Raw genomic sequence first — 57,671 nt, 5'->3', positions numbered from 1 at the left:
ACGGAGTTGAAACCAGCAGCGACGAAGTAGTTGCGCAGGTTCGGTGCTTCGCCGAGGTGGTACTGGCCATCAGGAGTGAAGCTCTCCGGCCCGCAGAAGTGGAGACGGATGCCCGCGTCGGCGAGGACAGGGAACCGCTCGACCATCTGCTCGTAGAACGGTCCCAAGTGGTCCCAGTCCTCAGAGAGGTGGACATATCCCTTGTTGTCGGGAATCCCGTTCGACGCCCAGGCGTAGCTGCCGGGCTCGAAGAACCCGACCATCAGCGCGCCGGCTTCGTCCTTGACGTAGGCGTACTCGTCACCGCTCTTGACGGTCGGCAGATTGCGCGGCAGGCCTTCGATCGCCTCGGTGATTACGTAGTAGTGCGCGAGGGCCTGGAGAGGCACGTTCACACCGGCTCTGGCGCCGAACTCCCGGCCCCACATACCGGTGGCGTTGACGACGTACTCCGCCTCGATGTCGCCGGACGTGGTGGATACTCCCGTGACGCGACCGTGCGAGGTCAGCACGCCCGTGACGCCGACCCCCTCGAACACGCGCGCTCCTCGAGATGTCGCTCCGCGAGCCAGCGCGATCGTGGTGTCGGTGGCACTGCCGCGTCCGTCCCGCGGGAAGTACAAGCTGCCGCGCAGACCGTCGGCGTTCAGCAGCGGGTGCAGCTCGAGAGTCTCGTCGACGCTCAGCAGCTGTGCCTCGATGCCATTGCCTCGGACGATGCTGGCTTGGTGCTTGATCTCCTCGAACCGCTCCGGGGACGTCGCGATGTTCATGGTCCCGGTCTCGACGTATCCGGTGGAGAAGCCGGTTTCGGCCTCCAGCCCCCGGAAGGCTTCAAGGCTTCGCTGAACGACCTCACGGGTCCCCCACGTGTAGCGCGCCTGGGTGACAAGGCCGGCCGCGTGCCAGGTGGTCCCTGAGGTGAGCGTGTTGCGCTCGAGCAGCACCACGTCGGTGAAGCCGCGGCGAGCGAGGTGGTAAGCCGTACTGGTGCCGATGATCCCGCCGCCCACGACCACGACCTGAGCTCGCGCGGGAAGTTGATGCTCTCCCATAGATCTGCCTTTCGTCGGCCGACAGCCTCGGCGACGCCTCCGGACGCATCCATGCGTCGAAGGACCGACGCGACGTGGCTGTCTTGTTCGATCTGCCAAAGCGACGTCAAGGGCGCTTTAGACGATGAGCACAAGATGTGCGACGCAGTCGTCCGATGGCTCACTTCCGAGCAGGTCGGCTCACGACCACGCTTGACCCCGTCCGCGACGAGTCGTGCGGACGGACGTCGAGTTGAGAGGTCACCGATCAGGTGGAGCGCAGAGCGACAGTCATCGACGGGACCCGGGCTGCAGCGGCCGTCAAGGGCGAGCTGACGAACCGGATTGCGGCACTGGCCGCCATGGGTCGACGCCCAGGGCTGGGGACCATCCTGGTGGGCGACGATGCCGGCTCGCGCTCGTACGTGGCGGGGAAGCACCGCGACTGCGCGGAGGTCGGCATCGAATCTTTTCGCCTCGAGCTCCCCGCAGAGGCCTCCGAGGCCGATGTCCTTGCCGCAGTCGAGACGCTCAATGCCGATCCTGCGTGCTCGGGCTTCATCGTGCAGCTTCCGCTCCCCCGCCACGTGGATATGCATGCGGTGCTGGCGGCGATCGACCCCGACAAGGATGCCGACGGCCTGCATCCCACCAACCTCGGCCGGCTAGTGCTCGGGCAGCCGGGCACTCTGCCCTGCACGCCCCGGGGGATTTTGGAGCTGCTGCGAGGCAACGACGTCCCGATCACGGGTTCGCAGTTTTGCGTCATCGGTTGCGGCACCACCGTGGGGCGGCCGCTGGGGTTGCTGCTGACGCGGCCCACCGAGCACGCGACCGTCACCATGTGCAACGAAGCCACGATCGACGTGGCCGCGCACACCCGCGTGGCTGATGTGGTGATCGCAGCAGCCGGGGTTGCACATCTCGTCCAGCCGTACTGGGTCAAGCCGGGCGCGACTGTGCTGTCCGTAGGGATCACCCGCACCGTCGAGGGGATCCTGGGGGATGTGCATCCCGGCGTGGAGCAGGTCGCCGGGAAGTGGACGCGCGCGACCGGCGGGGTGGGCCCTATGACCCGCGCGATGCTGCTCAAGAACGTCGTCGAGCTCGCAGAGCGCGCCGCCGGCATCGCTCCCCCAACGAGCACGGCAGTCTCGACGGTCGGCACCGATGCACGAGCCAGCTGAGCCCTTTCCCAACCCCAGAGCACCGGGGACAGCAGGATGGTGAATGTCTTCGGAGTGCTCAACGTGACGCCTGACTCGTTCTCGGACGGCGGCCGCTACGTCGACGTCGACGCGGCGGTTCGGCGGGGCCACGAGCTCAGCTCAGCCGGCGCCTGGGCGGTGGACGTCGGCGGGGAGTCGACCCGCCCCGGCGCGGAGGCCGTTCCGACGGATGTCGAGCTACACCGAGTCCTCCCAGTGGTCGAGCGTCTCGCACGAGCCGGCTTGCGAGTCAGCATCGACACGATGCATGCGTCGGTGGCGGCTGCGGCACTAAACGCCGGCGCAACAATCGTCAACGACGTCTCCGGCGGTCGCTTCGACCCAGCCATCCTCGATGTGGCTGCTGACTACGACGCAACGCTGATCCTTTCGCACTGGCGCGCGCCAAGCCGCGAGATGGACCGCCACGCGGTGTACAGCGACGTTGTCGCCGAGGTCGTCGCGGAACTGTCGCAGTCCGTCGATGCCGCGCTCGATGCCGGCGTGGGGAACGCCCAGCTGATCGTGGACCCGGGCATCGGCTTCGCGAAGACCGGCCCGCACAACTGGTGCCTGCTGCAGTCCTTGCCCGTCCTTCGCTCTGCACTCGGACTCCCGATCATGGTCGGCACGTCCCGCAAGCGGTTCCTGGGGGACGTCGTTGCGGACGCCCGCAGTCCCCGTGCGCGTGACGACCTGACCGCCGTGACCTCAGCTCTGGCGACTACGGCTGGCGCCGACTACGTGCGAGTCCATGATGTCGCATCAACCTCTCGAGCGATCGCCGTTGCGGTCGCTTGGATCGGCGGCTTGCATGGCCCGCCGTCCGGTGTGCTCGGGTGATCATCAGCAGGGCCGAACTCTAGGTCGGCGCTTCGCGACACCCCTGCACCATCCGGACTGACGCACGCAGCTGGATCCCGAGCACTGACGGCCTCACTGGAGGGTTGCCGATGACAGAAGCGGTTCGTGCAAGCGGGCATGTGACCGGCCTGCACGTTGCAGCGACCAAGGGTTTCGCGGTGCGTGACGTGCCGTCCGTCATGCTGGAAAGTACCGGCGTCGTCGGGAACCGGGAGTTCTTCGTGGTCGACATCGACGGGCGCCTCTACTCAGTACCCAAGGACCCGGTCTTCCTGGGTTACTGGACTTCGTACGACCCCGAGAGCGACCAGTACGTCATCGGGCGCGGCGCGACGCCTGAGGTATCGGCCGAGCTGGGACACCCGGGTGAGAGCCGTCTATTCGACTTCGATGATCGCGTGGTGGCTGGGACTTGGGCGCCTGGCCCGTGGGACGAGTGGCTGTCCGACCTGGCCGGTCGACGGCTGCGGCTCGCGCGTTGTCTGGAGCCGGGCGGCGGCTACGACGTCCACCCCGTCACGTTGCAGTCAACGGCCTCTCTCGCTGCGCTGGGGACGGAATCGGACGGACGCCCGATCGACTCACGCCGGTTCCGATTGAATCTGACCGTCGACCTGGGCAGTCAGCCGTTCGTCGAGGACCGGTGGGACGGACGCGTCATCGTGGTGGGCGGAAGCTCGTTGCGTCTTCGCGGAGGCATACCTCGGTGCCTGGCAGTGGAACACCGGCCCTGGGACGCCGATCGCTCGTTGCGGGTCCAGCGGCGGATACGCGTAGTGCGCGGAGCGACCCCCAGCTCATGGGGACCGTCCGTGCTGTTCGGGTCGTACGCGGACGTCGTCGAACCCGGCCGAGTTGCGGTCGGGGACACGGTCGAGCTGGCGACGTAACAGAGTCGGTCCGATGGGCGCGGTCCACGATCGAGCCGGGTGGGAACAAATCGTCCGTACCGGGCTTCTCGCCGGGCGCGAGATCAGGACAACATGCTCTCCAATGATGCCCTCAGCCGGTCGGCGTCCTCGCGGTACTTGACCAAAGCCCCAAGGCTGGCAGCTGCATTTTCTAGGTTCAGCTCCGTCGCGCCTAGGTGGTGGAGCGCCCTGGCCCAGTCCAGGGACTCGGCCACCCCTGGCGGCTTGACCAACTGCGCCTCTTCACGCAACTGCTGGACGAAGCCCGCTACTTGCTGCACCAGTGACGCGCTCACCTCGGGTGCCCTTGAGCGAACGATTGCGACCTCTCCATCGAGGCTCGGGTGGTCCACCCAGTGGTAGAGACATCGGCGCTTCAGCGCGTCGTGGAGTTCCCGCGTCCTGTTGGAGGTCAGGACCACCACGGGAGGCACGGCGGCGCTTACAGTCCCGAACTCCGGGATGGTCACCTGAAAGGTAGACAAGACTTCAAGAAGGAAGGCCTCGAACTCGTCGTCGGCGCGGTCCACCTCGTCGATCAGCAGCACCGAGGGACTCTGTTGAAGTGCCGCCAGGACCGGACGAGCTAGGAGGAATCGCTCGTCATAGAGTCCTTTGTCGGCGTGCTCCAATCCAGTCGAGCTGGCCTTGCCGTTCGCTTCCATCGCGCGCAAGTGCAGCACCTGGCGGGGGAAGTCCCAGTCGTACAACGCTTGGGTGACATCGATTCCCTCGTAGCACTGCAGACGCACCAGCGGCACCTGCCAGGCATCGGCCAGTGCTTCAGCCAGGGCGGTCTTTCCCGTCCCCGGTTCGCCCTCCAGAAGAAGGGGACGACCCATCCGTATGGCCAGGTAGGTGGTCGTTGCAAGGTCCGGTCCGCATAGGTAACCCGTTGACCGCAGTCGGTCAGCGATCTCACCTACGTCGTCCACCTTGATCGGCGCGCTCATCGGGTTCGATCTCCCCGTTCGTGGTGGATCGAGCCGGACAGGTCACGTAGCGGCTCGCCGGTTCCGCCCCACCGAGCCGAGATGATGTCCGCGGCGATGCTGACGGCAGTCTCCTCCGGTGTGCGGCCACCCAGATCCAGACCGATCGGGCTGGAAATGCGCGCCAGTTGCTCGTGCGTGGCCCCTGCATCGAGGAGACGTGCAAGCCGGTCGGCGTGAGTTCGCCGCGAACCCATTGCGCCGATGTACGCCACGTCGAGCTCGATGGCCGCGCGAAGCAGGGGCACATCGAACTTGGGGTCGTGCGTAAGCACGGTGATGACCGTGCGCTGGTCGACGCGCCCCGCGATGTTCTCGTCGTGCAGGTACCTGTGGGGCCAATCGAGGACGACGTCATTGGCGTCAGGGAACCGGGCGCGCGTCACAAATACCGGCCGGGCGTCGCAGACCGTCACGTCGTAACCCAGGAAGGACCCCATCTTCGCGACCGCGGCGGCGAAGTCGATCGCACCAAAAACCATCATTCGGGGCGGTGGCGCAAACGACTGCACGAAGACGGTCATCCCCTCGCCAAGCCGCTGGCCGTCGGGCCCGTAGTGCAGAAGCCCGTTGTGGCCTGATTCGAGTAGGCCCAAGGCGTCGGCGGCGATCGCCTCGTCCGCTCGGTCACTGCCGACTGTGCCGGAAGCCGTCTCATTGCCTCGGAGCACCCGTCGTCGGCCCCGCCAGTTGAGGTCGGGGTGATCGATGACGGTGGCGATGGCCACGGGTGCGCCGCGTCGGATGTCGGCTGCGACGTCGCCCAGCTCGGGGAACGTCTCTCGGTCGACGCGCTCGACAAACACGTCCAACTCGCCTCCGCAGGTCAGACCCACAGCGAAGGCGTCGGAGTCGGAGTATCCGTAGTGCTCCAGTACCGGGACCCCTTCGGCGACCACCCCGCCGGCGAGGTCATACACGGCGCCCTCCACACAGCCGCCGGAGACCGACCCCACAACCCGACCGTCGGGGCCTACGGCCATCGCTGCCCCGGGCTCGCGTGGTGCAGAGCTCGAGGTTGCGACGACGGTCGCCAGCCCTATCGGTGCGCCGCTCCTCCACCACTCGAGCAGCTCGTCCAACACGTCACGCATAGGAGCCTTCCTTTCTGTTCCGGCCGTTGCCTGCTTCGGGTCGACGCGACAGACAGGCAGATCGTGATCAGAGACCTCGCCTGCCAGCTGAGCAGCCCGACATGGTCCGCAATCCCGGACCAGGGAGTCGTCCGTAGCGGAAGCGACCCCGTCGGCGGAGGGGGCGTCGCACCGGTTCGCCAGAAGGTCTCCCGTGCGCTCGCGCGACGGTCGGCTGACGCCGGACCGGGTCGGCGGCGGCATGACGCCCCGGCCTCCTCGAGCCGGGTCGTCCATGGGCTGGCGTCACTTCGGCAATGTATGGATGGCTCCGGTCGTGCACCTCGTCTGACTGCGGCAAAGACGCGCGCTCGCTTGCTGGTATCGGACAAGGAGCCGGCGAACCAGTTGGTCGACCCTGGACCGATGGTCTGGAGTCAAGCGCACGGAAGTTCTCGCCGCGCCGCTGATGGTGCCCTGCGCGGGATGGATCGGTCCCGGACTGGCCCGGACTGTGCTGGCGGATTCCTTTCAGCGGGACCGGGCGACAAGCGATGACCTTCGTCATCGGTCAGGGGTGCTGCAACGACGCCTCCTGTGTCGCGGTTTGCCCGGTGCAGTGCATCCGGCCACGTCCGGGCGATCAGGACTTCGTCTCCACCGAGCAGCTGTACATCGACCCAGCAAGTTGTATCGACTGCGGCGCCTGCGCCAGGGCTTGCCCGGTTGGGGCCATCCACCATGAAGACGCCCTTCCGCCGGAACTCAGCGATTTCCGTGACATCAACGCCGACTACTTCGCGACCCGTCCGCTTCGCGACGTTGTGCCCCCGGCAGTGACGAGGCACGAAGTCCCCAAACACAGCCGCTTGAGTGTTGCGATCGTGGGTTCGGGGCCCTCAGCGATGTACGCCGCTGCCGAGCTCAGCGAACTGCCAAGATGCACGGTCACCGTGCTCGAGAGGCAGCCCGCGCCCTTCGGGCTGGTGAGATCCGGAGTCGCACCAGACCACCAACGCACGAAGCTCATCGGCGATCGCTTTGAGCGAGTACTGCACCGGCCGAACGTGCACTGTTTTTTCAACGTCGACGTGGGTCACGACGTCACAATTCCCGAGCTTCTTGAGCACCACCACTCCGTGCTGTGGGCCGGCGGGTCAACGGACGACCGCAAGCTCGGCGTTCCGGGCGAGGATCTGCCGGGCGTTGTGTCGGCCAGGGAGTTTGTGGGTTGGTACAACGGCCACCCCGACTTCGCCGATCAGCGGTTCGACTTCAGAGGTCATCGAGCGGTCGTCATCGGCAACGGCAACGTAGCTCTCGACGTGGCAAGGGTCCTGGCTCAGCCGGTCGAAGCCTACGAGCACACGTCCATGTCCGACCTCGCCATCAAGGCGCTCAGCGCGAGCGCAATCACCGAGGTCGTGGTTGTGGGACGGCGCGGTCAAGCCCACGCTGCCTACGGAACGGCCGAGCTGCTCGCCCTGTCGCGGCTGGACACAGTCGACCTCATTGCCCGTTCCGACGAGGTATCAGTCACGCGTGAGGAGATCCTCGCGGTGCAGTCCAGGATGGCTCCTGCCCTCTTCGAGCGCCGCCGAGCGACGGTCCGCGCTGCCGCTGATCGCACTCCGCGGCGCGATAGGAGGCGGATTGTCCTGCGCTATCGGAGGACGCCGGTCGAGGTTGTCGGGACGGACGCGGTCGCCGGCATCGTTCTCGAGGATCCGCTAGGGGGGTTGGAGACGGTGCCGACGTCGCTGGTCATCCGGTCGGTCGGCTTTCGGGGTCGACCGGCGCCGGGGATCCCCTTCGACGAGGTGACGGGCACCACCCCCCATGTCGCAGGTCGTATACAGGCCCAATCCGGCGAACCATTACCCGGGCTGTACTGCGCGGGCTGGATCAAGCGGGGTTCGAACGGAGTGATCGGCACGAACCGAGCCGATTCCGCCGAGACCGTCGTCTCGATGCTGGAAGACCTTCGACGGGGAAAACTGCCGCAGCCGGCCAGGACAAGTGACCAGTTCGCCGACCTGGTCCGCCAGCGCTGTTCTGATGTCATCGACGCCGCGGGCTGGCGAAGAATCAACGACGCCGAGCTAGCCCTCGGCCGAGCGGCCGGTCGCGATCGCGTCAAGTTCCTGAGCTACGACCATCTCACGCATGAAGCACTTCGCGGGACTGCTGCAGGCGCACAGTCCGATGAGCATCGCCCGAGTCCACCGCCAGAGACCGACGAGTAGGCCTTGGACTGAGCGCGGCCGCCGCGGTCTCGCCGCGGTCACGTGTGTCCGCTGGCCCCAAGCTCAAGCGCGAGCACTCCCCCGACGATCAAGGCGATCCCCGCGACTTGTACCGACGACAGGTGTTGCTCGAGGAATGCTGCTCCGATGATGGTGATGAGCACGATTCCGGCCGCGGACCAGAGGGCATAGACGACCGCGATGGCCAGGCCGCGCTGGAGCACCACGGAGAGCAGGTAGAACGAGGCGCCGTATCCAGCTAGGACGACGAGGGTTGGCACCAAGCGGCTGAAGCCGTTTGAGGCACGCAGCGCGAGGGTGGCCATCACCTCGACCGCGATCGCGAGAGCAAGCAAGCCGTAGGTGATCAAAAGAGCGCCTCTTCAGAGTCGGACCCGCTGATTGGCGCTCCCCGGAGCGTCGCACCTGCACGGGTGAGATAGGGGGGTTCGTGGCGCGGCGACTGTCTTCTCTGCCGCGAGGTGGGAGCAGGGGCGTGGATGGCAGGCAGGCCCGGGGCGACGGTGCCGCACCGCGACCTTTCGCGTTGAGAAAGCGCGCCGGAGCGTTGAGTCACCGACTCCGCCCCCCGAGGAACAGGTCTCCGTCCGGGAGCTCCAAGTGCAGCGGCTCGCGCTTGTAGGGCAGCGCGACCGCAGGATTGGGTGACTCGAACTCCCGGGCCAAGCGGTGCCCATCGAACGTAACCTCAGCGATTGGCCGCGGGGAGAGGGCGTCGCCGATGCAGAAGACCGCTTCGATGCCGGCGGCAGTCAGCGCCGCGCGATCATCGACGAGCTCGCCGTACAGCTGGTCCAGCGGGGAACGCATGGTGACCAGTACGAGGGCGTCGGTCTCGCACGAGAACGGCTCTTCGAACTCACCCGCTCCGAAGACGCGTCCCTGCTCGACCGCGGTCAGGACGATCGCGCGGTGCATGCCCACACCGCTCCGATGCAGAGACCTGCGAACAGCAGGGCCGTCCAACGTCAGGTCTCCCTCGGCGCCCACCTGGTCGTGCGGGGTGACGATGCAGACGTCGAAGCCTTCGTCGGCAAGAAGCTGGGCTATACCCGTGCCCATGTAGATGCCCTCCGCGTCGTAAACCGTGACACGGCTGCCCAGCGCCGGGCGCCGGCCATGGACGAGGATCTGCTCGGGCGTGAAGATCCAGTCCGCCCCCTCTGCTACTCCTTCGAGTGGGCCGTGCGTCTGAGGGGTCACTCCCGTGCTGAGCCAGCGGGCGCCGGTAGCAAGGATTACGTGCGATGCGCCGTAGTCCCGGACGTCGGCGGCGGTCAGCCTGGTCGACCCGATGAACTGCACGTTCGGCAGCCCGTCTATCTGGATCGACCGGTGATCGATGAATCGTCGCCACTCCTGTAGGCCCGGCAGCTCCACCGCGGGTCGAAGGTGCCCACCGAGGTGTTCAGCAGCGTCGACGAGGTGCACCATCTCGGCCCCTCGTCTGGCCAAGCCGATCGCAGCCTCCATACCCGCTGGACCAGCGCCCACGACCAAGACTCCTACCTCAGGTCGCGCGAGCGGCTCGAACCGCTCGGGATGCCACCCGCGCCGGTACTCCTCGCCGGCGGTCGCGTTCTGAGCACAGGTGAGGTTTCCTCGGTCGAGGCTGCTGATGCACAGGTTGATACCCATGCACTCGCGGACGTCCTCGATGCGGCCATCGTGGATCTTCTGGGGGAAGAAGGGATCTGCGATGGACTGCCGGGCGGATCCGATGATGTCGATGACCCCCGAACGCACCGCCTGCGCCATGAGGTCGGGACTGGTCCATCGCGAGACTCCGACGATGGGCTTCGTCGTCGCGTGGCGTATCCGTTCGAAGACCGGCAGGTTGCTGCCTTCCGGGATGAGCCTTGAAGGACTGATGTCGCTTGCCCAGTCCAGCACGGACCCGACGTTGAGGTCCCACAGGTCAACGAACCGGTCAGCCATGCCAACCAAAGCCACGCTCTCGTCGATGGTGTGCCCCCAGGGCCCTTGGGTCTCGACGGACATCCGCGTGGCGATGGCGCAATCAGTACCTACGGCGTCGCGGATCCGCGCGAGCGTCTCCACCCAGAACCGGGCGCGGTTCTCCAACGAGCCGCCGTAAGCGTCAACCCGGTGGTTGTGGAAGGGCGACAGGAACTGAGCGAAGAGGTAGCCATACCCGGCGAGTACGTTCACGACGTCGTAGCCGGCATCGCGGGCCCTCAGCGCTGCCGCGACGAAGTCCAGCTGGACCCTCTCGATGTCGTCCCTGGTCATGGCTTTCGGCGTTCCTGGTGGGCCGAAGGGCGGAGGGAGCTCGGGCGCGAGGCCGGAAGGCGAGAGGGCCGGTTCCCGCGAGAGCCGACGCATCGCGTGGGCGCCTCCATGGTGGAGCTCGATGGCCGCTAACGCCCCGTGCTTATGCACCGAATCGACCATGAGCTTGTGCCTACGAACGTCCTCGTCGTCCCAGATGTCACTGGAGTGCAGCGGAACCTCGTCGCTGCTCGGGCCGACACTCGAGAACTCCGTGGAGACCGCCGCCCATCCGCCCTCCGCGCGGACGGCCCGGTACGCCGCCCAGGTAGCCGGCCGCTGGGTTCCGTAGGCGGTGCCGTGCGGGACGTTGTAGAAGCGGTTGCGGAGGGTCTTCGGGCCGATCTCGATCGGCTCGAAGAGCACCTTGTGGTGGTCGGCAGGGGGCATCTGTTGAACCTTGCGTCGGTGACGTGCTTTGCGTTGTCCGGCGCCCTGCGCTCATCGCATGACGCTTCTGCCGCCGACTCCCTCGTTGATGGCGGGCAGGGCCGAGGCGGCGTGCCTGGTGAACGCCGATGCTGGCGTGGCTGGCACGCTTCGCATCACGTCCAGTCGAACAAATGCGACCCGCATACCTGCGGAAGTGCACAGAACGTGATGATGCTGGGTTCACCCCGCCGTGCCTTCAGACCGACGCAAACCCAGTACGAGGCGCTCACGCGGGGCGCGTGGGATACGGAATCAGGCGGGCCCATCCGATCCCGATGCGGTTGGGAGCGCCCGAGAGGTGCCGGGCGAACCACGACGGGCCACGTTCGGGTCAGCCAAGGCAGCGTCCCCTGCCATTCCGGCGCCGCCCGGGTGTACGCCGAGCCCAGGTTCTCAGCTGGCGGCCGTCAGTCAGCCGCTGTGTCCTCGCCGCCCTCGACGAGTGCGGCGGCATGGTCAAGGGCCTTATGCGCGGACTCGACGATCTGCTGATAGCCGGTGCAGCGGCAGAGGTTCCCGCTGATCGCCTCGCGGATCTCCTCGTCGCTCAGCCGCTCGCCCTTGTTGTACACCGGCAACAGCGTCATCAGCATGCCCGGCGTGCAGAAGCCGCACTGGAGCCCATGGCACGCGGAGAACGCCTCCTGCAACGGGTGCAGATCAGACTCGGTGGCCAGACCCTCGACGGTGGTCACCCGCCGGCCGGCACCTTGAACGGCCAGCATGGTGCAGGAACGGACCGGCTCCCCATCTAGCAGCACGGTGCAGCTGCCACACACTCCGTGCTCGCAGCCCACGTTCGTGCCGGTCAATCCAAGTTCATGGCGCAGGTAGTCCGAGAGCAGCATCCGGGGCTCGACATCGCGCTCGTGACCCTCCCCGTTGACGGTGATGTGAGTCTTCATGCGGATGTCCTCCTGAAGTCGACGGTCGGCAGTCCGAAGGCCTGGTGCAGGGCGCGGCGGAGCGACTCTCCAATGACAGCTCGCCGAAACTCGGAGCTTCCGTGGACGTTGGATTCGGGCGTCAGCCCTTGAGTCGCCCGATCGACAGCGCGTCGCGCGTCGTCCTCGGTGACCCGGCGGCCGACGAGCTCCAGGTCCAGGTCGTCCGCCGGCGTCGGTCCGGGTCCAGCAGCGATCAAACCAGCGCTTGCAGCGACACAGGTCCCTGAAGCATCGACGCGGGCATGGACGGCCGCACCCCCGATGGCGTAGTCACCCTTGCGGCGCGCGAACTCGGAGAAGCCCCATCGAGTCCCAGCATCACCGCCCGGGACCTCGACGGCGGTCACGAGCTCTCCGTGCTGAAGGCTGGTCTGGAAGTGGGACCCGAAGAAGTCGCGGGCGGCCGTTCGGCGCTCACCAGCCGACGAGCGGGTGACGATCGTCGCTCCCATCGCGAGCAGCACAGCTGGAAACTCAGCTGCGCTGTCGCTGTGTGCAATTGCCCCGCCGAAGGTGCCGCGGTTGCGGATCTGCGGATGCGCTACCCAGGTCGCTGCTGCAGCCAGAAGAGGGGCGTACGTGGCGACCGCGGCATCGGTCTCGATGTCCGAGTGCCGGGCCAGCGCCCCGATGCTCAGGGTCTCGCCGACACATCGGATGGCACGCAGCTCCCGGATGCGGGAGATGTCCACCAAGAGCGTCGGACTGGCGAACCGCAGGCTCAGCAGCGGGATGAGGCTCTGCCCGCCAGCGATGACCTTGGCGTCCTCGTCGGCCTCGAGGAGGGCGAATGCCTCGTTCAGGTCGGACGCCACGGCGTAGTCGAACGGCGGCGGCTTCACGGCCGCACCAGTCGCGAGCAGCAGAGCTCCCGCGGCGATCGCAATCGATTCGCTTCGAACATGCGAACCTCCCTCTCAACGGACAGTCCGAGGAGTCTCGCGAGAGGTAGTGGCCCGGACCACTACGCAGTCCGACAAAGACAGAGCCGGATCACCGCCTACACCACAATGACCCCAGCCCTTACAGGGGCGGCGATTCAAGTTCAGGGCCGGCACCGACGTCGCCGTCCTGATCCCCCAGGCCCTCGACGTCCTTGAGCAGGTTCGCGAGCCGCAGCGCGACTGCCAGCTCGTCGCGTCGCGCGCTGATGGTCACACCGAGACGAGACTCGATCGACCGTAGGCGGTAGGCCACCGTCCGTTCGTGCACATGGATGGCCTGAGCCGTTGACGCGGCGTTCTGGCCGCAACGGAAGTAGGCCTCCAGCGTGGACCGGAGGACGTCGCCGCGGCTGTCGCCCTCGTCCAGGGCGGCTAGTTCGCGAGCCACGAAGTCCCGAACCGCCTGGCGGTCCCGCAGGAGCAGGGACTCGAGTGCGACATCGACGTACCAAACCGCGGGCTGAGGGCGGAGCTTGCTCACTCGATACGCCTGCCAGGCTTGCCGATGGCTGAGCCGGAAACCCTCGATGCCCTGTTCAACGTCGCCCAAGGCGAGGAACGTCTCGGGCATGACCTTGACCGCCTGCGGTCGTTCGTCGAGCACGCGGCGGAGTGCCGTTCCTCCGATCCACCCCAGATAGGTGCCGGAGGTGCCGCTCACCGTGAGATGACGTGCTTCAAGAGCCACCGCGAGCGAGCGGATGTTTGCCTCCGGCGATCGGCCCCAAGCCACGACAGCTAGGTGCTCCGTGCGCAGGTTGTAACCGAGCTGCTGGGTATCCGTCGGGATCCCGCGGAGGATGTCGTTGACGGTGGCACGTCGCTTGCGGTCCTGGCTACGGAAGAAGTAGGCGTTGTGCTCGGTCTGGTAAGCCGCGATGACCGATTCCGTCACCTTGTTGTTCCACGCGTAGTGGTAGTCCGAGGCCTGCTTGAGCACTGCGATGCGGCGCTCGTCGGAGTCCACGACCCTGAGGGTCTCCTCCAAGATGACGTCCCACATGGTCGACTGCCCGACTCGGTAGGTACGGAGCAGCGAATGGAGGTCGACGCCGGCCTGAGCGGCGACCCGGGCTTCACGCAGCGCTGCGTCAGAGGCTCGCTCGGGCGCCTGCCTGCCCCCTGCCAGCCCCTCTACGATGCTCGTGAGAGCCGACAGGATGCTCGGGACCTCGGCCTCCGCCAGCACCGGGTCATCCTTGCTCCGAAGCTCGGGCACCTGCGTGAGGGTTTCCTGCTCAATCGTGGAAGCCAGCTCCGGGATGCGCGCCCGCACTGCCGCGGCCACGGCCTGCAGGTCAATCTCGATCGACATGAGTGAACCCTAGGCCGCGCGAGGGCAGCTCACCCCTGACGCTGGGGCACAGGCGGCAACTCAAGTGGCGACGAGATCAAGGACGACATCTGCCCATGTGGCGTCGTACCGATCGAAGCGCGGGAATCCGAGCCCGGGCCGACCTGTCCAGTGGTAATCGACGCCCGGATTGTGCTCCGCGTACCGATCAGTCACGAACAGGTGCGGGCTCCCCTGCACGGGAAGCGCGCGCGCAGTGGCCCATTGGCTGAAGACCTCGTCGTACCCCTGACCACTTTCGAGTGCCTGGCCCAAAGCGTCGAGGTTCACCGCGCCGCAAGCGGAGGCAGCGTCCAGGATCTCGCTGTGAACGGTGATGCAGCGGCTCGAGGTGTAGAAAGCGTCTCGGAGTGCCGCATCAAGCGCAGCGCTCGCCCTCAGGCCGCCCACGCTCGCCAACTTTGCCGCCTGGACAGCCGCCATTGCTGGCAGGGTCGACACGACGTACTCGGACTCCGGTCCCGACCAGGGCCGCCAACCCATGGCCGGCACGAGACCTGCGATCGCCGTGACCTCGACGTCGATGATGCCCTTGGGGGTGGGGCGCTTGTTGAACAGCTCGAGCGGGAAGGCGCGGTGATCGATCACCAGGTCGAAGTCTTGCTCGTCCGCGCGGGAACGCAGTGTGTGCAGCGCAAGCGAGGCCCAGGGGCAGCCGATGTCCGACCAGACCGTGACGACTGCCGCGTCGGGATTCACGAGCGCCGGGTCCCGGAATGGGTCGGACGGCGGCGCAGCCTCTGGGCGTTCGGGGTGCAGATCGCTGGACTGCGGCATCACGTTGTCCGGCGCCGGTAGAGGACCGTCGCGAGCGCGACTCCGACGATGAGTGCGCCGCCGTTGACCCAGTCGTTGACGTACGGATCCACGCCAGCCAGGTTCAGGCCGTTGTTGAGCACCGCAAGGAAGTAGACGGCGACGATGGTCCCCCAGACATTGAACCTGCCGGGGCGGACGGCAGCTGCGCTGAGGAACGCGGCCGCGAAGGCCGGAAGCGTGAACGTCATGCCGACGTTCGGCGACGCACCACCAGCCCGAGACAGGTACAGCAGGCCGCCGAGAGCGCACAGCACGCCGCCGGCCACGAACGTGGCCGCCTTCAGGCCGTCGGTGCGCAGGCCGACCAGCTTCGCCGCCTCAAGGTTCGAACCGACGGCGTAAATCTGCCGCCCAAGCGAGGTGTGGCAGAGCACGAAATAGGTGATGGCAGCGATGACGATCAACGTGATGAAGATGACCGGTACGCCGCCGATCATGCCGATGCCGAAGTTCGTCAGAGCAGGCGGAATGTCACTGGACGGTGCGAGCCCGCCTGTCTGCTGCAGGATGACGCCAGTCAAGATGGTCGACATGCCCAAGGTGGTGATGACGCCGTTGACATGGAGCCTCGTCACGATCAGGGCGTTGACACCGCCGATCGCCATCCCGATCACGAGCGCGAGAACAATCGCTGCCACGACGTTCCCGCCGCCGCTGACGAAGTCAGCGACGAGGATCGCCGTCAGTGCGGCGATGTTGCCTACCGACAGGTCGAACTCTTGGCAGAGCAGCGGGAGCAGCAAGCCCAACGAAATGACGCCGATTACCGCTTGGCTCGCGAGGAGGATGCGGAGGTTCGCCAAGGTCGGGAACGTCGACGAAGTCTCGGACCAGAAGCAGAAGAAGAGAGCGATTACTACGAGCAGCACCAAGAGCGCGTAGGCCTCGAGGAACGCTACGAACCGTGCCTTGAACGTCCGCGACTCCGCCGCTTTCTGCTCTTGTACCTCCGTGGCGGGCGGCGGGACCGGCGAACCGCTTCCCCTCGACCCGGGGGACCCGGCGGTGTCGATGTCGGTCTCAGCGATGTGGTTCATAGCGACTTCTCCTGTGCATACACGGCGTCGTTGAGGCCGTCTTCGGTCAGAGGCCCATCGACGGTGTCGACGATGTCGCCGTCGCTCACGACGACGGCGCGGTGTGCGAGCGCGGCGAGCTCGCCGAGGTCGGATGAGACGACGAGAACTGCTGTGCCAGCAGCAGCGGCTGCTCGGACTAGCTCGTGAATCTCGTTGCGGGCGCCGATGTCGACGCCTTGAGTGGGTTCATCGAGCAGGAGGATCTCTGGGCGCCGTTGTAGCCAACGCGCCAAGATCACCTTCTGCTGGTTACCGCCGGACAGGGCGGTGAGCGGTGCGGAAGGGCTAGGAGCGCGCACCGCGAACTCCGCGATCAGCTGCTTCGCTGCGCCACGCTCGCGCGACGGCTTGATCCATCCTGCGCGGGAGTGCTGACGAAGGTTGGTGATTGACAGGTTCTCCGCGATGCTGAGCTCGGGCAGTGCTGCCTCGCGCAGGCGGTCCTCGGGGACGAACGCGACGCCGCGCTTCATCGCCTCCCGCACGTCGGATCCGGTTAGGGGACCGCCCGAGAGCTCGACGTGCAAGCCGTCTCGAGGCACGACCCCGAACACCTGCTTGAGCAGTCGCGATCGGCCCGAACCGAGAAGTCCCGCGATGCCGACGATCTCGCCGGCTCCCAGGACGAGCGCGTCGTGGTTCGTGCGCCGATCGCGGCTCGTCCTGCGGAGGGTAAGCACCGGCGCACCGACAGGAACGTCGGGTGAGCGTCGACCCGAGCCGTCGGACGCGGAGACGCCGGCGGCGGCAATCGTCTGTCCGCCGGTTATTCCAGCGACCAGTGAGTCGTGACTGATCTGCTCGCCGACCAGACGAGAGGCCACGCGCCCGTTCCGGAGGACGGTGACCTCCTGGGTGATCGAGATGACTTCCTCGAGTCGGTGGGAGACGTAGATGATCGTCTGTCCGTCCTCTGCGTAGCGGCGCAGCGCGGTCAGCAAAACGTCGACTTCGTGCTTCGGGAGGCTAGCCGTGGGCTCGTCCAGGACAAGCACTCCGCGCTCGTCGGCTGCGTCCTGGTCCTGGAGGGCACGCGCGATCGCAACCATCATCTGCGCAGCGGGCGAGAGGCGGACCATCGGCGTGTCCGGATCGACGTCGATCTCGAAACGCTGGAGCACTGATCGAGCTCGAGTCTTCTGCGCGCCCCAGGCGATGGATTTCAGAGGCGTCGACTCGAATCCTCGGCCCAGCGCCAGGTTCTCGGCGACGGTCAGGTCAGGGAACGTGGAGTTCTGCTGGTGCACGAAGTGCAGGCCAGAAGCCTTGGCCCGAGCGGGAGTGTGCGCTCGTGCGTCGACCCATTCCCCGCGCAGCGCGAGGCGCCCGTGATCAGGCGTGACCACCCCGGCGAGCGCCTTGATGAACGTCGACTTTCCCGAGCCGTTTCCGCCCATGAGTCCGTGGATGGCGCCCGCGGACACCTCCAGCGAGACATCGTCGAGTGCTCGAGTCGCGCCGTATGTCTTGCTGACGTTCTCCGCGGCTAGCGCCACTCGAGAAGCGACCCGCGGTTCAAGATCGCTAGCCATCAGCCCGCTCATCGCTGGCGCCCCTGCACGCGCATCAACTGCCTTTTCGTGATGGTCACGTCGATCCCTTCGGCCATCTCGGGTTCGTTGGCTCATCTCGAGCCGCCCGGAGTAAGAGCAGCGTGGAGCGTCGGCCGTGGCCGCCGTTACTCGGATCTGGACAGAACCGCGGCACGCATTTGCTGCGTTCCGGTGGTCTGGCTCATACCGCACCGTTGCGCGGCGCCTTGCTGGCGCGACTCCAGAGGGTCTCCGGCGTGACGGGTACCTTCGTGATCCGGGCGCCGTCGCGCAGAGCGTCGTCAATGGCACCGGCGACGGCAGCGCCCACGGCGATGAGTCCGACCTCTCCGAGACCCTTCGCTCCGAACGGGTTGTTGGGTGTGGGGGCGTCCTCGGTCATGAAGAACTCAACGTCCGGGACGTCCTGCGAGGTGGGCAGAAGGTAGTCCAGGAAGGACGTCGCGAGCGGTTGCCCGGCATCGTCGTAGACGAACTCCTCGTACAGAGCCCCTCCGATGCCCTGAGCCGCCGCGCCGACGACCTGCCCGCGGGTGGTCATCGGGTTGATCGCGCGGCCCGCCTCCGTGCTCGTCATGAAGCGCCGGAGGATGTGGTCACCGGTAGTTGGGTCTATCTCGATCTGGACCAGGGTTACCCCGTAGGGATAGTTCATGTGGTTGTCGAGGTAGACCGACTCCGCCCCCAGCCCTGGCTCGTCGCCAGCCAGGCGGGCCGACCAACCGTCCCATCGCCCTGCGATTTCGGCCAGGCTCAGACCGCGATCGCTCGTACCAGCGACGAGGATCCGTCCGTCCTCGAGGACGAGGTCCTCGACGTTGGCTTCCAACATGTCGGCCGCGAGACGTTTCGCCTTCACGAGGGTGTCGAGCGCGGCCTGCCGCGCGGCTCCGCCTGCGAGGACGGTCGACCGGCTCGACCAGGACCCGACGCCCTCAGGAACGAGCTCAGAGTCACCGTGGATGACATCGATCATCTCGGGGTCGACCTGCAGCTCCTCGCCGACGATCTGCGCCAGCACTGTCTCGATTCCCTGCCCGACCGATGAGGCTCCGGTACGCACGCGGATCCGCCCCGACGCGTCCACGTCCACCGCCCCGGTCTCGTAGAGTCCCAGGCCGGCCTTGTCCATGAGGATGCCGATGCCGTTGCCCACGAGTCGGCCCTGTTCCCTCAGCTCGGCGGCTTCCTCCTCCCACGCCGCGTATCCGGTGGCGACCAGCGCCTTGTCGAGGTGGTCGGCCACGTCCCCTGAGTCGAAGTGATAGGGCTCGAAGCAGATGTCCATTCCGGGCATGAACGGCAGGTCGGACTCAGCAAGAAGATTCCGCCGCCTGATCTCGACGCGCGAGATGCCTAGTGCTTCGGCGGCCTCGTCGAAGAGCCGCTCCCGGGCGAAGGTGCCCTCATATCGGCCAGGCGCTCGGTAAGCGGAGAGCGGGGTCTTGTTGGAGTGCACGACGTGGAGGACTCCATCGTAAGCCGGGACGCGGTAAGGGCCCGGCACCATGCCGACGGTGATGTCACTGACCAGCGGCTCGGCCTGACGCATGTAGGCGCCGTGGTTGTGCCAGATCTCGTCCCTCAGCGCCAGGATGCGACCGTCGGCATCGAAGGCAGCGCTCATCTCGTGCACCTGCTCGCGCGCGTGTGCGGTGGCAACCATGTGCTCGAGCCGGTCTTCAGTCCACTTCACCGGTACACCGAGCCGGAGTGCTGCCCATCCAACGATGATGTACTCCGGGAACACGCCGCCCTTGACGCCGAAGCTCCCACCGATGTCGGTGTGCTTCATCCGGAGGTCGCCCAACGGCAGGCCCAGGACCTCCGCGATCAGACGCTGACAGTCGTGGGTGTGTACCGGCCCCCACATGAACAGCTGCTTGCGTCCCCGGTCAGGGTCGGCGACGCACCCTCGGGTTTCCATTGGAACGCCCGAGTGCCGGCCAACGACGTAGCGTCCGCTGACGACGTGAGCCGCGTCGGCGAACGCACTCTCGACATCGCCGTAGGACTTGACGATGCGTACCGACTCGTTGCTCTGCCCTTCGAACAGGAGTGCAGCGTCGTCGCTCATGGCCTGCTGCGGGTCCAGCACCGGAGGCAGAAGGTCGTAGTCGCACTCGACCAACCCTGCGGCATCCTCGGCCCGGTAGGGCGTGTCGGCGATGACGGCTGCGACGGGCTGACCGACGTACCTCACCTTGTCGCGCGCGAGCACCGGGTGCAGGTAGTCGTCGATCTGTGGGTAGACCTCGTGGTAGCCGATCTGCTCAAGCGGCACCAGGGCGTCGATGTCATCGCCGGTGATGACCATCCGTACGCCTTGCGCGCGTCGGGCGGCGCTGGTGTCGACGGCCCGAAGCCGGGCATGGGCTTCCGTCGACCGAACGACGCTCATGTACAGCTGGCCGTGCAGGTCGACGTCGTCGACGAAGCTGGCATCGCCGCGCAGCAGCCGAGGATCCTCGCGCCGCCGTACCGACTGACCAACGTATCGTTTTGCGGACGCCCCTAGTCCGCCGGAAGATCCTGGTGTGCTGCTCACCGAGCGCCCCTCTTTCTGATCTGCGAATCCGGCTCGCAGTGTGTGCGGCGCCGGCGCCAGCCGACTGCTGCAAGGTCGGAAGAAGGCGGACGTCGGTTACGCAGAACCCGTAGAGGACGGTCGCGCGACACCCTCTTTGCTCCAGGGCGTCAAAGAGTGCGGCGGGATTCGTCGGAACATGTAGACCGTTCCGGCCCGAGGTCTGGCGATGATGCGGCGCACCCCAAAAGATGGAGAACTCATGACGACCGACATCCAGCAGACTCCTACCGCCGAGGAGGAGATGCTGAACTGGGGCCGCCTGCTCATGGACGGCCTGCCCTTTGCCGACCTGATCGCCGCCCGGGACCGCGACCCCAGCGTCAGCTGGTTCGAGTTCTGGATGAAGCGGGCAGACGACTATGAGGCAATGGGCGACACCGCTCTCGAGCAGGGCCACTCGCTGACGGCGGGCTACTGGTTCTGGGTGGGGTCGATGGCCGCTCAGTACGCCCAGTTCCTGTGGTTCGACGAGCGGCGTCCCCGCGGCCAGCGCCGCAAGGCCGAGCTCTACCACCGTGCGGCCCCGCTGCTCGACCCTCCGGCCATCCGGATCGACCTGCCGATCGACGACACGGTGATTATCGGCTACCTGCGGCTGCCGAAGAATGCGCAAGGCCCGGTCCCGTGCGCGGTGCTTCTCGGGGGTCTCGAGAGCACCAAGGAGGAGTCGTTCATGTTCGAGAACCTCTTGCTCGAGCGTGGTGTGGCAACGTTCACCTTCGACGGCCCCGGGCAGGGCGAGATGTTCGAGGACGTCGCGCTCGCCGGCGACTACGACCGGTACACCAGCCGGGTGGTCGACCACCTGGTGACCCAGTCCGAGTTGGTTGCGAGCGACAGGATTGGAGTGCTCGGGCGCAGCCTCGGTGGCCACTACGCGTTGCGGGCCGCTGCGATGGACGACCGTTTCGTTGCGTGCGTCTCCTGGGGCGGGTTCGTCCAGATGGACGACTGGAACTTCGAGTACCCCATGACGAAGTTGAGCTGGAAGTACGTCACCAAGTCGCCTGACCTCGAGACTGCTCGGCTCCGCGTCAAGGACGCCATCGACGTCCGCCCAGTGCTGAACGGGCTCAAGTGCCCGACATACATCATGCACGGCGCGAAGGACGAGACCCCGATCACCGAGGTCGATCTCGTCAAGGAGTTTGCCGTCAACGCCGACCTCGTCATCGACATCGAGCCGGAGGGCGATCACTGCTGCCACAACCTCGGACCGGCGCCGCGCCTGCGGATGGCCGACTGGCTCGTCGACCAGCTGACCCAGTAGTAGAGGGCCGTCCCTTAGTGGCACCGAGTCGGGTGCCATCAGGAGCTGCACACCTGAACTGCGTAGTCGTCCGACTGCGCCCGACAAAGGAGTCGACATGGACGAGATCAAGGCGGTTGAGTCCGCAACGGTGGACCTGGAAACCTGGCAGCCGGTAGGGGTGACCATCCACGAAGGTGATCCCGCTGGGCGGGGTTTCACCCTCTACGAGAGCGACGAGAACGGCACGCGGGGAACCGGGGTCTTTGAGTGCGACCCAGGCAAGACCACCTACACCTTGGAGTACAACGAGATCATCTACGTCCTTGAGGGCGAGGTGACCATCGAGCTTGAGAACGGGTCCAAGGTCGATCTGAGGGCAGGGATGCAGGCGTTCCTCCCAGCAGGCCACGTCTCGACGTGGACCTTCCACACCAAGTTCCGTGAGGTGTGGGTCCTCGCCGACTGACGTCGGGATTCGAGATTGACGGCCGGTTCCGTGCGCCACCGCACGGAACCGGCCGTTGTTTTCTGCCGCGGCGATGCGAGCGATTCCCCCGGCCGCACGCCTGACCGCGAGGTCGTCTCGCCGTCGAAGTCATCCACGCGGCTGGCCGGAGCCGCGCGTCGTTCTAGATAAGCTCTGGTGCCGGACGGATCCTCGCCGGAGCCAACTACTACGTCCAGCACCGGTCCGTCGATCGGCCCGTGCGTCGAGTTTGCCCGCGGCTCGCCGGTGACCCGAAGCGCCGCCACGACGACATGGCCGGGTCGGCGTAGCTGAACGCGCGGTCGCTCGACTGGAGTGGAGCGACCCCTGAGGCCAATGGGGGCACCTGCGTTAGCCCCCGGTGACGTCGATTGCCTCGAGCGGCGGGGCTGGACGTCCGATGCCCGCCAGGGGTCAACTGGGTCAACCGGGATCACGCGACCGCGCGAACTGCGGACAGTCCGCGCCGTGCCGGTGAGCGCTGCCCACGTCGGACGGCGGGGATACGACCGGCGTCGCTCTCGACGGCTCTGAAGTGCGGAACGTGCGCTGACCGACATCTCTACCGGCCTGCCACAAGAACCACCGGGTATCGATCTCTTTCGTCGCAGCAACCCCACCTAGCCGGCATCGGCCAAGGACTCGTCAAGCAGGTCGACGAGGCGTAGGCGTGCTGTCGTAGCTGGTGGCGCGACTAGCAGCGGCGGCTGAACACCGCCGCACGCCTGGCGGCTCGGCCTGAGGGGCAGCGGTCGACAGCGGTCGGCAGCGATGGTGCTCGAGCCTGTCGCTCAAGGACTCCGCCCCCGCAGAGCCCGCCCCGGCGAGCACGTCGAGCCCGGGCACCGGCACCCGAATCCACGTTTCGGCCGGCGGTCGCGCGCCCTTGGGACGTCAGAGCCGTCGGTCTCCCAGCACAGGGAACTCCGCACGCACGCGACTCACCAGGTCCAGGTCAAGCGTCCCGGTCAGGACGTCCTCGTCGGCACCCAGTTCGGCGACGACCTCACCAGCGGGTGACACGATCCTGCTGTGGCCACCCATCTGGACGCCGCTGTGCGTGCCGGCGGTGTTGCACTGAAGGACCCAGGCCTGGTTCTCAAGAGCGCGTGCCTGCCCGAGCAGGCGCCAGTGCTCAACCCGCGGCATCGGCCATGCCGCCGGGAGGAGGACGAGTTCGGCTCCTTGCTCCCCCAGCGAACGGAACAGCTCCGGGAACCTGAGGTCGTAGCAGGTCGCCAATCCGGCGCGCACTGTCTGGTTCGCGCTCCACTCGAGACTCGCCACGGCGAGTTCCTCGCCGGCTTCGAGAAGCTGGGGCTCGCCTTCCCCGAAGCCGAAGCGGTGGATCTTGCGGTAGGTCGTGTGGATTTCACCGGCGGCCGAGATGAGCACCGATGTGTTCCAAAGGCCACGCCCGAGCGGGCCCCGAGCGGCGCCGTCTTCGGCGCGTTCGATGATCGACCCGGCGTGGATCCAGGTGCTCAACTTGCGAGCCACCTCCGCCAGCCGACTGATAACAACCCCGGACAGCGTCTCGGCGGTCGAGCTCCACGTCGACGATGCGAACCCGCCGTGGGCCCAGAGCTCGGGGAGCATGACGAGGTCAGTCTGGTCGAGGTCCTGGATCCACTCGCACACGCGATCGACCCGCTGGGCAACGGATTCGTCGTCACCGTATGCGACCTGGACGAGCGCGACATCGAGTGTGTTCGTCACGGCGCCACCACCTGAGGCGCGGCGCTTTCCGTCGCCCCCGACATCGCTGCGCGGATCTTCTCTGGGCTCAGGGGCAGCTCCCGCAGCACGACCCCGAAGGGCGTCAGCGCGTCGTTGACGGCGTTGAGAACTGCCGCCGGGGCTGCGATGAGACCAGATTCGCCCATCCCCTTCACGCCCGATGCTGAGTGCTTCGACGGCGTCTCGATGTGATGAATCTCGAACGGCGGCGAGACATCCATCGTCGGGATGCCGTAGTCGAGGAAAGTGGTCGTGAGGAGCTGCCCCGACTCGTCGTAGGCAAGTTCCTCGAAGACCGACGCACCGATGCCCTGAACGACGCCTCCCCGGATCTGCCCCTCGACGATGTTCGGGTTGATGACCGTCCCGCAGTCTTCGACGGAGAAGACCTTTTCGAACCGGACGAAGCCGGTCTCGGGGTCGAGCTCTACGACCATGGCGTGAGCGCCGTTGCTGAACATGGCTCGAGCCGTGTCGTAGGCCTGGGTTGCCTCAAGGACGGGATCGAAGTCCTCCGGCCAGGAGGACATGTCGAAGTAGATCGCAGTCGCCACCTCGGCGATCGAGATGGACGTGTCAGGCGCGCCCTTCACCGAGGCGTTTCCGTCGACCAGGTCGACATCATCGACTGCTGCCTCGAGAAGGTTCGCAGCGACCGCACGGATCTTCTCGCGCACCACGCCGGCCGCTCGGGAGACGGCACCACCGGCGATCACCGCACCGCGACTTCCGATGGTGCCGGACCCGTATGCGTGGGATGTGGATCGGGCCGTCTCTACGATGACGTCCTCGACCCTCACCCCCAGCGTGTCAGCGGCCATCTGCGCCATCGTCGTGGCGAGACCCTGACCCTGAGCAGAGAGTCCGATGGTTACGTGGGCGGTGCCGTTCGGGCTGAGCCGCACCGTTGCCGTGTCGTGGTAGACGTCCCCGAGTCCGTGCTCCTGGCTGCCCGCGGTGCTCTCTCCACTGCTTTCCACGAAGAAGCTGAGGCCCAGTCCGATGTACCGACCCTGTGCGCGCAGCTCAGCCTGCCTCTGCAGGAAGGCCGGGTAATCGACCATGCTCTCGAGCACGTCGATGGACTCGCGCCAGCTGCCCTCGTCGTAGACGATCCCTTGTGGGTTCGTCCACGGGAACTCAGGCACGACGTTGTGCCGTCGGAACTCGAACGGCGACATACCCGTGGCACGTGCGGCTTCGTCGGCAAGGCACTCGCGCGCGAAGGTGCCGGCCATGTAGCCGACCCCGCGGTAGGCCCCAACCGGCGTCTTGTTGGTGGCGACGGCGGCGTAGGTGTACTCGGCTGCGGGTGCGTCGTACAGGCCGGTCGGCGTCATGACCACGGCGCACCAGGGCTCGACGGCCATGGACCACGGCGGCGCGTGGTAGGCGCCGCCGTCTCCAAGCGCGTGGGTGCGGACGGCGGTGATCTTGCCCGTGGCATCGAGGGCGTAGGCGATGTCGACGTACTGCTCGTGGGCGTGAGCGCCTGCCATCAGATTCTCGCGGCGGTCCTCGATCCACTTCACCGGGCGGTCGACCTCACGAGCGAGCAGCGGCAGCAGCATCTCCTCCGGGTAGACGTGCGCCTTTTGGCCGAAGCCTCCGCCCGTGTCAGGCGTGATGACCTCGACGTTCTGCTCCGGGAACCCCAGGTAGGCAGTGAGCATGTAGCGCAGGAAGTGAGGCATCTGCGTGTTGGACCACACGCGCAGCGACTTCGAGGCCCACTCGTAGTCCGCAATCACGCCGCGGGTCTCCATGGGCGCCGCTGACACCCGGCAGGTGTAGAAGCGTCCCTCGACGATCTGGTGTGCCTGCTCGAACGCCCCCGCGACGTCGCCGAAAGAGGCGCCGCCTCGAAGACCGAAGTTGTCCGGAAGCTGCGGGTTCGCGACTCCGACGCCTGCGGCTGCCGCGTCCGCGTTGACGACGGCAGGCAGTTCCTCGAAGTCCCAGTCGAGCAGCTCGCAGGCGTCCTCCGCTGCGTATCGGGTCTCTGCCACCACAACAGCGATCGGCTCGCCGACGTAGAGGACCTCGTCAGTCGCCAGCAGCGGCATCGTCGTCGGGTTGCACCCTTCGACGGCGAACTCACCGACGAGGCCCTCGCAGAACTGGGCCGCGTCCGCACCCGACCAAGCCAGGTGCACGCCCTCGGCGTCGCGTACGGCCGAGAGGTCGATGTGGGTGATCCGGGCGTGTGCGACGGGACTTCGGACGAACGCGACGTGCAGCTGGCCCGGGAGCTCGATGTCGGCTATGAACTGTCCGCGGCCGCTGAGCAGACGGGGATCTTCTGACCTCAGCACCCGGGCGCCTACGGAGCGCGCCGCAATCTCGGGAGTGTCCATGTGCTGGTGCTTCTCGACCGTCTTCACAGGACGTCACCTTCCTGCTCGTCATGCTTCTGCGTGTCAGCCGCGCCTTCGGCTGCTGCCTGCTCGATCGCAGCGATGATGGTCTGGTAGCCGGTGCAGCGGCACAACGATCCCGAGACTGTCTCAACGATGTCGTCACGGGTCGGGGTGGGGTTCTCCTCGAGCAGCGCAGTCGCAGTCATCAAGAATCCGGCGGTGCAGAAGCCACACTGGAGCCCGTGCTGCTCCCGGAATGCTCGCTGTAGGCCGTTGAGCTCCTGCCCTTCGGTCAAGCTCTCGACCGTGCGGACCCGGTGGCCGTCGGCTTGAGCCGCGAGGGTGAGGCACGAGCGGGCGGGCGCGTCGTCGATGAGAACGGTGCAGGAACCACACACCCCGTGCTCACAACCGAGCTTCGTCCCTGTCAGATGCGCGTCCTCACGGATGAAGTCGGCGAGCGTCTTGCGAGCCTCGACAGGGGCCTTGTAGCGCCGCCCGTTGATGGAGATCGAGACCTCCAGGCGTTCCTGCGGAGTAGCGGACACGTCATGCTCCGTTCTTGAGTTCGACGATCGCACGCTTGACGAGGGACCCCACCAAGTTGCGTCGGTAGTCGCTGCTGCCATGGATGTCCGAGATCGGCTTGACGCTGTCAGTGGCTACGCGAGCCGCTCGTTCTGCAGTATTGAGGTCGGGAGCCGCGCCGATAAGCAGCTGCTCGACCTCGCGAAGCCGGGTGACCGAGCCGACCGCAGCGCCGACGCTCACACGGGCGTCAGTGATCGTGTCGTTCTCCACTGACGCGACCGCTGCTACGAGCGCCAGGCCGTAGTCACCCGCCTTGACTGCGGCCTCTTGGAACGACCAACGATCCCAGGTCGCTGGCACCGACACCTGCGTCAGGATCTCCGCGGGCTCCATGCTCGACGTGAAGGGTCCGACGAAGAAGTCGTCAGCATGAACGTCGCGCCGGCCGGCCGCGCCCTGGAGGTGCATGGTGGCGCCGACCGCAAGAAGCACCGTCGGCCACTCCCCCGACGGGTCCGCGTGGGCGGTGCTACCGCCGAAGGTGCCGCGTGAGCGGATCTGCGGGTGCGCGATGTGCCTGGCGGCGAGGCTGAGAATCGGCACGCGTCGTGCCACCAGCTCAGAGTGCTCGACGGCCCGGTGGGTGACCCGCGCCCCGATACGCACGGCGTTGTCGATGTCCTCGATCGCATTCAACCCAGGGACGTGCTGCAGGTCGACCAGGACAGACGGCGCGGCCAACCTCATCGCCAATAGCGGCATGAGGCTCTGCCCCCCAGACAGCACCTTTGCGTCGGGGTCTGATCCGAGATGGCCGAGGGCTTCTTCCAGCGACCTCGGTGCGACGTACTTGAACTTCGCTGCCTTCATGTGTGGACTCCCGGCTCGTCTGTCTCTGGACGGTGTTCTAGTTGCCGGCCGAGCGAGCCCGGGCGGACGCATAGCCCGCCGCGAACACGCTGATGAGGGCCGCAAGGATGCTGACGAGCGTTCCCCCTGCGGGGATGGCCTTGCTCCACGGCATGCCGCCTGCGAGCGCGAGAACGTCGAGGACCTCGTCGTCATCACGTCCACGAGGCGGGGTGAGGGTGGTCGCGCTCGCTGCGCCGGCTGGCTGCGGCTGGGGCGCGGCCGCGGGTGCCGAAGCAGGTGCCTGGTGAGCCGGTGCGGCGTTCGGGGTGCCGCCCTCGGCGAGGACCATCTCTTGGAGGCGATCAGCGAAGAGGCCCATCAGGGCACCGCTGACGTCGGCGAGCACGCCCCGCCCGAACTGGGCGACCTTGCCGGTCAGCGCGAGGTCCGTCTCGACAGTGACCTTCGTGCCGGTCCCTTCCGGCGACAGGGTCGCCGTCACAGTGGCTGTGGCGTCTCCCTGGCCGCGGGCATCCTTGCCCCGCGCAAGGAGCACTGCCCGATGGGCGCTGGCGTCCATCTCGGTGAACTGGGCCACGCCCTTGTACTCGGCGGTGATCGGGCCGACCTTGATCTTCGCCCGCCCGTGGTAGTCCTCACCGTCAACCGACGTGATGGACGCGCCAGGGAGGCAGGGTGCGACCTTCTCCAGGTCGGTCAGCAACGTCCATGTCTGCTCGGGAGGGAGCGCGACCTCGAACTCGTTGAGCAGTTGCATGAGATCTCCTTCCGCGCCGAAGCGCGAGTTCCGGTCTTACTAGAAGTGACGCTGTAGTTGTGATTCACAGCCGCCGGTCAGGCGGGCTCAGGTAGTCCGAACTTGTACTCCGGCGCACCGGCAGGAAAGGCCCCGCCGTGCTGGAGCACAGCAGCCATCGTTCGAACCTTTGCGATGTAGGTCTTTCCGACGCGAAGCCGTCCAGCTTCCCAGGTCCGCAGCGCCGCGGCGACGTCACCATCGGCCTGAATCAGCGCCTCTGCCAGCGTCCAGGAGTCCGCTGCTGCCTTCGCTGCGCCGGCGGCCGCGTGGGGACGGGGGGCGAAAGCGGCATCGCCGAGCAGGACGACGCGATCGAAAGCCATCTGCGGGACTTCGCAGTCAGCAACGACCGTGACGAACGGGGTCGGCGCGTTGGCGATGAGGTCTCCGAACGCCTCTGACAACTCGGCGGCCGCGCGCTCGCGAAACTCGCGGAGGTTCGAAGGGTTCAACGCGTCGAAGTGCACCGAGACCGGCCGACGGACGCCGTCCGCCCCGGTCATCAACCTGTCGAGCTCCGGCCCCTCCTCGACGTTCCAGTACCACTGGAAGTTCAGCCGCGTCGCTCCCGTGACCTGACCCTGGGGCGACACCTGACGGATCGGGTAGGCGATGATGTGCCCGTCGGGCAGCAGACCGTAGGTGAAGGCGTCCTGGAAGAACTTCCAGGTAGCCGGAGCGACGTCCTGCTCGTCGACCATGCCGCGCCACGTGACGTAGCCGGCGTAGGTCGACCGCACGCCCAGCATCTGCGCTCGAGCCACCGACCCGCCCCCGTCGGCGCAGACCACGAGGTCAGCATTCACCTGTGACCCGTTCTCGAAGACCGCGGTTGCTCGATCGGTTCCGGGGCGGACCTCGCTCAGTGCGTGACCTAGGTGGTACCGGTCCACGTCAAACGCCTCGAGCAGCTTCTGGTAGACCGCGTTGTAGGCGGTGAAGCGCCACTCTGCCTCGACCTCGCCACGGCTCTCCCCGGTGGCGGCATCGAAGTACCGCATGGCGCTGCTGGAGACGCTGATGTCCTCGAGGGTGGTCGACGTGCGTTCGAGCAGGTAGCGGACGAGCTCGGGTTGTACGACGATCCCAGTCCCGAAACCCGACAGGGGTCGGGGACTTCTCTCGTACACGTCTACGTCGCAGCCGGCGTCGCGCAACACGTTCGCTGCGGTCAACCCGCCAATCGACCCACCTACGACGGCGACCTTCGGCATGCTCATTCGTCTACCTCTCTTTGTGCGCTTCAGCTCAACTGGCCGCGCAGCGGCATCGCGATGGGGCGAAGCGGAGCTCCACTAGCGCCGCGCAGCCGGATGGGCGCTGCGACGAGGCAGAACTCTCCGATGCCATCACGCGACAGCTCTTCGAGGTTGACCAGCTCGATCATCGGCACGCCTGCTTCGGTGAGGAAGTGGCAGTGACCGGGAAGCCAATTGTCCTCGTGCTGCGAGGGCCCGACCTCGACGCACTCCTGGTCGGCGGCGATCGCGGAGATGCCCTGATCAGTGAGCCAGCGGGCGGCCTCCAAGCTCAGCCCAGGCGGGTTGCCAAGGACCCTGGAACCGTCCGGCCAGTAACCCATGCGGCCCGTACGGATGAACGCAACATCGCCGGCTTCGAGCGTGACGTCGCTTGCATCCAGCGCGTCCTTGCAGTCCTCAACGGTGATCGCGTAGGAGTCGGGGAGACACTCGACTCCGTGTCGCTTGGCGATGTCGAGCAGGATGCCCCGGGTGATGATCGGCGGGATGGTCTCCGCGCCGGCCTTGGTCCATCCCCTGCTCCCCAGGTTCTCTTCCGGCGTGAAGCCGTTGTAGATCTGCCCGTCGACACCGAAGTGGTTCAGGGAGTCGATGTGGGTGCCGGTGTGGGTGTACATGAAGACGACGTCACCCGAGTAGCAGACGTGGCGGTTGACCGCCTCGCCGACGCCGTTGAGGTTATCGACGACCGTGCCAGCGGGGGTGTGGCTCATGTAGAGCTGGTAGCTAGGGTCGCCGGCGGCCTGGAAGCTCGGCATGCCGACGAAGTAGTCGATGCTGAGGTCGTAGGACTTCGAACCGTCGACCCGGGCCAGGATGGCCGCCGACTTCTCGGCAGTGAGGTGGTTCAGTGCACCGAGCTGGTCCTGCGGGCCCCAGGGGCTCGTTCCTACCTTGATGTCGGCGTTGACCATCAGGCGCCCTTGCGCTCGAAGTCGACGACCGCGCGTGCCTTGAACCGAGGCATAAGACGCTCGACGACGTCGAGGTGGAAGGGGTCGTTCGAGTAGGCCTCGAGGTCGTCCCACGACTCGAAGTCGGTGATGAGCACGCCGTCGAACGGGTCGCCGTTGTCGCCGGGGTCCCCCTGGTGGCTGCCGACCTCCCAGTACTTGATCACCGGCAGCGCGCCGGGAAGAGTGTTGAGGATCTCGATGATCTCCTCGTTGCTGTGGCCCTCGGCCACCTGCCAGGAAAAGACGTGGCGAATCACGGACGGCTCCTTCACTAACGCGGGGTGATGCGCTGGTTGCGCTGCGCCAGTCTGGAAGCGTGTGATCTGCGACGCCTCTGCATGCACCGACAAGATCGGGGGGCTCTTTGTTGGATTGTTGAAGAATCGGCCCCCGGCGAGGCTCGCCGCCCACACGCACTGCGGAGCACAGTCGGCGGACTAGATCCCCATCTCGCTGGACTGGTCCTCGCCGATCAAAGCGATGTGCAACTCGGTGGCGTCGCGAAGGACATCTGCGAGTCGCAAGGCAACGGCCAGTTCGTCGCGCCGTCTGCTGATCGGGAAGCCGAGCCGTTCCTCGATCGACTTGAGCCGGTACGCGACGGTCCGTTCGTGGACACGGATCCGCGTCGCTGTGGCGGCGGCGTTCTGCCCAGTCTCGAAGTAGGTGCGGAGCGTCTCGCGCAGGAGCTCGGTGCGTGAATCCGAATCACCCAGCGGCCCGAGCTCGTTGATCATGAAGTCCCTGGCGGCTGGCAGGTCGCGAAGGACGACGCTCTCGAGCGCCACGTCGCGGTAGTGAGTGACAGGCCGGGGTCGGAGGCGCCCGACTCGATAGGCTTGCCAGGCCTGACGGTGCCCTGACCGGAAGCCGGTGACGCCGGCCCCAGCGCTTCCGACGGCTAGATAGGTGGCCGGAGGGGGCTGCAGACCCTCCTGGATCCGCTCGAACGACTCTCCTATCCGACTGCCGCCGAGCCAAGCGAGCGAGGTGCCCCCCGTGCCCTCGACAGCCAGGAGCGATGCCTCAAGCCGGCTGGCCACGGCTTGGAGGGCGACTCGGGGCGCGTTGCCCCAGGCCACCATCGCTAGGTGCTCGACCTTGAGGTTGTAACCAAGTTGCTCGGTGTCGGTCGGGATCCCATTGAGGACATCAGTGACGACTGCTCTGCGCTGTCGATCGCGGCTGTGGAAAAAGTAGGCTGACTTTTCCCGTTCGTAGGCAGCGACGACATCGTGAGTGACCAGGTCATTCCATGCGAAGTGATACTCGGCCGCTTGCTTCAGGACCGCCACCTGCCTGGCTGGATCCGGGACCACGCGAAGTGCGGTGTCGAGGATCCAGTTCCACAACACCATCTGACCGATCCGTCGAGTGAGGAGAAGGTCCGTCAGCTCCACTCCTACCTGGGCCGCGACACGCGCCTCCTCCAGGGCGCCCTCGGATGCACCATCGGGAAGGTGCCGCGAATGGCGAAGCCCATGGATGATGCTCGTGACCGCGCCGTTGATGCTGGGCCACTCGGCCTCGAGCAGCATGGGATCGCTGCGCCGGTAGAAGTTAGGAGCGCCCAAGCGCGTGCGCTGACGGATCTCCTCGCCAATCGCGGGGATCTCGTTCGTCAGGGCGTCGGCGACCGCACGAAGCTCGTGCTCGATCGACATGGCCAGATTGTAGGCGCCGGACTTTGCAGAGGATCCGGATTTCGAACCGTTCTCCATGACCACCCCATCAGCCTGCGACCGTCGACTTGGGGGCCGCCTGAGCGCAAACGCTCGGACCTCCTCCAAGCTTGGGCATCAGGAGACGCCCCAGACCTTCTTGTAGACGCTCTTGTAGTCGATGTCCGTCGTCCAGTCGGAGCCCTCGGTCGGTAGCCCGCTCTCCCGGTCGTAGACCGCCACGCCAACATCGGACCCGGCGGGATCCTGCTTCTGGCCGGCGAGCAGCCGATTGACCATGTCAGCGGCCGCCCAGGTCTCGAACCCCATGTCGTAGGCGAACCCAGCGTCCTGCCCTTGATCATCGCGGACAAGCTCGACATTCGCCGGGAAGCCGGTACCTGCCACTACCTCGATGGAGGAGTTGCGGCCCGATGCCATGACCGCTGCGGAGCCGCCGGCAGTCATGAGATCGTCGTACGAGACAGCCATTCCGTTCGCACTGGGGTTACGCAGGAGTGCGGTCTCGCTCTTCTCTTGGAGTGTCGGCCCGAGGTCCGCGATCTGCGCCTCGACGGTCGTGACCTTGCAGTCCGGGCACCGCTCGTTCATAACTTCGGTGAATCCGTCGTGCAGCGCCTGAAGCACAACGAGATCAGGGACACTGACCTCAATGATGTCGGCGTCCTGACCCAGCTTGGCGAGGAGCCACGTCGCCTGGGCCGCTCCGAGCGCCTTGCCCCAGTCGATGAAGCTTCCCTCGCTGAACTGCAGACTCTCGGCGAAGTAGGACTTATCCGCAGGATCAACTTCGTTGCAGTCAGCGGACTCCTGCGAGACGACTGGGATGCCCGCTCTGCGAGCTTCGACGAGCGCCGTCTTCACGAGAGGACAGTCGATGGAGTAGAGCCAGATGACATCGGCCCCTTGCGTGATGGCCCGACGGATCCCCTCCTGGTACGCCGACGGTTCGTACTCCCCGTCGAAGACCGAGAGTTCCCAATCCAGGAGCTCGGCCACCTCCCGAGCGGCGTTCACCTGCTTGGTACCCGACGGCGATTGCACGCCGGCGTTCACGACGGCGATCCGATAACCCTCTTGCGCTGTCGGGCCGGTGCTGGGCGGCTCGGAGTAGCTGCCCTGGTCGTAGAAACTCTCCTCGAGCGCTTGAACGGCGGCCCTAGCTACATCGTCATCGGCAGCGGCTGTCGCGCCGCTGCCGGTCTCCGTGCTGCACGCTCCGACTGCAACGAACAGGGCGAGTCCTGCGGTGGTGCCGAACAGGCGGTGACTCCACCGGGCCTGGCGCGGGAAGGTCATTGTTTGTGTGTCCTGCCAGAACGAGGCGACGCTGCCTCGAGGTGTGGAATGGGGACGGTGCGGCTCGCTATACGTGGCAAGCCGTTTGCTGATGCGGTCGCTGCTCGCGACGGGCGGGACGACGGCTGGAGGGTGGACGAAGGGAGGGCGGTGGACTTGCACCGCCCTCCCAGCCGATGCTCAGGAAGCCCCCCAGACCTCCTTGAAGACCGACTCGTAGTCGAAACCGACCTTGAACGCCTCTCCCGGCGAGGGCAGGTTCTCTTCACGGTCGAAGATTGAGATCCCGACGCCGGAAGCGGTGGGCTCCTCCCCCGCGAAGTAGCGGTTCAGCATGTCCGCGGCCGACCACGCTTCGTACCGGCCGTCGTAGGTCCATCCGGCGTCCTGGCCCTTGTTCTCGCGCACGAGGTCGGCGTTGGCCTCGTAGCCGCTACCGGCGACGACAACGAGCGATTCGTTTCGTCCCGAGGCCAGCACCGCAGCCGAGCCACCCGCCGTCATCAAGTCGTCATAGGAGACAGCGAGGCCATTCGCAGACGGGCTGCGCAGGAGCGCGGTGGAGATCTTCTCCTGCAGAGCAGGACCGAAGTCAGCCAGGCGGACTGGAACGTTGGTGATCTCGCAGTCCGGGCACAGTTCGGCCATCTTCTTCTGGAACCCGTCGTGCACGGCCTTCGTGATCACAAGCTCGGTGTTGCTCACCTCGATGACCTCTGCGTCCGCGCCAAGCTTGGCCAGGAGGTACACCGCCTGCGATGCGCCAAGGCCCTCGCCCCAGGCGATGAAGTCGCCCTCGGGGAATTGAAGGCTGCGCTCGTAGTAGGACGGAGCGTCGGGATCGACGTCGCTGCAGTCAGCTGCCTCCTGGGAGAACACCGGGATCTTGGCGCGCTTGGCCTCGTCGAGCGCCGTGCGGACGAGGGGGCAGTCGATGGAGTAGAGCCAGATCGCGTCGACCTTTTGCGAGATCGCTTGGCGGATACCTTCCTGATACTCCGACGGCTCGTACTTGCCGTCGTAGATGCTGAGGTCCCAGCCGAGGATCTTCGCGGCGTCGCGGGCGCCGTTCGCCGTAGACGTGCCGGTGGGCGACTGAATGCCCGAACTGACCATGGCCACCCGGTAGCCCGGCTGAGCCTTCGGGCCGGTGGTCGACGGTTCGGTGAACGTCCCGTCGCCATAGAGCTTCTCGAGCTCTGCGGCAGCCGTTTGGGCCACCTCGTCGTCGGCGCTCTTCGCCGTTGCCTCGCCGCCGCCTTCGGTGCTGCAGCCGGCAGCCGTGAGCAGCATGGCAAGTGCCGCGACAGCACCGGCTGCTCGGCGGATCGACCGGTTGATTGTCGTCCTCATGTGTTCCTCTTTCAGGTGCGTAGCAGGGCACGGGTATGCCCGTCGGAGGTTGCGACGGCGACCGGCGTCATTGCCGGGCCGTGGTCCTGCGAACCCGAGAAGCGAGATGGTTGGGTCAGGCCGGGTGAGCTGCGACCTCGGTGAGCACGCGGTCGGCCGTCTCTAGGGCTCCCTCGATGTAGCCAGGGAAGAGAAGGGAGACGTCAGAGCCGGCGAAGTGGATGCGGCCGTGCCGCTCTCCGAGCGACTTGTGAGCGCGAGTGGCCTGGCCGATCCGCGGAGACACCCACGGAGCCCGGACGTAAGGGTCCGCAGTCCAGTCGTGGTAGTCGACCCCGACCACGACCGCTTCTGGCAGGTAGTAGTGGACGGCGCGCTCGATCGCGGCGTCGTCGGCGGGGTCCAGGCTGTCGCGGTCCGTGAACCCGACGAGGATGCGCCCGCCGTCAGACGACGGGAGGTAGTCGTAGAGGGTGGGGAAGGTGCCGTCCCCGGTGCACGAAATTCCCGCGGGAACGCCCTGCACCTGGATGAGGAGTTTGAGCCCTCGCCCGCCGTGGCCCTCTCGAACGACATCTGCGCGGGCACCGGTGAGTGCAGGATCAAAGCGCAGCCCGCTCATTGCGTTCAGCGGAGCCGCGACCACAGCGTGCTTGGCAGTGAGCACCCGGTCTTTGCCGTACGCGATCTCGACGCCACTCGAGTCCTGCCGAAGCCCATGGACGGGCTCACCGAGGCGGAGGTCGGGGACGTCGTTCGCCATCGCTGACGTCAAGGCGCCTGTCCCGTGAGGCATGACCTCGTCCAGGGAGAGGACCACGCCAAGCACTGAGTAGCCGTGCGACGCCACGCACTGCAAGACCCACAGCGCCGAGGCGTCCTCGACACGCTGGCCCATCATGTTCCAGATCCAGGACCTCAGGAGCTGGTTGGTCACCGGCGGCGCCTTGAGGGCGTCGAGGTAGTCGTGAGCGGAGATGTCGAGGTCTTCCAGGCCCTGGTTCTCCAGACCGGCGCTCGGGTCGATGCGGTGAGCGTCGCGGATCAGCTGGTAGAGGACCCGCTCGGCGTCCACGGCCTCCTCAACTGGAACAGGCAGAGCGGCGTCACGTTGCCCTGGGCCGAGCTTGTTGCGGAAGACGGTGTGCGACGCCGCCGCTTGCGTCGCGATGCGGTAGCGGTCGACCTCGGCAGCGAGCCGGCCGTGGTGATGACGGTGAAAGTACGCGCCGCCCACCTCGACGACGGTTCCTGGGTCGGTGGTCGACTGGCGGCTGTACGCGCGACCGCCGACCCGGTGGGCGGCCTCGAGGAGAATGACGGAGCGGCCCGTCTCGCTGAGGTCTCGCGCCGCTCGGAGTCCGGCGAAGCCGGCTCCAACGACCGCGATGTCGACGCTGTCCACTTGCAGGTCCTCTCGTTCGGATGGAGGACATCTTGGCGAGGACGACAGTTCACTGCCGTTGCCCGGTTTGGACGAATTGCCGGTGATTCCTATCACCATCCTGACAAGGCCCGCTCTTCATGCGTAGCTCGCGCAGACGAGCGCCTGACTTCCGCGGAGCACGCGAGCACCCGTCGTACTGACGGACTACTACCGGCTAGTTCCCTGATTCTGCGCACGGTGCCCATGGAGCCGCTCGACTCCTACGCTCGGCTCGGCTGCTGTCAAAGCAGACCCACGCACCGCGGACAAGCTCGAGAACAGAGGTAGCAGGATGTCAATCAGCGCAGGAGTGGCTCCGAAGGTTGCGGTGCTCGGAGCTGGGTTCGCCGGTCTCGCTGCCGCGACCAGGCTCGCCGATGCTGGCGTCGAGGTCACGGTTCTCGAGGCGCGGAAGCGCATCGGCGGCCGCGTCTGGTCCGAGCAAGTCGAGGTGCAGGACCGCGTGTGCACGATCGAGCGCGGCGCAGAGTTCGTCCTCAACGGCTACCAGGCGTTCCGCGCGCTTGGTGAGCGGTTCGGGCTCGCACTGGTAGATACCGGGATGAGCTACTACGTGCGATCGCTTGCCGAGACCCCGTCCATCACCACTGAGGCACTGGCTCACGCCGGACAGAGGGCGGCTGAGTTCGCGCGCGACCTCGGTAGGGCCGCATCCGTCGACGAGGTGCTGTCAAGCCTTGGGTTCCCGGAGGAGGTTGATCAGGCGCTACGCGCGCGAATCGAGATCTCCAGCGCGGCACCTGCCGTGGAGGTGTCCGCACGAGCGCTGGATCAGATCGCTTCTTTTGCGCCGCTGCCGAGCCACCGCCTGGCCGGCGGCAACCAGCGCCTCGCAACGGAGCTTGGTCGGCGTCTAGGCGCAGCGATCCGGCTCGGCGAGGTCGTCACCGCAGTCGAGGAGCGCGAGGACGGGTTCCGAGTTCGCACGGCGACCGGCGAGGCTCACTTTGATGGAGTGGTGGTCGCGCTCCCGCTCGGCGTTCTCCTGCACGGAGCGGTCGATGTGCCGTTGAACCCAGATCGCAGGGCCGCAATGAGCCGGCTCACGCAGGGGCACGCCGCGAAGCTTCACGTTCCGCTCGCCTCGCCTGTTGCGACCAGTGCGGTCATGTCAGTACCGGGCCGGTTCTGGACCTGGACGGCCGTGGATGACGCTGGGACGGTCGCTCCGGTCATGACCGGTTTCGCCGGTTCCACGCCAGCCCTGGCGGGACTCGAGATCGCCCGGGGGCCCCGGCAGTGGGTCGACGCGGCGCGGTCCATCCGCCCTGACCTGACGTTCGCTGACTCTCGGTCGATGCGGACCAGTATGGGAGAGAGGACGGACGTGGACGGCGACGCCGTGCTGACTACTTGGTCCGATGACCCGTTCGCGCTTGGGGCCTATGCCGCTCACTCCGCGGACCTGACCGCCGCTGACCAGCGTGCACTTGAGGGCGGTGCTGGGGCGTTGACGTTCGCGGGCGAGTACATCGACCCCGATTTCACCGGCCTGATGGAGGGGGCGCTGCGAAGTGGCCATCGAGCTGCGGACGCGCTGTTGGCACGTACGAGGCCCCTAGCCTGCCTTCGCTGAGGGGTTCCGCCCGCAAGGGCGTTGTTGGCGTCCGTAGCGCGTCTTCGCGCTGCGCGCGGCGGGTGGACATACAGCGACACGCCCACCGAGAACGGCAGCCGGCGAGGCGGTTGGCCCGCTCCGCGAGAACCGGATGGTGTCCAAGGAGGCGCCACTCGCCGTACCGGTGAGCCGCCGACCGCCGCCCACCGGCACAGGACGTTCAGCTCCAATCAACGCTGAGGTACTGCGTCTCCTGGAACTCCCGGAGTCCCTCTCGCGCCCCCTCGCGGCCGAGCCCGCTCTGCTTGAACCCACCAAAGGGCGCAGACGGGTCCGAGACGAGGCCGCGGTTGACACCCACCATGCCGGCCTCCACGCGCTCGGCGAAACGGAGCGCGCGACCGAGGTCGCCGGCGAACACGTAAGCCGCGAGGCCGTACTCGGTGTCGTTGACCAGGCGAAGGAGGTCGTCCTCGTCGGTCCAGGTGACGATCGGAAGGACGGGGCCGAAGATCTCCTCGCGCAGGATCTCAGCGTTCGCTGGAACATCGGCGAGCACGGTCGGGGCGACGAAGTGGCCGGGTGCGTCGGGCAATTCGGCGCGCCCAGCGACTCGAGCGCCCTCGCGGACGGCGCCTGCAACTGCTCGCTCCACCCGGGTCACGGCGGCGGCGCTGATGAGGGGCCCGATGGCGCAGCCGTCGGCGGCTCGTCCGACGGTGAGCTTCTCAACCTCGGCAACCAGCCGCGCGGTGAAGTCGAATGCGATGTCGCTGTGGACGTAGAACCGGTTGGCAGCCGTGCACGCCTGGCCACCGTTCCGGAACTTCGCAGTCATCGCACCAGCCACGGCGGCGTCGATGTCTGCGTCGTCGGTGACAACGAACGGCGCGTTCCCGCCCAGCTCCATAGAGGAGTTGAGCACTCGGTCGGCCGCCTGGTGCAGCAGAACCCGCCCGACGCCGGTCGAGCCGGTGAACGAAACCTTGCGAACGCGGTCGTCAGCCAGCCAGGCGCCAACGACACCGGCGGCATCGGTCGTCGGAACGATGTTCACGACACCGTCCGGCAGGCCCGCCTCGGTTAGCAGGTCCGCGACCGCGAGCGCCGTCAGTGGCGTCTCAGCGGCCGGCTTCAACACGACGGTGCAGCCGGCCGCAAGGGCCGGACCGATCTTGCGGGTCGCCATCGCTGCCGGGAAGTTCCAGGGCGTGATCAACGCGGCGACGCCGACCGGCACGTGCCGAACGAGCGTGCGAGCACCGCCCGCTGGGGCCTCGCCGTAATCTCCACCGGGTCGCACGCCTTCCTCAGAGAACCAGCGGAAGAACTCCGCGGCGTAGGTGACCTCGCCCGCGGCGTCGACTAGTGACTTGCCGTTCTCGGCAGCTATCAGGGCTGCCAACCGGTCACGGTCGCGAAGCATCAACTCGTGAGCGCGGCGCAGGACCTCGGACCGGGTCCGCGGCGGGGTCGCGGACCATGCCCTCAGGGCGGCGTCGGCGGCATCGACTGCTGCACGAGCGTCGGTCACGTCGTGGTCGCGAACGCGATCAACCACCTCGAGGGTGGCGGGGTCTTCCACGTCGAAAGTTCGGGCGTGAGTGGGGATGTCGGTCACGGGGAGGGCTCTCTCTGGGCGCTTTCAGAAGCAATACGGCGTACGGCACCGCAGGCGATGGCAGTGTGTTGGGACGGGTCGTTGGCGCGGTTCCGCCGGCAATTCCTGTCAGGGGGCGCTCACCGAGTGGCGCCCAAGACATCGGCAAGGACATCGAGCGCCTCATGGAGCAGGTCGTCGGTGATGGTCAGCGGGGGCAGGAAGCGGAGCACGTTGCCGTGGGTGCCGCAGGTGAGCACGATGACGCCGGCGCGGTGAGCGGCGGCGGCGACCTCCTTGGTCAGTGCCGCGTCGGGGGTGGTGGTGCCGGGCTCGACCAGCTCGACGGCGATCATCGCGCCGCGCCCACGGACCTCGCCGATCCGGGCGTCGTCGGCAGCGAGTCGGTGCAGCCGGTCCTTCATCAGCCGCTCGACCTGGCGCGCGCGGTCCACCAGGCCGTCGGCCTCGATCGTCTCGAGCGCTGCGAGGGCGGCCGCGCAGGCGAGCGGGTTGCCGCCGTAGGTGCCACCGAGGCCGCCGGCGTGGACGGCGTCCATCAGGTCGGCGCGGCCGGTGACAGCGGCGAGCGGCAGGCCGCCGGCGATGCCCTTGGCCGTCACGATGAGGTCGGGGACGACGCCCTCGTGGTGGCAGGCGAACAGGTCGCCGGTGCGGGCGAAGCCGGTCTGCACCTCGTCGGCGACGAAGACGACGCCGTTCTCGCGGCACCAGGCCGCCAGCGCCGGCAGGAAGCCCGGGGCGGGCTCGATGAAGCCGCCCTCGCCCTGGATCGGCTCGATGACCATCGCGGCGAGGTTCTCGGCGCCGACCTGCTTCTCGACCAGGTCCAGCGCCCGAGCGGCGGCGGCCTGGCCGCCGACGGTCTTGTCGTCGCGGAACGGGTAGGACAGCGGCGCCCGGTAGACCTCGGGGGCGAACGGGCCGAAGCCGTGCTTGTAGGGCATGTTCTTCGCCGTCATGGCCATCGTGAGGTTGGTGCGGCCGTGGTAGGCGTGGTCGAAGACCACGACGGCGTCCTTGCCCGTGGCGACCCGTGCGATCTTGACCGCGTTCTCGACCGCCTCGGCACCGGAGTTGAACAGGGCGGTCCGCTTGTCGTGGTCGCCGGGGGTGAGCCTGTTGAGCGCCTCGGCGACCGCGACGTACCCGTCGTACGGCGTGACCATGAAGCAGGTGTGGGTGAACGCGGCGACCTGCGCCTGGACGGCCTCGACCACACGCGGCGCGCTGTTCCCGACCGTGGTCACGGCGATGCCGGAACCGAGGTCGATCAGGTGGTTGCCGTCGACGTCGACGACCACGCCCCCGCCGGCCTTCGCGGCGAAGACGGGCATCGTCGTGCCGACGCCCGAGGCGACGGCCGCGGTCTTGCGCTCCATCAGGGCGCGCGAGCGCGGGCCGGGCAGCTCGGTGACGAGCGCGCGGTGCTGCAGGACGCCGGCGACGGTGGTCGGCTGGTCGGTCATGGCGGATCCCTCTCGAAGTCGTGTGCGTCAAGCGTCCGCGCGCCGAACTATGCTGTCCAATACTTGTTCCTTCTTGCGTCGATGCCTGGGAGGCATGGTGGAGCTGCGGCACGTGCGTTACTTCGTGGCGGTCGCCGAGCACGGCACGGTCAGCCGCGCGGCTGAGCGGCTTCATGTGACTCAGCCCGGCCTGTCGCGCCAGTTGCGCCAGTTCGAGTTGGAACTCGGCGTCGACCTGTTCGAGCGCTCCGCTGGCCGGCTCTCCCTCACCAGCGCGGGCCGAGCCCTGGTCCCGCTGGCGCGCGACCTGCTCGGCCAGGTCGAGTCGTTTCGGGTCGCAGCGACCTTCCACGCCGAGGGGCGCCTCGAGCGGCTGACCGTCGGCGCACCGACCGTGACGCTGACCGATGTCGTCGCCCCCTTCGTCGCCACCCTCGCCGAGGAGGACCCCACCACCGACGTGCTCGGCGCCGACGGGATCTCCAGCGTGGAGGTGCTCGCGCGCGGCGCCGACCTCGCCATCGGCACCGCGCGGCCCGGCCCGCCGTACCGATCGCGGCCCTTGGCGGTCCTGCCCGTGTGGGCCTATGTGCCGCCCGACCACCGGTGGGCGTCACGATCGCGGATAACCCTTATGGAGCTTGCGGGCGAACCGCTCGTCGCACTTCCCGCTGCCTTCACCGCACGCATGGCGCTTGAGGATGCGCTGACCGGCGCGGGCGCCGCGTGGGGCATCCTCGTCGAGGCGGCCAATGGCACGGTCGCCCAAGCCCTTGCAGCAGCGGGCCGTGGCGTCGCGGTGGTCTCCGACGACCCGCGGTACGGCCTTGTGCCGCTGCCGGTGGAGGTGCCGGGCCAGGGTCTGCTCAGTATCCGGCTCGTCTCGGTCTGGGATTCCCGGCACGCGGCGGCGCCCACCCTGGACGAGATCGCTCAGCGTCTCAGCGTGTTCACCTGCGAGCGGTACGGAGTTTCAGCGGCTTGAGAAGGCGGTGTCCACGGGTCGTAGCAACACCCCGATGTGAGGGGTGGTTGGGATGCCGCACGGGGTGTTGGTGCCGCGGGAGGTCCGTGGGGAATTCTGGTCGTTGGTGCGGGCGGGGATGTCGCCGGCGCAGGCTGCGATCGGGTTGGGGGCGTCGAAGGACGCGGGGAACATGTGGTTCCGCAACGCTGGCGGGGTGAAGCCGACCTTGCCCAAGCCTGGGCTGCGTACGCGTCGAGCGTTGACGTTGGAGGATCGCGAGTCGATCGGGTTGCTGCATGCTGCCCGGACTGGTGTGCGCGAGATTGCCCGGGCCCTGGGACGGGATCCGAGCGTGATCTCTCGGGAGCTGGCGCGCAACACCACCAAGTCCGGTGGTTATCGGCCGCTGGGAGCCCATCAGCGCACGGAGGTCCGGGCGCGGCGACCGAAGGTTGCGAAGTTGGCCCAGCCCGGGCCGTTGCGCGACTTCGTGGTGGCCAAGCTCGATGAGGACTGGTCACCGCGTCAGATCGCTAACGTGCTGGCCGTGGAGCACCCCGAGGACCCCGACCGGCGGGTGTGCGCGGAGACGGTCTACCAGTCGATCTACATCCAGTCCCGCGGCGCGTTGAAGCGGGACCTGGCCGCGCACCTGCGCCGCGGCCGGACCCAACGCAAGCCCCAGAACCGGCCGCAAGAGCGGCGCGGGCGCCTGGTCGGAACGATCTCGATCAGCCAGCGCCCCGCCGAGGCTGCCGACCGCGCAGTGCCTGGGCACTGGGAAGGCGACCTGATCATGGGCCGCGAGAACGGGTCGGCGATCGGGACCCTGGTGGAGCGCTCGACCCGGTTCGTGTTGCTGATCCACCTGCCCGGGCGGCACACCGCCAGCGAGTTCCACGACGCCGTCATCCCCACCCTCAACAGCCTCCCCGCCGAGCTGAAGCGGTCACTGACCTGGGACAACGGCAAGGAGATGGCGATGCACCGCGAGATCACCATGGCCACTGACATGGCGATCTACTTCGCCGACCCGCGATCACCGTGGCAACGCGGCTCGAACGAGAACGCCAACGGGCTGCTGCGCCAGTACTTCCCCAAGGGCGTGAGCCTGCGCCAGTACAGCCCAGCCGACCTCACCGAAGCCGCCCGACGACTCAACACCAGACCCCGCGAGACCCTGGGCTGGAAGACCCCGGCACAAGCCCTCAACCAGCTACTGTCCGAACCCTTCAAGACACCTGGTGTTGCTTAGACCGTCGGACACCGCCGAAGCTTTGAGATCCAACCGTGCGCGTCGAGTCACAGACGATGTGCGGCCAACTTTCGCTGTCACGCGGGGAAGCCCTAAGCCACGCCCCGGCCATGTCCATGTTGTGCGACCACCTTGCATGCGGTGGCGAACGATTGAGGCTTCCCGTCGTCGCAATGAGCCGCTTGGGGCATTTCTACCGGGTGTGACACGAGAGCCAGCTCGTTCCATGCTGCCGCGGCTATGCCGCAGGTGACGTCCTCCCCTCAAGTCCGCCGGAAGTGGCGAAGCAGAATCGAGGCCGTTGTGGGCTCGCCCGTCGAGTGGGACACCGGCGCCGGGGTCAGCAGGGGTGGTCCCGCGGCAACGCTTGAGCTCAGGCTCAAGCACCTTCATCCAGCTCTCGTTGGCTCTATCGAGGAGCGGAACAGCCACGGTCACGACACCGTCGGATCCCTGATCGACGTCGCCGGCGGGGTGCCCTTGATCTGGCGCGGCTGTTGCGCTCGTCCGTCAACGGCCGAGCCCCCCAGGGGACGTGCCGGGCGGTGGTGTTGAAACAGGTAGGTCCGCCCGGACGTCTGACACAGCACTGACACAGAACTCCGTGCGTGCGGTTGCTGCTGGTTGCGAACGACGGTGCCGACCGGCGAGCGTCCGAAGGTGTGCGCGTGCGGCGTGCAGCGACCGCCAAAGTGCCGCTGACCTGGGACTATGGCGTCAGCCGCCTAGCGGATCTGGTTGCCCGAGATCGCGCGGGCGATGACGAGCCGCTGGATCTCCGAGGTGCCCTCGAAGATCGTGTAGATCTTCGCGTCGCGGGCCATCCGCTCGACCGGGTACTCCCGGGTGAAGCCGTTGCCGCCCAGGATCTGCATCGCCTGCCCGGTCACCTTCACCGCGGTCTCGCCGGCGACGAGCTTGGACATCGAGCCCTCGGCCGCCTCGAACGTCTTGCCCTGGCTGGCCATCCACGCCGCGCGCCACACCAGGAGCCGGGCGCTGTCGATGGCGGTCTTCATGTCGGCCAGCGCGAAGGCGATCGCCTGGTTCTCCACGATCGGGCGGCCGAACTGCTCGCGCGTGCGGGCGTAGTCCAGCGCGACCTCGTACGCCGCGCGGGCGATGCCGACGGCCTGCGCGCCGACCGCGGGGCGGGTGCGCTCGAACGTCGCCATGCTGGCGTTGCCGCCGGCGCGGGTGCCCTCGCGGGCGCGGGCGAGGCGGGCGTCGAGCTTCTCCTTGCCGCCGAGAAGGCAGCGCCCCGGCACGCGCACCCGGTCGAGGACGACCTCGGCGGTGTGCGAGGCGCGGATGCCGTGCTTGTGGAACTTCTGCCCCTGGCTGAGCCCCTTCGTGCCGGGCGGCACGACGAACGACGCCTGCCCGCGGGTCCGCAGGTCGGGGTCGACGACGGCGGTGACGACGTGCACGTCGGCGAGGCCGCCGTTCGTCGCCCAGGTCTTGGTGCCGTTGATGACCCACTCGTCGGTCGCCTCGTCGTACGTCGCGCGGGTGCGCATCGCGCCGACGTCGCTGCCGGCGTCGGGCTCGGAGGAGCAGAACGCGCCGAGCTTGAGGGCGCCGGGCTCGCCGAACATCTGCGGCACCCACTCGCCGACCTGCTCGGGCGTGCCGTTGGCGCTGACCCCGGCGGCGGCGAGGGCGGTGCCGACGATCGCCAGGCCGATGCCGGCGTCGCCCCAGAAGAGCTCCTCCATCGTCACCGGGATGCCGAGCCCGGTCTCGTCGAAGCTCTGGGTGGCGAAGAAGTCGAGGGAGTAGAGGCCGATCTTCGCGGCCTCCTCCAGCACGGGCCAGGGGAACTCCTCGCGCTCGTCCCACTCGGCCGCGGCCGGGCGGATCACGTCGGCGGCGAAGGAGTGGACCCAGCTCTTCAGCTCGAGGTGGTCGGGGCCTAGGTCGAACGAGGGCGTCGTCACGTACCGGAGGGTAACCACGCGCGGCGCCGGTGGCGACGCACCACGACGAAGAGCAGCAGCGCGAGCAGCACGAACGGCAGGTGGGTGAGGACGGTCAGCACGACCAGGCCGCCGGCCAGCGCGAGCACCGGCGCGGACGGTCCCGGCCCCGGGATGCCCGGCGGGGTGGCCGGGCGGGCGGCGTACGCCGGGGTGCGCGCGGGCAGGTCGCCGAGGACCGGGCCCAGGTCGGCGCGGGTGCGCGCGGCCCAGACCCGGTCCAGCCGCTCGGCGTGCTCCTCGGCGGTGAGCCGGCCCTCGGCGAAGTGCTCGCCGAGGTCGGCCGCCGCCCGGTCGCGGTCGGCGTCGCCGATCCGCAGGTGGTCGTTCATGCGCCCGTGTCGTCGGCGTCGTCGTCGGCGGCCGTCCCCGCCGGGTCGCCGTCGGCGAGGATCCCGTAGAGGCGGCGGCGGGTGTCGACCAGGACCTCGACGGCCGCGCGGCGCTGGCCCTCGGTGCCGGTGGTGACGATCTGCCAGACCGCGCTCATGACCTGGCCGATCTCCGGGCGGACGTCGACGCCGCCGCGCGCGTCCTCGCGGGCGGCCTCGAAGGGCGACCAGACCGCGGCCAGCTCCTCAGGGTGATCGGCGACGTACGCCCGGCCCTCCTCGGTGAGCCGGAGCGCGCGGCGGCCGCGGCCCTCGTCGGTCTCGACGAGGCCCTCGTCCTCGAGCTGCTGGATCGTCGGGTAGACCGAGCCGGGGCTGGGCCGCCAGGCGCCCTCGCTGCGGTCGGTGATCGTCTGGATCACCTGGTAGCCGTTGAGCGGCTCGCTCTCCGGGGCGTGCGCGAGCACGTCGAGGATCGCGGCGCGGACGTCACCGCGGCGGACCCGCGGGCCGCGGCGCTCGGAGCGGCCGTCGGGCGCGCCGAAGAGCCCGGCGAGCCACGGCGGCGGGCCGCCCCCACGGCGTCCGCGGTGGCCGCCCAGGTCGGCGAAGGGACCCCAGGGGCCGGGGCCCCCGCGGTGCGGGTGGTGGTGGTGCTTCACGGTTGTCTCCTCGGAATCAGATATCGCGATCTATTTGCGATATATCGTGACTGTATCCGGGGCATCGCTCCGAGACAAGGGCGCGGCCGGACCTGACAGATGTCACGGGTGACCGATGAGCCGGCGCACTGGGGCGCGGTCGCCCTCGACGGGAGGCTGGAGCCATGAGCACCCGCACCTCCCCCGGCCCGCACATCGAGGTCCGCGGCCTGCACCGCAGCTACGGCAGCGGCGCGGACGCGTTCGAGGCGGTGCGCGGGGTCGACCTGGTCGTCGAGCCCGGGACCGTGGTCGCGCTGCTCGGCACCAACGGCGCCGGCAAGACCTCCGCGCTCGAGGTCGTCGAGGGGCTGGCCCCGCCGAGCTCGGGGGAGGTGCGGGTGCTGGGGCTGGACCCCGTCGCGGACCGGGCGGAGGTACGCCGCCGGACCGGCGTCCTGCTGCAGACCAGCGGCTTCCCCGCGGACCTCACCGTGGCCGAGACGCTGCGCATGTGGGCCGCGACGATGACCGCGCCCCGGCCGGTCGCCGACGCGTTGGCCGACCTCGACCTGGCCGGCCGCGCCGACGTACGGGTCCGCGCCCTCTCCGGCGGCGAGCTGCGCCGCCTGGACCTGGCGTGCACGCTGCTCGGCGAGCCGGAGGTCGTGCTGCTCGACGAGCCGACGACCGGGCTCGACCCCGAGAGCCGCCGGCGCGTGTGGGAGCTGGTCGCCGGCCTGCGTGACCGCGGCTGCTCGGTGCTGCTGACCACCCACCACCTGGAGGAGGCCGAGGAGCTGGCCGACCGGGTGGCGATCATGCACGCCGGGCGCATCGTCCGTGAGGGCACGCCGGCCGAGCTCGGGGCCGACCGCCCGGCGACGATCCGGTTCGAGGGCGCCGCGGCCGGGCTCCCCGACCTGGCCGGGCTGCCCGCGGTCGCCCGGGTCGGCACCGACCACGGCACCACGACCCTCGAGTCCCGTGACCTGCAGGCGACGCTGACCGCGCTGCTCACGGCTGCGGCCGACCGCGACGTACGCCTGCCCGGCCTCGAGGCCCGCAGCGCCTCGCTCGAGTCGGTCTTCCTGGCCATCGCCTCCGGCGAGGAGCCGGCCGCCGCACCCACACCCGAACCCGCCCGCCCGACCGGAGGAGCCGCCCGATGACGACGCTCTCGCTGTCCCGCACCGCAGGCCTGGCCCGAGCCAACGCCACCCTCGTCCTGCGCAACCGGCTCACCCTCATCTACGGCGTCGTCCTCCCGCTGCTCCCGCTCGGCCTGCTGCTGGTCGGCGACAGCGGGTCGGAGGGCTCCGGCGGTGCCGGCGCGGCCGCGATCGTGACCGCGCTGATGATGGCGGCGCTCTTCCCCGTCTTCTACAACCTGCTCTCCCAGCTGGTCACCCGCCGCGACGAGCTGGTGCTCAAGCGGCTGCGCACCGGCGAGAGCACCGACGCGGAGATCATCACCTCGCTGGCGCTGCCCGGCTTCGCGGTGGCGCTCGCGACCGCCGTGGTGGCCGTGCCGCTGGCCATCGCCTTCGGGCAGGACGCGCCGCTCAACCCGCTGCTGTACGCCGTGACCGTGGTCGTCACGCTGCTGATGTTCGCGGCGTTCGCGCTGTGGACGGCCGCCTGGACCCGCAACGCCGAGGCCGCCCAGATCACGAGCATGCCGGTGATCCTGCTCGCGGTCCTCGGCCAGGTCGCGATCGGCTTCCCCGACGAGGTCCGACGCTTCACCGACCTGACGCCGGGCGCCGCGATGACCGACCTGGTGCGGGTGAGCTGGTTCGGCATGGAGACCGGCAGCACCGCGCAGACGCTCGACCTCGGCGGCACCTGGGCCGCGGCCGGCCGGCCGATGCTGGTGCTGGTCGCCTGGGCGGTGCTGGCGGCATACCTCGCTCGGCGCTCGATGCGCTGGGAGCCCCGGTCCTGACCGGACTGACTAGGGTCGGGCCCGTGCTGGGACAGGGCTGGAGCCGCGCCTTGTCACGGGTCTCGTCCCGGGCCTGGCCACGGGGCTGGTCCTCGCGCGGCCAGGTCGAGCGCGTCGACCTCTACACCCGGCAGTCGCTCTACGTCATCGCCGGCCTGATGAACGGCGTGCTTCTCCTCGGCGCCGTGCCCGCCGCCGACGACCACCCGGCGGCGTACGCCGCGTTCGTCGCCGGCGCCGTCGCGCTCGGTGCCGCCCAGACCTGGGCGCTGCGCGACGCGATCCGGCTCTACCCCCAGTCCGGGCCCGTCCCGGTCCGGAGCACCGCGGTCCTCGTCGGTCTCGCGGTCCTCGCGCTCGCCGGTGCCCTCGCGCTGCCCACCGACCTGCCCGAGGCGGCGGGGCTGGTCGTGGCCTTCTCGCTGGCGTGGGGGCTGGGCGGCTACCGCGACCAGCGGGTCGCCGGGGCGACCATCGTCGCCGTCGGGCTGGCCGCCTGCCTGCCGAGCGGCAACCTCGGGACCGCGGCGTACGGCGTGCTCGCGGGCGCGTTCTTCATGGTCACGGTGCGGCTCTCCCTGTGGCTGCTCGACATCGTCGTGGAGCTCGACCGCGGCCGGGACGCCCAGGCGGCGCTCGCGGTCGCGGAGGAGCGGCTGCGGTTCTCCCGCGACGTCCACGACGTGCTCGGCCGGCGGCTGGCGACCATCGCGGTCCAGGCCGAGCTCGCCGCCACCCTCGCCGGCCGCGGCGACGACCGGGCCGCGGGCCGGATGCTGGAGGTGCGCTCGCTGGCCCACGACGGGCTCAAGGAGGCGCGCGAGCTGGCGCGCGGCTACCGCGCGGTCGACCTCGCCCAGGAGCTCGACGGGGCCGTGTCGCTCCTGCGCTCGGCCGGGATCGACGCGGTCGTCGAGGTCGACGGCCTGCCCGAGGCGTGGCACGAGCCCGCGGCCTGGGTGGTCCGTGAGGCGGTGACCAACGTGCTGCGGCACTCGCGCGCGACGTGCGTGGAGATGACGTACGCCGCCGGCGCGCTGACGGTGGTCAACGACGGCGCGCTGCCCGAGTCCGGTCGCGACGGCAGCGGCCTGGCCGAGGTCCGCGCCCGGCTGGCCCCTCTCGGCGCCACCCTGGACGTCGTGCGCGACGCCGACGCCTTCACCGTCCGGATGGTGCTGCCGTGACCGCCCCGATCCGCGTCCTGCTGGCCGACGACGAGAACCTCATCCGCGAGGCCCTCGCCCAGATGCTCGACCTGGAGGACGACCTGACCGTCGTCGCGCAGGCCGCGTCGGGGCCGGAGGCGGTCGCCGCCGCCCGCCATGCCGAGCCCCACGTCGCCGTCCTCGACCTGCAGATGCCCGGCCTCGACGGCATCGCGGTCACCGAGGAGCTCGCCCGCGCGCTGCCCGGCTGCGGGACCGTCGTCGTCACCAGCCACGGCCGCCCCGGCCACCTCAAGCGCGCCCTGGCCGCCGGCGTGCGCGGCTTCCTGCCGAAGACCACCTCGGCGGCGACGCTGGCGCAGGTGGTGCGCACGGTCCACGCCGGTGGGCGGTACGTCGACCCCGACCTCGCCACCGAGGCGATCGCCGCCGGCGACAGCCCGCTCACACCGCGGGAGGCCGACGTCCTCGAGCTGGCCGCGGACGGCGCGCCCGTCGACGAGATCGCCGCCCGGGCGTCCCTCTCGCCCGGCACCGTCCGCAACTACCTGTCCAGCGCGGTCACCAAGCTCGGCGCCGCCAACCGGCACGACGCCTGTGCCGTCGCCCGCCGGATGGGCTGGATCTGACCGCTGCCGCGGGGCTGACCGTGGGGGCCGTGCGGCCCGTCACGGCTCGGAACGGACGAGGTCGACCGCCGTCACCTGGCCGACCTCGTTGACCCGCAGCTGCACGGCGAACCACGACGGGCAGGCCAGCGCCTCGTCCGGCTGCAGGATCACCGAGCGCCCGGCGGCCGCCCCCGGCAGGGGGCTCGGGTGGGCGCACGGGTGCTCGGGCCGTGGTGAGGTCACCGCGACCCGAGGCGTCTCGCCCAGCAGCTCGAGCGCCGAGAACGGACAGGTCGCCCCGGCGTACGACCCACCCTCCGGGCACACCTCCCACGCCGCCCGGTCGCCCGTCTCGGCGCTGGCCAGCGTCTCGACGAACCGGCCGCCGAGGTACAGGTCGACCGGGGTGTCCACCGGCGGCGTCCCCTCCCCGCGAGCGAACCGCAGGAAGGCCCGCGCCACCCGGTCCAGGTCGTCCGGTGCCGGCGGCAGGTCGAGCCCGCAGGTCCCGGTCCCCTTCCCGGGCACCTCCACCGTGACGGTCGCGCCGACCGGCACCATCCGGCCCGTCCGCGGCCGCTGCCCCGACACCTCGCCCGCCGGGGCGCAGGCCGAGCCGGCGCCCCGTACCACGCGCGCCACCAGGCCCGCCCGGTCCAGCGCCGACCGGGCCGCGGCGACCGGCATCGCCACCACCTCCGGCACCAGCACCTCCGGCTCCGCCGAGGCCGTCACGGTGGACCCGTCGTCACTCGCCGCCGCCCCCGCCGCGCCCGACTGGTCCTCCGCGCAGCCGGAGAGCACGAGCAGCACGGCGAGACCGGCGAAGAAGATGCGCATGCCCGTGGGACGCCCGGCCAGGGGATCCGGTTGCCCCGCTCGATCATCACCTCGGCCGCCGCCGCGCCGGAGGCCGAGCCGCGGGACGGGTACGCCCGCCGCAGGCGGCTCCTTGCCTAGCGGGCCAGCCAGGCGGCGTACGCGTCGAAGGTGTAGGGCCGGCCGAGGAAGTCGGCGACCAGGTCCGCGGCGTCCTTGGCGCCGCCGGGCGCGAGCACGCGGTCGCGGTACCGCCCGGCGACGTCGGGGTCGAACAGGTCGTCGGCGTCGAAGGCGCTGAAGAGGTCCTTCGCGATGACCAGCGACCACATGTAGGTGTAGTACGCCGAGGAGTAGCCGCCGAGGTGACCGAAGCTGGCGAACATGTGCGTGCCCTCGATCCACCGCAGCGGCGAGTACTGCTCCTGCAGCTCGACCATCCGGGCGGTGAGGTCGGCGGGACGGTCGGCGTGGAACCAGTAGGACATCGAGGCGTAGAACATCTGCACCCGCGCGAAGGTGCCCTTGCCGAAGTCGTCGGCCTTCCGCATCCGCTCGACGAGGTCGGCGGGGATCGGCTCGCCCGCGGCGTTGGTGGCGAAGGACCGCAGGATCTCGGCGTCCCAGGCCCACTCCTCGAGCATCTGGCTCGGCGCCTCGACGAAGTCCCACTCGGTGGCGACACCGGCGAAGCGCGCCCAGCGGCCGTGCCCGCCGAGGACGTGGTGGACGAGGTGACCGAACTCGTGGAAGAGCGTGACCACGTGGTCGTGCTCCATCAGCCCGCGGGAGAAGTTGCAGACCAGCACGCCCTCGGGCAGCTGCTTGCCGGCGACGCCGTCGACGAGGGTGAACTGCGCGGCGTGGTTGTACTTGCCCTCGCGGGGATGCAGGTCGAGGTAGATCCGCCCGACCGCCGACCCGTCGACGGTCGAGGTGACGTCGTACGCCGTGACGTCGGGGTCCCAGACGACCGCGTCGGGGACCGGATCGTAGTGCAGGCCGAAGAGCCGGCCGGTGACGTCGAGGAGGCCCTGGCGCACCTTCGGGAACTCGAAGTAGGTGCGGACCAGCTGGGCGTCGACCTCGAGCTGCTCCTTGCGCACCAGCTCCTCGTAGTAGGAGAAGTCGGCGGCGGTCAGCGCGTCGGCGTCGGGGCGGTCCTGCTGCAGCCGGGTGAGCACGGTGGCGAGGTCGCGCCCGGCGGGCTCGCGGGCGGCGTCGGCGATGCGGTCGATGAACTCCGGGATGGCGGGCCCGGAGCCGATCATCTTCACCTCGGCGTCGTACGACGGCCAGTCGGCGTGCCCGACCAGGGTGGCCCGCTCGTGGCGCAGGTCGAAGAGCTCGCGCAGCACCTCGTCGTTCTGCGGCCAGCCGCGCTGGAGGAACTCCACCGAGATGTCGTGGCGCACCTGCGGGTCGTGGCAGAACGTGCGGACGGGGACGACGTCGGGGTACTCGGTGGTGACGGTGACCAGCCCGTCGTCGCCCGCGGGGTGGGCGTCGAGCCAGTCCTGCGGCATGCCCGCGAGGCGCTCGGGGGCGACGCGGATCGAGCGGACGTCGTCGCGGATGGTGCGCGAGAAGGTCTGGTCGAGCTCGGTGAGCCGGTCGTTGATCTCGGCGATCCGGGCGCGGGTGGCGTCGGCGCGGTCGACGCCGGCGCGACGGAAGTCCTGCAGCGTCCGGGCCAGCAGCCGGGCCGCCTCGTCGTCGAGGCCGGAGGGGTCGAGCGCCGCGAAGGCGTCGTGGAGCGCCCGGTCCTGGGAGAGCTCGGTGGCGAGCTTGTCGACCTCCTGCTCGGCGCGGTCGCCCTCGTCGCGGACGGCCTCGCGCGGGTGGACGTTGCCGAGCAGCGAGCCGGCCGCGGCCACGTCGGAGAGCGTCCGGGTGACCGTGTCCCACTGCTCGAGCGCGGCGAGCGCGTCGGTCGGCGGGTCGGCACGGAACCGGTCGACGACCGCCCGGGCGCTCGCCAGTCCGTCGTCGGTGCGGGCGCGCAGCCACGCCTCGGCGGAGTCGGCGTCGGGGAGCTGCAGCGGGGCGAGGTCGTGGGGAGCGGTCACGTCCCGATCGTAGGGGCGGGCGCCGACGGCCCGGCCGTGTCGTGGGTGTCTGGTTGTGTCCGGCGTCTCGACGGTTCCGCCGCGGCGACCCCGGGTCGCCGCCTAGCCTGGGGGGATGCTCCCCCGGTCCCTGCGCGCGCACGTCCTGGCGCTCCTCACGGCGGCCGCGGTGGCCGTCACCGCGTCCGCCACGCTCGACCCGGAGCAGGCCGTCGCCGGCCCCCAGGCCGCCGCCTCCCCGGCCACCTCCTCGGCCCCGCCGTCGGTGACGTCGCCGACCGCAGCACCCGCCGCAGCACCCGCCGGGAGGGCGACCGACCCCCTCCGGACCCGGGCCCTCTTCGTCGACGACCGGATGCCGGCCGTGCTCGAGGGCGAGAGCCGGCACGCGCCGATCGCGAAGAAGGCGCAGGCCCTGTGGCTCGGCATCGACTACTACCCGACCGACCGGGTCCGCGGGATCGTCCAGGAGTACGTCGGCCGCGCGGCCGCCGCGCGCCGGACGCCGGTGCTCGTGGCGTACTCCATCCCCGACCGCGACTGCGGGCAGCACTCCTCGGGCGGGGCGGCCGACGCCGCGGCGTACAAGGCCTGGATCAAGGAGGTCGCCGCCGGCATCGGGTCGACCAAGCCGATGGTGGTCGTCGAGCCCGACGCGATCCCGTTCATCGGGTCGCCCGGCTGCGCCGACGCGGACGAGCACCTCGCGCTGCTGCGGTTCGCGGTCAAGCGGCTGGCCGCGGCCGGCGCGTGGGTCTACCTCGACGCCGGGCACAGCGCCTGGCCGGCCGACGGGCGGGCCCTGCTGCTGAAGCGGGCCGGCGTCGGCCTCGCGCGCGGCTTCGCGACGAACGTGTCGAACTTCCGCAGCCTCGCCGACGAGCTGGCCTACGGCGCCCTGCTGCGCAAGGAGCTGCGGGCTCTCGGCGTGACCGGCGTGAAGCAGGTCGTCGACACCTCGCGCAACGGCGCGAAGCAGCCGGTCACCGGCGACGTCATCAACCCCACCTGGGCGCGGGTCGGCAAGGCGCCGACGATGGTCCTGGCCGGCGGGCTCGACGCGACGCTGTGGGTCAAGCACCCCGGCGAGTCCGACGGCGCCGTCAACGGCGGCGCGGCCGCGGGCCGCTGGTGCGACCTGCTCGCCGACCGCCTGCTCGGGCTGCCCGAGACCTCCGGCTGCTGAGGCTCACCAGCCCCAGGTGCCCGGTTCGCCCTTGAACGGGCCGACCACGGCCGCGGTGATCCAGCCGCCGTAGAACCCGCCGGGCTGCGGCTCGACCCGCTCGCCGTCGACGCGGCACTCGTCGACCGCGGCGGCCATCACCGCGACCGCGTCGACGAGGTCGCGGAAGGCCGGCGTGGGGTCGGGATAGGTCCATGCCGCCCGCGGCGCGACCCGGTCACCGCCGAGCACGTCGAAGTACGCCGCCCGGCCCTTCCACTCGCACGTGCTCGACCCCTCCGCCGGGCGCAGCGAGCCGTCGAGGAAAGCCTCACGAGGCAGGTAGTACGTCGGCGGGTGGCTCGTCTCGAGGACCCGCCAGCCGCGGGTCGTCGAGGCCACCGTCACCCCGCCGAGCACGACCTCGAGGCGGGCGGTGGTCGGCTCGAGCCGGGGCGGGCGCGGGTAGTCCCACACCGACTCCTGCCCGGGCCCGGGTCGTTCCGGCACGGGTCGCTTCACGTCCGCGACGGTAGCGCCGGGCCGGTCGCTGCCGGGGTAGTCACGGACGAAAACGTCCTCCGGGGTCACCGTGAAGGACGTTTTCGTCCGTGACTACCCCCGCCCCCCGGATCCCCGCCCCCGGGTCCCCGCCACCCGCGGGCAGCGGTCAGCGGGCGTTCTCCCGCAGCGTCGAGCCGCGGGCACCGCGGACGGTGAGGACGGCGCTGGCCAGGGCGACCGAGCCGAGGAGCACCGCGGCGAGGAGGGCGAGCAGCGCGAGGCGGGTCCCGTCGACGGTCGCGACGAGCGCCGGGGTGGTGATCGTCTCGACCTGCCCGAGGGTGACGCTGCGGAGGACGACGTGCTGGGCGAGGGTGCCGGCGGCGAGCCCGGCGACGGCGGTGCTGCCGAGGACGACGGCGAGCTCGAGGACCACGGCGGTCGCGACGGCCCGTCGGGGCACACCGACCACGCGCAGGGACGCGGCGTCGCGGCGGCGGGCCGGCAGCTGGACGGCGGTGCTCACCACGAGGCCGGCCAGCGCCATGAGCAGCACCAGCCCCGCGACGACGGCGTAGAGCCGCAGGGCCAGGGCGTAGGCACCCTGGTCGAGCGTGCGGCGTACCTCCGCCAGCGTCGTCTCGACCGACGCGCCGCGGTCGCGCAGCGCGTCCTGCACCTCCGCGGGGGTGTCGCCGCGGGCGAGGACGTAGACCGGGGCGTCCTGCTCGTAGACCTCGCGGTCGAGGGTGAGCATGCCGTGGTCGACCATCAGGCCGATCGGCCCGAGGAGCGGGACCGAGGCGGCCTCGGCCACCGGGTCGACGGGGAACGTCAGCGCGCTCGTCGCCGAGGACGCGCCGCCCTGGGCAGTGGTGACGGCGTCGACGCCCGCCACCACCGGGAGCGCCTCGGGCAGCGACCCGGCCACCAGCTGCGCGATCACCGGCTCGCCGCCGGAGTCCACGGCGACGACGAGCCGCTCGGGATCCCCGGATGCCTCGACCGAGCCGACCGCCGCCTCGGCGCTGGCCGTCGGCGAGCGCACCCAGCCGGCGCCGGCGAACGCGCCGGGCAGCGGCGAGCCGTCGACGCGGAGGTCCGCCAGGGTGACGACGGCGTCCATCGTGAGCGGGAGGGCCGCGCCGCCGCCGAGGGTGATCGCGTCCAGCTCGCAGCCGTCGCGGCAGAACGGCACGGCCTCGGTGACGGTGGTGGTGCGGCCGGCGGGGAACGGGCCGAGGAAGGCGTACCGCGGCCGGTCCCCGCCCGTCCCGTCCAGGCGCAGGCGCACCGCGACGTCCCCGTCGGTCGCGCCGTCGACGGCGGCGGTCAGCGCCACGCTCGTCCCCTGCAGCCGCGGCGGCCGGCCCTGGGGCACGAGCCGCCGGGCCACCTCACCGGCACCGGTCCCAGGGGTCCACTGGTCGGGCCAGGCGGCGACGCGGTCGAGCCGCGGCGCGTCGACGACGGCGTACGTCGGACCCTGCGTGACCACCGTCCCGGCGGCCATCAGCCAGCGCCCGTCGGGGTCGATGCGGTGGGTGAGGTCGACGGTCTGGTCCAGCGGCAGCGAGGAGCGCCAGACCACGTCGGCGGGCGCCCGGGTCGCCGCGACGCTGGCGCGCCACTGGGCGGCGGAGTCGTGGACGCCGGCGCCGAAGACGCAGATGGCCAGCGCGGCGGTCACCGGCAGCACGACCAGCGTGCCCTCGGTGCGACGGCTGAGCGCGCGGGCAGCGACGAACCCCGGCAACGAGCGGGTACGCCGCCGGGTCCACCGGCCCGCGAGCCAGGCGGTCGCCCGGGTGGCCGCCAGGCCGGCCACGACCGCGAGCAGCACCGGCAGCACCAGGTCGGTGGCGTCGGGGTCGCCCGGCGCGGCGGAGAGCGTGCCGAGGAGGACGGCGACCGCCGCCGCGACGAGCGCCAGCTGGGCGACCACGGCGACCCGGCCGGTCCGCCGTGGCCGCCGGACGCCGGTCAGCTGCTCGGCGAGCGTCGTGCGCAGCACCAGCCCGACGGCGACCACCGCGACCGCGACGGCAGCCACCGCGACGAGACCGCCGGCCACGAGCGCCTGCCACGGCAGGGGCAGCGGCAGCCCGGGGACGAGCCACACGCGGACGAGCAGCAGCGCGGCCGTCACGCCGAGCGCGCCGCCGACCGGCACGGCCAGCGCGAGGAGCACGAGCGGCTCGGACAGCCCGAGCGACCACATCCGCCGCCGGCCGAGCCCCCGGAGGGAGGCCAGCGCCAGCTCGGGCAGGCGCAGGTCGGCCGCGGCGGTGAGCAGGCGGAGCAGCAGCGCGAGGGCGACGAGCACCAGCGAGACCACGGCCGGCGTGACCGACGCCCGCGCCGTCTCCTGCTGCTCGCGGGTCTCCTGGAGGATCGTGCCGAGGTCGTTGATCGACCGGCCGGTGAGCGTGCCCCCGCCGACGGCGCGGGGCGGCCCGTCGAGCCCGGCGGCCACCTGCTCGGCCTGCTCGGTGTCGGCGACCGAGAGGTCGGGAGGCACCTCGAGGCGGCGGTCGACGAGCACCGACCAGCCCACGGCGGAGACCTCCGGGGAGGTGAAGGAGCGCTCGACGGTGACGAGCGGGGCGGGCTGGTAGGGCGTGGTGCCGCTCGCGCGCTCGGCCGGCGGGATGCTGGCGAAGCGGGTGAGGTCGAACCAGAAGTCCTCCTCGGCCACGTCGGGCACCCGGTAGGTCCCCACGACGCGCTGCCGGCCGAGCGCCCCGAGGTCGAGGGTCTCGCCCACCTCGGTGGCGGTGAACTCCGCGTCGCCGGCCAGCATCAGCACCTCGCCCGGGGCCTCCGGGCAGGCGCCGGTGACCTCGAGGTGCTCGCACGACTCCAGCGCGGCGGTCAGCCGCCACAGGCCGGCCGGCGTCTCCGCCTGCTCGGTGAGCAGGGTCGTCTGCGGGGTGGCGAACGGGCCGTCGTACCCCGCCGCCACCTGCGCCGCGATCCCGCGGGCGACCGACGGGGCGGCGGCGCCCGGCTCGTAGACCCACGACAGACCGGTGAGCCGGTTGGGCGCCTCGTCGAGGCGGGTGACCAGGTAGGAGCTGGTCACCGCGGACTGGAAGACCGGGCCGAGCACGGCCGAGCCGATGGCCAGCGCGAGCAGCAGGACCGAGCCTGCCGACAGCAGC

47 protein-coding genes (2 of these 47 only partly in view) are annotated in these 57,671 nt (G+C 69.1%); 14 read left to right on the top strand and 33 right to left on the bottom strand.

From position 1 onward, the window contains the following. Positions 1–1,013, bottom strand: partial view of a GcvT family protein gene (locus QWY28_RS05430; RefSeq protein ID WP_300951272.1) — the 5' end (the start) only. It extends 1,396 nt beyond the left edge of the window; the window shows 1,013 of its 2,409 coding nt (coding positions 1–1,013); it begins with the start codon at positions 1,011–1,013; the stop codon falls past the left edge of the window. 293 nt (positions 1,014–1,306) lie between these two features. On the opposite strand from QWY28_RS05430, the gene QWY28_RS05425 reads away from it, so the two are divergent. From QWY28_RS05425 to QWY28_RS05415, 3 genes are all read left to right on the top strand, one after another. Further along, entirely contained in the window at positions 1,307–2,221 is a 915-nt protein-coding gene (locus QWY28_RS05425; RefSeq protein ID WP_300951271.1) for a bifunctional methylenetetrahydrofolate dehydrogenase/methenyltetrahydrofolate cyclohydrolase, read from the top strand. Positions 2,222–2,275: 54 nt separating this feature from the next. Next, positions 2,276–3,085 (top strand): dihydropteroate synthase, encoded by an 810-nt coding sequence (gene folP / locus QWY28_RS05420; protein ID WP_300951269.1) that lies wholly within the window; start codon positions 2,276–2,278, stop codon positions 3,083–3,085. A 179-nt stretch (positions 3,086–3,264) separates the two neighbouring features. Beyond that, complete coding sequence (locus QWY28_RS05415) at positions 3,265–3,996, top strand: MOSC domain-containing protein (protein WP_300951268.1); 732 nt, start codon at positions 3,265–3,267, stop codon at positions 3,994–3,996. 83 nt (positions 3,997–4,079) lie between these two features. On the opposite strand, the gene QWY28_RS05410 is transcribed toward QWY28_RS05415, so the two are convergent. Next, the gene (locus QWY28_RS05410) at positions 4,080–4,970 is read right to left on the bottom strand and encodes an AAA family ATPase (RefSeq protein ID WP_300951267.1); all 891 of its coding nucleotides are present in this window, start codon (positions 4,968–4,970) and stop codon (positions 4,080–4,082) included. Then, positions 4,967–6,103, bottom strand: a complete 1,137-nt coding sequence (locus tag QWY28_RS05405; RefSeq protein WP_300951266.1) for an XdhC family protein — start codon at positions 6,101–6,103, stop codon at positions 4,967–4,969. The genes QWY28_RS05410 and QWY28_RS05405 overlap by 4 nt, the downstream gene beginning before the upstream one ends. Before the next feature lie 533 nt (positions 6,104–6,636). Between QWY28_RS05405 and QWY28_RS05400 the strand changes: the two genes are divergently transcribed. Further along, positions 6,637–8,328 carry a 4Fe-4S binding protein gene (locus tag QWY28_RS05400; protein ID WP_300951265.1) on the top strand — a complete coding sequence of 564 codons (1,692 nt, stop codon included), beginning with the start codon at positions 6,637–6,639 and terminating at the stop codon, positions 8,326–8,328. A 38-nt stretch (positions 8,329–8,366) separates the two neighbouring features. On the opposite strand, the gene QWY28_RS05395 is transcribed toward QWY28_RS05400, so the two are convergent. The 9 genes from QWY28_RS05395 to QWY28_RS05355 all read right to left on the bottom strand — a co-directional run bounded on the left by QWY28_RS05395 (position 8,367) and on the right by QWY28_RS05355 (position 20,317). After that, positions 8,367–8,699, bottom strand: a complete 333-nt coding sequence (locus QWY28_RS05395; RefSeq protein WP_300951264.1) for a DMT family transporter — start codon at positions 8,697–8,699, stop codon at positions 8,367–8,369. A gap of 202 nt (positions 8,700–8,901) precedes the next feature. Next, positions 8,902–11,031 (bottom strand): oxidoreductase, encoded by a 2,130-nt coding sequence (locus tag QWY28_RS05390; protein WP_300951263.1) that lies wholly within the window; start codon positions 11,029–11,031, stop codon positions 8,902–8,904. A 449-nt stretch (positions 11,032–11,480) separates the two neighbouring features. Continuing rightward, positions 11,481–11,978 (bottom strand): (2Fe-2S)-binding protein, encoded by a 498-nt coding sequence (locus tag QWY28_RS05385; protein ID WP_300951262.1) that lies wholly within the window; start codon positions 11,976–11,978, stop codon positions 11,481–11,483. Next, positions 11,975–12,862, bottom strand: coding sequence for an FAD binding domain-containing protein (locus tag QWY28_RS05380; protein WP_300951261.1), 888 nt, complete (start codon positions 12,860–12,862; stop codon positions 11,975–11,977). The genes QWY28_RS05385 and QWY28_RS05380 overlap by 4 nt, the downstream gene beginning before the upstream one ends. A gap of 181 nt (positions 12,863–13,043) precedes the next feature. Then, positions 13,044–14,279 (bottom strand): PucR family transcriptional regulator, encoded by a 1,236-nt coding sequence (locus QWY28_RS05375; protein ID WP_300951260.1) that lies wholly within the window; start codon positions 14,277–14,279, stop codon positions 13,044–13,046. 60 nt (positions 14,280–14,339) lie between these two features. Next, a complete protein-coding gene (locus tag QWY28_RS05370; protein WP_300951259.1) occupies positions 14,340–15,095 on the bottom strand; it encodes a DsbA family oxidoreductase in 756 nt (251 codons plus the stop codon). Next, complete coding sequence (locus tag QWY28_RS05365) at positions 15,095–16,174, bottom strand: ABC transporter permease (protein ID WP_300951258.1); 1,080 nt, start codon at positions 16,172–16,174, stop codon at positions 15,095–15,097. Before QWY28_RS05365 ends, QWY28_RS05370 begins: the two co-directional genes overlap by 1 nt. Then, positions 16,171–17,760 (bottom strand): sugar ABC transporter ATP-binding protein, encoded by a 1,590-nt coding sequence (locus QWY28_RS05360; RefSeq protein ID WP_300951257.1) that lies wholly within the window; start codon positions 17,758–17,760, stop codon positions 16,171–16,173. The genes QWY28_RS05365 and QWY28_RS05360 overlap by 4 nt, the downstream gene beginning before the upstream one ends. Before the next feature lie 190 nt (positions 17,761–17,950). After that, positions 17,951–20,317, bottom strand: coding sequence for a xanthine dehydrogenase family protein molybdopterin-binding subunit (locus QWY28_RS05355; RefSeq protein ID WP_300951256.1), 2,367 nt, complete (start codon positions 20,315–20,317; stop codon positions 17,951–17,953). A gap of 241 nt (positions 20,318–20,558) precedes the next feature. Here QWY28_RS05355 and QWY28_RS05350 point away from each other — a divergent pair, with 241 nt between their 5' ends. Then, positions 20,559–21,629, top strand: coding sequence for an alpha/beta hydrolase family protein (locus QWY28_RS05350; protein ID WP_300951255.1), 1,071 nt, complete (start codon positions 20,559–20,561; stop codon positions 21,627–21,629). Positions 21,630–21,726: 97 nt separating this feature from the next. Continuing rightward, positions 21,727–22,077: a cupin domain-containing protein gene (locus QWY28_RS05345; protein WP_300951254.1), complete on the top strand. Its 351-nt coding sequence runs from the start codon at positions 21,727–21,729 to the stop codon at positions 22,075–22,077. A gap of 915 nt (positions 22,078–22,992) precedes the next feature. Here QWY28_RS05345 and QWY28_RS05340 read toward each other — a convergent pair. The 12 genes from QWY28_RS05340 to QWY28_RS05285 form a co-directional block, all read right to left on the bottom strand. Next, complete coding sequence (locus QWY28_RS05340; RefSeq protein WP_300951253.1) at positions 22,993–23,817, bottom strand: carbon-nitrogen family hydrolase; 825 nt, start codon at positions 23,815–23,817, stop codon at positions 22,993–22,995. Beyond that, on the bottom strand, positions 23,814–26,222 hold the full coding sequence (locus QWY28_RS05335; protein WP_300951252.1) for a xanthine dehydrogenase family protein molybdopterin-binding subunit: 2,409 nt from the start codon (positions 26,220–26,222) through the stop codon (positions 23,814–23,816). The genes QWY28_RS05340 and QWY28_RS05335 overlap by 4 nt, the downstream gene beginning before the upstream one ends. Continuing rightward, positions 26,219–26,746: a (2Fe-2S)-binding protein gene (locus tag QWY28_RS05330; RefSeq protein WP_300951250.1), complete on the bottom strand. Its 528-nt coding sequence runs from the start codon at positions 26,744–26,746 to the stop codon at positions 26,219–26,221. The genes QWY28_RS05335 and QWY28_RS05330 overlap by 4 nt, the downstream gene beginning before the upstream one ends. A gap of 1 nt (position 26,747) precedes the next feature. Continuing rightward, on the bottom strand, positions 26,748–27,599 hold the full coding sequence (locus QWY28_RS05325; protein ID WP_300951249.1) for an FAD binding domain-containing protein: 852 nt from the start codon (positions 27,597–27,599) through the stop codon (positions 26,748–26,750). A gap of 37 nt (positions 27,600–27,636) precedes the next feature. Next, positions 27,637–28,359 (bottom strand): SRPBCC family protein, encoded by a 723-nt coding sequence (locus QWY28_RS05320; RefSeq protein WP_300951248.1) that lies wholly within the window; start codon positions 28,357–28,359, stop codon positions 27,637–27,639. A 77-nt stretch (positions 28,360–28,436) separates the two neighbouring features. Then, complete coding sequence (locus QWY28_RS05315) at positions 28,437–29,615, bottom strand: FAD binding domain-containing protein (RefSeq protein ID WP_300951247.1); 1,179 nt, start codon at positions 29,613–29,615, stop codon at positions 28,437–28,439. 29 nt (positions 29,616–29,644) lie between these two features. After that, entirely contained in the window at positions 29,645–30,577 is a 933-nt protein-coding gene (locus QWY28_RS05310; protein ID WP_300951246.1) for a cyclase family protein, read from the bottom strand. Beyond that, positions 30,577–30,876, bottom strand: a complete 300-nt coding sequence (locus tag QWY28_RS05305; protein ID WP_300951245.1) for a Dabb family protein — start codon at positions 30,874–30,876, stop codon at positions 30,577–30,579. Before QWY28_RS05305 ends, QWY28_RS05310 begins: the two co-directional genes overlap by 1 nt. 180 nt (positions 30,877–31,056) lie before the next feature. Beyond that, a complete protein-coding gene (locus QWY28_RS05300) occupies positions 31,057–32,283 on the bottom strand; it encodes a PucR family transcriptional regulator (protein ID WP_300951244.1) in 1,227 nt (408 codons plus the stop codon). A gap of 135 nt (positions 32,284–32,418) precedes the next feature. Continuing rightward, a complete protein-coding gene (locus QWY28_RS05295) occupies positions 32,419–33,600 on the bottom strand; it encodes a sugar ABC transporter substrate-binding protein (RefSeq protein WP_300951243.1) in 1,182 nt (393 codons plus the stop codon). 180 nt (positions 33,601–33,780) lie between these two features. Then, positions 33,781–34,953: a sugar ABC transporter substrate-binding protein gene (locus QWY28_RS05290; protein ID WP_300951242.1), complete on the bottom strand. Its 1,173-nt coding sequence runs from the start codon at positions 34,951–34,953 to the stop codon at positions 33,781–33,783. Between the two features lie 115 nt (positions 34,954–35,068). After that, a complete protein-coding gene (locus tag QWY28_RS05285; RefSeq protein ID WP_300951241.1) occupies positions 35,069–36,358 on the bottom strand; it encodes a flavin monoamine oxidase family protein in 1,290 nt (429 codons plus the stop codon). A 313-nt stretch (positions 36,359–36,671) separates the two neighbouring features. Between QWY28_RS05285 and QWY28_RS05280 the strand changes: the two genes are divergently transcribed. Beyond that, complete coding sequence (locus tag QWY28_RS05280) at positions 36,672–37,976, top strand: flavin monoamine oxidase family protein (protein ID WP_300951240.1); 1,305 nt, start codon at positions 36,672–36,674, stop codon at positions 37,974–37,976. Positions 37,977–38,178: 202 nt separating this feature from the next. Here QWY28_RS05280 and QWY28_RS05275 read toward each other — a convergent pair whose 3' ends face one another. Continuing rightward, positions 38,179–39,579, bottom strand: coding sequence for an NAD-dependent succinate-semialdehyde dehydrogenase (locus QWY28_RS05275; RefSeq protein ID WP_300951239.1), 1,401 nt, complete (start codon positions 39,577–39,579; stop codon positions 38,179–38,181). A 119-nt stretch (positions 39,580–39,698) separates the two neighbouring features. Beyond that, on the bottom strand, positions 39,699–41,048 hold the full coding sequence (gabT, locus tag QWY28_RS05270) for a 4-aminobutyrate--2-oxoglutarate transaminase (RefSeq protein ID WP_300951238.1): 1,350 nt from the start codon (positions 41,046–41,048) through the stop codon (positions 39,699–39,701). A gap of 97 nt (positions 41,049–41,145) precedes the next feature. On the opposite strand from gabT, the gene QWY28_RS05265 reads away from it, so the two are divergent. Next, positions 41,146–42,033, top strand: a complete 888-nt coding sequence (locus tag QWY28_RS05265; protein ID WP_300951237.1) for a LysR family transcriptional regulator — start codon at positions 41,146–41,148, stop codon at positions 42,031–42,033. Positions 42,034–42,085: 52 nt separating this feature from the next. Further along, the gene (locus QWY28_RS05260; RefSeq protein WP_300951236.1) at positions 42,086–43,270 is read left to right on the top strand and encodes an IS30 family transposase; all 1,185 of its coding nucleotides are present in this window, start codon (positions 42,086–42,088) and stop codon (positions 43,268–43,270) included. 725 nt (positions 43,271–43,995) lie between these two features. On the opposite strand, the gene QWY28_RS05255 is transcribed toward QWY28_RS05260, so the two are convergent. From QWY28_RS05255 to QWY28_RS05245, 3 genes are read right to left on the bottom strand one after another with little or no spacing between them, the layout of a single operon-like run. Continuing rightward, entirely contained in the window at positions 43,996–45,210 is a 1,215-nt protein-coding gene (locus QWY28_RS05255) for an acyl-CoA dehydrogenase family protein (RefSeq protein ID WP_300951235.1), read from the bottom strand. After that, positions 45,207–45,581 carry a DUF1707 SHOCT-like domain-containing protein gene (locus QWY28_RS05250; protein WP_300951234.1) on the bottom strand — a complete coding sequence of 125 codons (375 nt, stop codon included), beginning with the start codon at positions 45,579–45,581 and terminating at the stop codon, positions 45,207–45,209. The genes QWY28_RS05255 and QWY28_RS05250 overlap by 4 nt, the downstream gene beginning before the upstream one ends. Beyond that, entirely contained in the window at positions 45,578–46,243 is a 666-nt protein-coding gene (locus QWY28_RS05245) for a PadR family transcriptional regulator (protein ID WP_300951233.1), read from the bottom strand. The genes QWY28_RS05250 and QWY28_RS05245 overlap by 4 nt, the downstream gene beginning before the upstream one ends. A gap of 164 nt (positions 46,244–46,407) precedes the next feature. On the opposite strand from QWY28_RS05245, the gene QWY28_RS05240 reads away from it, so the two are divergent. From QWY28_RS05240 to QWY28_RS05225, 4 genes are read left to right on the top strand one after another with little or no spacing between them, the layout of a single operon-like run. Then, complete coding sequence (locus QWY28_RS05240; protein WP_300951232.1) at positions 46,408–47,394, top strand: ABC transporter ATP-binding protein; 987 nt, start codon at positions 46,408–46,410, stop codon at positions 47,392–47,394. Continuing rightward, positions 47,391–48,170 carry an ABC transporter permease gene (locus tag QWY28_RS05235; RefSeq protein WP_300951231.1) on the top strand — a complete coding sequence of 260 codons (780 nt, stop codon included), beginning with the start codon at positions 47,391–47,393 and terminating at the stop codon, positions 48,168–48,170. The genes QWY28_RS05240 and QWY28_RS05235 overlap by 4 nt, the downstream gene beginning before the upstream one ends. Positions 48,171–48,193: 23 nt before the next feature. Continuing rightward, positions 48,194–49,357: a sensor histidine kinase gene (locus tag QWY28_RS05230; RefSeq protein WP_300951230.1), complete on the top strand. Its 1,164-nt coding sequence runs from the start codon at positions 48,194–48,196 to the stop codon at positions 49,355–49,357. Beyond that, complete coding sequence (locus QWY28_RS05225; protein ID WP_300951229.1) at positions 49,354–49,968, top strand: response regulator transcription factor; 615 nt, start codon at positions 49,354–49,356, stop codon at positions 49,966–49,968. The genes QWY28_RS05230 and QWY28_RS05225 overlap by 4 nt, the downstream gene beginning before the upstream one ends. 39 nt (positions 49,969–50,007) lie before the next feature. On the opposite strand, the gene QWY28_RS05220 is transcribed toward QWY28_RS05225, so the two are convergent. Both QWY28_RS05220 and QWY28_RS05215 read right to left on the bottom strand, forming a co-directional pair. Continuing rightward, positions 50,008–50,790 carry a PASTA domain-containing protein gene (locus QWY28_RS05220; protein ID WP_300951228.1) on the bottom strand — a complete coding sequence of 261 codons (783 nt, stop codon included), beginning with the start codon at positions 50,788–50,790 and terminating at the stop codon, positions 50,008–50,010. 116 nt (positions 50,791–50,906) lie between these two features. Next, positions 50,907–52,838 (bottom strand): M3 family metallopeptidase, encoded by a 1,932-nt coding sequence (locus QWY28_RS05215; protein WP_300951227.1) that lies wholly within the window; start codon positions 52,836–52,838, stop codon positions 50,907–50,909. Between the two features lie 115 nt (positions 52,839–52,953). Between QWY28_RS05215 and QWY28_RS05210 the strand changes: the two genes are divergently transcribed. Then, the gene (locus QWY28_RS05210; RefSeq protein WP_300951226.1) at positions 52,954–54,024 is read left to right on the top strand and encodes a glycoside hydrolase family 6 protein; all 1,071 of its coding nucleotides are present in this window, start codon (positions 52,954–52,956) and stop codon (positions 54,022–54,024) included. A 3-nt stretch (positions 54,025–54,027) separates the two neighbouring features. Here the strand turns inward: QWY28_RS05210 and QWY28_RS05205 are convergent, their stop codons facing one another. Together QWY28_RS05205 and QWY28_RS05200 are read right to left on the bottom strand one after the other, a co-directional pair. Continuing rightward, positions 54,028–54,525 (bottom strand): DUF427 domain-containing protein, encoded by a 498-nt coding sequence (locus QWY28_RS05205; RefSeq protein WP_300951225.1) that lies wholly within the window; start codon positions 54,523–54,525, stop codon positions 54,028–54,030. Between the two features lie 148 nt (positions 54,526–54,673). Continuing rightward, positions 54,674–57,671, bottom strand: partial view of an FtsX-like permease family protein gene (locus QWY28_RS05200; protein WP_300951224.1) — the 3' portion only. 47 nt of this gene lie beyond the right edge of the window; 2,998 of the gene's 3,045 nt are visible here — the last part of the coding sequence; its start codon lies beyond the right edge, outside the window; its stop codon occupies positions 54,674–54,676.

Origin of the sequence: Nocardioides oceani, assembly GCF_030412965.1 — a bacterium.
In the GTDB taxonomy this organism is placed as follows: Bacteria; Actinomycetota; Actinomycetes; order Propionibacteriales; family Nocardioidaceae; genus Nocardioides; species Nocardioides oceani.
Note: the sequence above shows the minus strand (reverse complement) of the source record. Positions and strands in the feature narration are given on the sequence as shown.

Bases quoted from the DNA above. Each gene is read 5' to 3' on its own strand.
- QWY28_RS05345 (WP_300951254.1), top strand. From the start codon at position 21,727: ATGGACGAGATCAAGGCGGTTGAGTCCGCAACGGTGGACCTGGAAACC.
- QWY28_RS05210 (WP_300951226.1), top strand. From the start codon at position 52,954: ATGCTCCCCCGGTCCCTGCGCGCGCACGTCCTGGCGCTCCTCACGGCG.
- QWY28_RS05350 (WP_300951255.1), top strand. From the start codon at position 20,559: ATGACGACCGACATCCAGCAGACTCCTACCGCCGAGGAGGAGATGCTG.
- QWY28_RS05360 (WP_300951257.1), bottom strand. From the start codon at position 17,760: ATGAGCGGGCTGATGGCTAGCGATCTTGAACCGCGGGTCGCTTCTCGA.
- QWY28_RS05405 (WP_300951266.1), bottom strand. From the start codon at position 6,103: ATGCGTGACGTGTTGGACGAGCTGCTCGAGTGGTGGAGGAGCGGCGCA.
- QWY28_RS05290 (WP_300951242.1), bottom strand. From the start codon at position 34,953: ATGAGGACGACAATCAACCGGTCGATCCGCCGAGCAGCCGGTGCTGTC.
- QWY28_RS05365 (WP_300951258.1), bottom strand. From the start codon at position 16,174: ATGAACCACATCGCTGAGACCGACATCGACACCGCCGGGTCCCCCGGG.
- QWY28_RS05315 (WP_300951247.1), bottom strand. From the start codon at position 29,615: ATGCCGAAGGTCGCCGTCGTAGGTGGGTCGATTGGCGGGTTGACCGCA.
- QWY28_RS05375 (WP_300951260.1), bottom strand. From the start codon at position 14,279: ATGTCGATCGAGATTGACCTGCAGGCCGTGGCCGCGGCAGTGCGGGCG.
- QWY28_RS05240 (WP_300951232.1), top strand. From the start codon at position 46,408: ATGAGCACCCGCACCTCCCCCGGCCCGCACATCGAGGTCCGCGGCCTG.
- QWY28_RS05280 (WP_300951240.1), top strand. From the start codon at position 36,672: ATGTCAATCAGCGCAGGAGTGGCTCCGAAGGTTGCGGTGCTCGGAGCT.
- QWY28_RS05390 (WP_300951263.1), bottom strand. From the start codon at position 11,031: ATGCCCCCTGCCGACCACCACAAGGTGCTCTTCGAGCCGATCGAGATC.
- QWY28_RS05300 (WP_300951244.1), bottom strand. From the start codon at position 32,283: ATGTCGATCGAGCACGAGCTTCGTGCGGTCGCCGACGCCCTGACGAAC.
- QWY28_RS05220 (WP_300951228.1), bottom strand. From the start codon at position 50,790: ATGCGCATCTTCTTCGCCGGTCTCGCCGTGCTGCTCGTGCTCTCCGGC.
- QWY28_RS05260 (WP_300951236.1), top strand. From the start codon at position 42,086: ATGCCGCACGGGGTGTTGGTGCCGCGGGAGGTCCGTGGGGAATTCTGG.
- QWY28_RS05310 (WP_300951246.1), bottom strand. From the start codon at position 30,577: ATGGTCAACGCCGACATCAAGGTAGGAACGAGCCCCTGGGGCCCGCAG.
- gabT (WP_300951238.1), bottom strand. From the start codon at position 41,048: ATGACCGACCAGCCGACCACCGTCGCCGGCGTCCTGCAGCACCGCGCG.
- QWY28_RS05320 (WP_300951248.1), bottom strand. From the start codon at position 28,359: ATGCAACTGCTCAACGAGTTCGAGGTCGCGCTCCCTCCCGAGCAGACA.
- QWY28_RS05295 (WP_300951243.1), bottom strand. From the start codon at position 33,600: ATGACCTTCCCGCGCCAGGCCCGGTGGAGTCACCGCCTGTTCGGCACC.
- QWY28_RS05400 (WP_300951265.1), top strand. From the start codon at position 6,637: ATGACCTTCGTCATCGGTCAGGGGTGCTGCAACGACGCCTCCTGTGTC.
- QWY28_RS05385 (WP_300951262.1), bottom strand. From the start codon at position 11,978: ATGAAGACTCACATCACCGTCAACGGGGAGGGTCACGAGCGCGATGTC.
- QWY28_RS05250 (WP_300951234.1), bottom strand. From the start codon at position 45,581: ATGAACGACCACCTGCGGATCGGCGACGCCGACCGCGACCGGGCGGCG.
- QWY28_RS05235 (WP_300951231.1), top strand. From the start codon at position 47,391: ATGACGACGCTCTCGCTGTCCCGCACCGCAGGCCTGGCCCGAGCCAAC.
- QWY28_RS05410 (WP_300951267.1), bottom strand. From the start codon at position 4,970: ATGAGCGCGCCGATCAAGGTGGACGACGTAGGTGAGATCGCTGACCGA.
- QWY28_RS05370 (WP_300951259.1), bottom strand. From the start codon at position 15,095: ATGCCGCAGTCCAGCGATCTGCACCCCGAACGCCCAGAGGCTGCGCCG.
- QWY28_RS05325 (WP_300951249.1), bottom strand. From the start codon at position 27,599: ATGAAGGCAGCGAAGTTCAAGTACGTCGCACCGAGGTCGCTGGAAGAA.